Genomic DNA, 55,491 nt, shown 5'->3' with positions numbered 1-55,491 from the left:
CCCGGTCCCGGGGCCCCACGGCTCAGGCCGGAGCGGGGAGCGGCCCTGCGCGGTCCAGGATCCGGGCGGCCACCGCGGGGGAGTCCACCAGCGGATGCAGGGCCAGTGCCCGCAGCGCCGCCCGGCGGGAGCCGGACACCGCCGCCTCGACGGTCGCCCGCTCCGCGGCCTTGAGCTGGAGCACCAGCCCGAGTTCCGCCGTGCCGAGCCCGGTGCCGGTCACCGGTCGCGCTCCGCGGGCCGTCACTTCGCAGACCGTCTCGACCACCGACTCGTCCGGCAGCGCCGGCAGGACGCCGCCGCCCGGCACGTTCAGGATCAGCCGGGTCGGCGCGTCCCGCGCGAGGGCCCGCATCAGGGCCAGCGCCACCGCGTCGTAGCCACCGCCGTCCAGGTCGCACGTGTCCCGCTGCCAGCCGCCACTCGCCGCCCTGCTGTCCGCGAGGTAGGTCTCCTCGCGCTCCCTGCGGGTCCGCCGCCACAGCTCCGCTGCCTCGCCGGGCTCTGCGGCGGCGCGGGCGAAGAACTCCCCCTGCTGGCGGTCGAGGAACTCGCCCCGGGTGTGCGCGGCGGACCGGACGGCTGCCAGGGTCTCCCGCCGGAAGTAGTAGTAGTGCAGGTACTCGTTCGGCAGTGCGCCCAGCGCCCGCAGCCAGGGGCCGCCGAACAGCCTGCCCTCCTCGAAACCGCCCAGCGCCCGGTCGTCGGCCAGCAGCCCGGGGAGCAGGTCCACGCCGTCCGCGGTCAGCGAGCGCAGCCAGCCGAGGTGGTTCAGCCCGGTGTAGTCGTAACCGACGGCGTCCGGATCGGCGCCGGCGGCGCGCGCCGCCCGCCGCACCAGGCCCACCGGGGAGTCGCAGATCCCGATCACCCGGTCACCCAGGACCTCGGACATCGCCTCGGTCACGAGGCCCGCGGGATTGGTGAAGTTGATGACCCAGGCGCCGGGCGCGACCGCCCGCACCCGGTCGGCGATCCGGCGGGCGACCGGTACCGTGCGCAGGGCGTACAGCACCCCGCCGGCGCCCACCGTCTCCTGGCCCAGCACGCCCTCGGCGAGCGGGATTCGCTCGTCTTCCACCCGCCCTGCGGTGCCGCCCACCCGGATCGCGGAGAACACGAAGTCCGCCCCGCGCAGGGCGTCGTCGAGGCCGTCCGCGACCCGTACCGGCGGCCCGCCGGGCTGCTGCCCGAGCACCGTGCGGATCACGTTCAGCCGACCGGGATGCGCGTCGTACAGCGTCAGTTCGGAGACTAGCCCCGGGTCGCGGGCGAGTGCCCGGTGCACCAGCGGGGTGCGGAAACCGCCGCCGCCGAGAATCGTGAGTCGCATGCCACGGACGGTACTGCCCTTCCGGCAGACTTGAGGGCATGCTCGACCCACTCGCCGCGCTGCGCACCCCGCGGGACCCGGCCTGCGACGTCTACCTCACCGGGCCGGTCTTCCTCGACGTCGTCTTCACCGGGCTCGACTCGGCGCCGGTGCGCGGCACCGAGTCCTGGGCGCGCGGCATGGGGTCCAGCCCCGGCGGTGTCGCGAACATGGCCACCGCCCTGGCCCGTCTCGGTCTGCGCACCTCTCTCGCCGCCGCCTTCGGCGACGACATGTACGGGACCTACTGCTGGGAGTCCCTGGAGCAGGGGGAGGGCATCGATCTGGCGCTGTCCAGGACGGTCCCCGGCTGGCACTCGCCGGTCACCGTGTCGATGGCGTACGAGGGCGAGCGGACGATGGTCTCGCACGGGCACGAGGCGCCCCGCCCGGAGGAGCCGGCGGTGGACGGCCCGCCGCCGTGCCGGGCCGCGGTGGCCTCGCTGACACCGGGCGAGCCGCAGCCCTGGATCGCGGAGGCCGCCGCCCGCGGCAGCCGGATCTTCGCCGACGTCGGCTGGGACGACACCGGCCGCTGGGACCTGGCGGCCCTGCCCGACCTGCCGCACTGCGAGGCGTTCCTGCCGAACGCGGAGGAGGCGATGCGCTACACCCGCACCGCCTCCCCGCAGGCGGCGGCCGGCGCGCTCGCCGAGCGGGTGCCGCTGGCCGTGGTGACGATGGGCCCGGACGGGGCTTGTGCGGCCGACCAACGGACGGGGCGCACCGTCGAGGTGCCGGGGGTGGCCGTGGAGGCGCTGGACCCCACCGGCGCCGGCGACGTGTTCACCGCGGGCTTCGTGATGGCCTCGCTGGCCGGGTGGCCGCTGCGGGACCGGCTCGCCTTCGCCGGGCTCGCGGCCGGCCTGTCGGTGCAGGAGTTCGGCGGCTCGCTCTCCGCTCCCGGCTGGTCCGAACTCGCGGCCTGGTGCCACCGGGTGCACGCCTGCCCGCACCGCGACCCGGGCGCGCTCTGCCGGTACGGGTTCCTCCGCGAGCTGCTCACCGACAGTGAGGCCCCCTGGCCGCTGCGCCGGGCGGTGCCGACCATCGGCTTCCGCCGCGAGTGACCGCCGGCGGAGCACGGGTGCCGGCGCTGCCCGCGGGTGGCGGGGCGCGGCGGCGCGAGGGGTCACCGCGCCCGGTCGCACGGGGGGTAAATCGAGCGGCCCCGCCCCCGGTCCGTCGTACTCTTGGTACCCCAAGGCGCACCGCAGTCACAGAGAGGGTTGAGCAGGCCACAGAGCCGGCCCATGACGCATACATCCACGGAACAGGCAAGTGCCCGCTTCACCGTCCCGGCGACGCACCCGATGGTGACGGTGCTCGGTTCGGGTGACTCCCTGCTGCGGGTGATCGAGAAGGCGTTCCCGGCGACGGACATCCACGTCCGCGGGAACGAGATCACGGCCACCGGCAACGCGGCGGACGTCGGCCTCGTCCAGAGGTTGTTCGACGAGATGATGCTGGTGCTGCGCACCGGCCAGCCGATGACGGAGGACGCGGTGGAACGCTCCATCGCGATGCTCCGCGGAGCGGAGCAGGGCAGCGGCGACGGCGTGGAGAACCCCGCCGAGGTCCTCACCCAGAACATCCTCTCCAACCGGGGCCGCACGATCCGCCCCAAGACCCTCAACCAGAAGCGCTACGTCGACGCGATCGACACCCACACCGTGGTGTTCGGCATCGGGCCCGCGGGCACCGGCAAGACCTACCTCGCGATGGCCAAGGCCGTGCAGGCCCTCCAGGCCAAGCAGGTCAAGCGGATCATCCTCACCCGCCCGGCGGTCGAGGCCGGAGAGCGGCTCGGCTTCCTGCCGGGCACCCTCTACGAGAAGATCGACCCGTACCTGCGTCCGCTGTACGACGCCCTGCACGACATGCTCGACCCGGACTCCATCCCCCGGCTGATGGCCGCGGGCACGATCGAGGTCGCGCCGCTCGCCTACATGCGCGGACGGACCCTCAACGACGCCTTCATCATCCTGGACGAGGCGCAGAACACCAGTGCCGAGCAGATGAAGATGTTCCTCACCCGGCTCGGGTTCGAGTCCAAGATCGTGATCACCGGCGACGTCACCCAGGTCGACCTGCCGACCGGCACCAAGAGCGGGCTGCGCCAGGTGCGGGAGATCCTGGAGGACGTCGACGACATCCACTTCTCCCGGCTCAGCAGCACCGACGTCGTCCGGCACAAGCTGGTCGGACGTATCGTCGAGGCCTACGACCGCTACGACGACCGCGACGGAAAGTAGCCCACACGCACCATGGCGATCGACGTCAACAACGAGTCCGGGCGGCAGGTGGACGAGCAGGCGATTCTGGACATCGCCCGCTACGCCCTCGCCCGGATGCGTATCCATCCGCTCTCGGAGCTCTCGGTGATCGTCGTCGACTCCGACGCGATGGAGCAACTGCACCGGCAGTGGATGGACCTCCCCGGCCCGACCGATGTCATGTCCTTCCCGATGGACGAGCTCCGCCCGCCCGCCAAGGAGGGCGAGGAGCCGCCGCAGGGGCTGCTCGGCGACATCGTGCTCTGCCCCGAGGTGGCACAGGCGCAGGGCGAGTCGGCCGAGACCGCACACTCCATGGACGAGGAACTGCAGTTGCTCACCGTCCACGGGGTGCTGCACCTGCTCGGCTACGACCACGAGGACGCGACCGAGAAGGCCGAGATGTTCGGGTTGCAGAAGGCCATCGTCGACGGTTGGCGCGGCGAGCAGGGCCTCACCGGTCCGTCGCCGGCGCCGACGACGTCATGACCGCTCCGCTGATCGGCTCGGCCGTCGGGCTGGTCGTGGTGGCCTGGCTGGCCGCCTGCGCCGAGGCCGGCCTCGCCCGCACCACCAGCTTCCGCGCCGAGGAGGCCGTCCGCGTCGGGCGGCGCGGCAGCGCCAGGCTCGCCGAGGTGGCCGCCGACCCCGTCCGCTACCTCAACCTCGCCCTGCTGCTCCGGGTGGCGAGCGAGATGGCGGCGGGGGTGCTCGTCACCCACGTCGCGCTGCGCAGCTTCGACGCGACCTGGCAGGCGCTGGCCGTCGCGATCGCGGTGATGGTTCTGGTGTCGTACGTCGCGGTGGGGGTCTCCCCGCGGACGATCGGCATCCAGCACCCGCTCAACACCACCACCGCCGCCGCCTACGTCCTGGTACCGCTCGCACGGGTGCTGGGGCCGCTGCCGCAGCTGCTCATCCTGCTGGGCAACGCTCTCACCCCCGGACGCGGCTTCCGCAAAGGGCCGTTCGCCTCCGAGGCGGAGCTGCGGGCGATGGTGGACTTCGCCGAGTCGGAGTCGCTGATCGAGGACGAGGAGCGCCGGATGGTGCACTCCGTCTTCGAACTGGGGGACACGCTCGTGCGCGAGGTGATGGTGCCGCGCACCGACCTGGTGGCCATCGAGCGGTACAAGAGCATCCGGCAGGCCCTCACCCTCGCTCTGCGGTCCGGGTTCTCCCGGATACCGGTCACCGGCGAGAACGAGGACGACGTGGTCGGGATGGTGTATCTCAAGGACCTCTCCCGCAAGGTGCACATCAAACGGGACGCGGAGAGCGAGCCGGTGTCCACCGCGATGAGGCCCGCGGTGTTCGTGCCCGACACCAAGAACGCGGGGGACCTGCTCCGCGAGATGCAGCGCGACCGCAGCCACGTCGCGGTGGTCATCGACGAGTACGGCAGCACGGCGGGCATCGTCACCATCGAGGACATCCTGGAGGAGATCGTCGGGGAGATCGCCGACGAGTACGACCGGGAGCTGCCCGCGATCGAGGAGCTGGGCGACGGCCGGTACCGCGTGACGGCCCGGCTCGACATCGGGGACCTCGGCGAGCTGTACGGCCTGGACGACTTCGACGACGAGGACGTCGAGACGGTCGGCGGGCTGCTGGCGAAGCTGCTCGGTCGGGTGCCGATCGCCGGCGCGGTCGCCGTCGTCGACCTCTCCGAGGAGCGCGTCGACCCGCCGTTGACCGGACTGCGGCTCACCGCCGAGTCGGTCGCCGGCCGTCGCAACCAGATCGACCGGGTGCTCGTCGAGCGGGTCGAGGAGACCGGGCCCGCGCCGGCGGAGGAGTGAGCCGCGACCCGGGAGCCGAACCCTTCCCTGCGGCGCCCGGGCCCGAGGCGGCGATTATGCTCGCTTCATGAGTGAAGGCAGTCAGGAAGCCGCCCTGGACCCCGAGGACCGCAAGATCATCACCCTGGCCCGCAGCGCCCGGGCCCGCAACGCCGTCTCCGAGGGAGCCGCGGTGCGCGACGACACCGGACGCACGTACGTGGCCGGTACGGTCGACCTCCCGTCCCTGCGGCTCAGCGCCCTGCGCACCGCCGTCGCCATGGCGGTCGCCTCCGGCGCGACCTCGCTGGAGGCCGCCGCGGTGGTCTCCGGAGCGGAGACGCTCGCTCCCGACGACCTGGCGGCCGTCCGCGACCTCGGCGGGCCGCAGGCGTCCGTGCTGCTCGCCGCCGCCGACGGGTCGCTGCGCTCCGCGCTGACCGCCGGATGAGCGGGGTGTCCGAGTTCCTCGACGAGCGCCGGCTCGGCTTCGCGCTCACCGCGCTGGGCGCCTTCGCGGTGAGCGGCTCGCTGGCCGAGTGGGCCGTCGGCGACGGGCTCCCGGTGCTGTTCCTGGTGCTGGGTCTCTTCCTGCTGCCCGAGGGTCTCCAGCAACTGGCCCGCTCCTACCGCCGGCCGCGGCTGGTGCGCCGGGCGCGGGCGCTGTCCGGCTACGCGCTCACCCTGGCCGGGATGCTGCTGTGGGCCACCCTGATCGGCGACTGGTCCGCCGGCCGGGGCACCGACTGGCTGCTGCTGGCCGCGGCCGTGCTGCTGCTGGTCGCCGGTGCGCTGGCCGGGGCCGGGCTGATCGCGGGCCGCCGGTCGGCCCGGGCCGGTGGATCAGGGAGAATGGGCGCATGAGCGCTCCTTCCCCCACCTCCCCGCATCGCGCCGGCTTCGCCTGCTTCGTCGGCCGGCCCAACGCGGGCAAGTCGACCCTGACCAACGCGCTGGTGGGGACGAAGGTCGCGATCACCTCCAGCAGGCCGCAGACCACCCGGCACAGCGTGCGCGGCATCGTGCACCGACCGGACGCGCAGTTGGTCCTGGTGGACACCCCCGGGCTGCACAAGCCCAGGACCCTGCTGGGCGAGCGTCTGAACGACGTGGTCCGCACCACCTGGGCCGAGGTGGACGTGATCGGGTTCTGCCTCCCCGCCGATCAGAAGCTCGGACCCGGCGACCGGTTCATCGCCGCCGAGCTGGCCGGGCTGAGGAAGACCCCGAAGGTCGCGATCGTCACCAAGACCGACCTGGTGGACTCCGGGACGCTCGCCGAGCAGTTGCTCGCGGTCGACCGGCTGGGCCGCGAACTGGGCATCGAGTGGGCGGAGATCGTTCCCGTGTCGGCGGTCGGTTCCGAGCAGGTGGGGCTGCTCTCCGACCTGCTGGTGCCGATGCTGCCGGAGAGCCCGCCGCTGTACCCGGACGGCGACCTCACCGACGAACCGGAGCAGGTGATGGTCGCCGAGCTCATCCGGGAGGCCGCGCTGGAGGGCGTCCGCGACGAACTGCCGCACTCGATCGCGGTCGTCGTCGAGGAGATGCTGCCGCGGCCCGACCGGCCGGCGGACCGCCCGTTGCTGGACATCCACGCCTTCGTGTACATCGAGCGCCCCAGCCAGAAGGGCATCATCATCGGCCCGAAGGGGAGCCGGCTCAAGGAGGTCGGCAGCACCTCCCGCAAGCACATCGAGGCGTTGCTGGGGACCCCCGTCTACCTGGACCTGCACGTCAAGGTGGCCAAGGACTGGCAGCGCGACCCCAGGCAGCTGCGCAAGCTCGGTTTCTGACGGCGAGCGGCCCCGCCGCGAGCGCGCCCGGCTCGCGGCGGCCGGGTCGTTCAGTGCCGCTCGGGGGCGGCGGCCAGCAACCGCTCCGTCTCGGCCGACCGGAGCCGCAGCGCGCCGCCCAGGGCGCGCAGCACGGCGTGCTCCGCCTGCTCGTACGGGCCGTCGGCGAGGGCGATCCGGGCGCCGTGCAGCAGCAGCCGCTCCCGCCCGGCGGCCGCGAGGTGCGGCACCAGCGGGTCGAGCACGCGGTGCAGTTCGTCCCGGCGCACGGCGCCGTCCGCGTGCAGCGCGGCGAGCAGTGCCAGGAGCTGCTCCTCGGAGCAGTCCGGGAAGCCGGCCTCCTGCAGGGTGGCCACTGCCGCCTCCACCGCCTCCCTGGAGCCTGTCCCGCCGGCGGCGAGGGTGCTCAGGACGACGATGTGCACGGCGTCCCGCAGCAGGGTGGCCAGCCGGTTCGTGGTCGGCCGCTCCAGTCGTCCGGTGCCGAAGTGGCCCCGGCAGGACGTGCACACCAAGGCCTCGGGGACCTCGCCGCGGGCCAGCACCGGTAGCCCCAGCACGACCAGTCGCCTTCTGCCGGTGCGCCGCTTGTAGTTGCGGTCGCCTCCGCACGCGGGGCAGAAGAACTCGCCGTCACCGACGGTGGTCCACGCCGTCCGCATCCCTGCCATGCGCAGTCCGTCCACGCCGCACCTCCGTTACGCCCCGGCTCCGTTGCCGCAGACGTGATGTTAACCACAGACGTGAGGTGGCGTCAGTACCCCGGACCGGACAAAGCCGGGCCCCGCCCGGAAAACGCCGCTCCGGGCGGGGCCGCCGACGAAGAGCGTGCGGGGTTGGGGTCAGCGTGCCGCGCGGTTGACGGCGGAGACGACCGCCTTGATCGAGGCCCGCGTGGTGTTCGGGTCGATGCCGACACCCCACAGCACGCGGCCGTCGATGGCGCACTCGATGTACGAGGCGGCCTGCGCCGCCGCACCCTCGCTGAGCGTGTGCTCCACGTAGTCCAGCAGGCGCGCGTCGATGCCGTGGGAGGCCAGCGCGTTGAAGAAGGCCGAGATCGGACCGTTGCCGGTGCCGGTCAGGGTGGCCTCGGTACCGTCCACCACGGCCTCCACGGTGAGCGTGTCGTGGCCGTCGCTGGTGGTCTCGCTCTGTGCGCTGCGCAGCAGGATCCGACCCCAGGGGTCGTCCGGGGTCGGCAGGTACTCGCTGCGGAAGACGTCCCAGATCTGCGCCGGGGTCACCTCGCCGCCGCCGGTGTCGGTCATCTCCTGGATGGTGCGGGAGAACTCGATCTGCATCCGGCGCGGCAGGTCCAGGCTGTGGTCGGCCTTCAGCACGTAGGCGATGCCGCCCTTGCCGGACTGCGAGTTGACCCGGATGACGGCCTCGTAGGAGCGGCCGACGTCCTTGGGGTCGATCGGCAGGTACGGCACCTCCCACGGGATGTCGTCCACCGGGCGGCCGCGTTCGGCCGCGGCGGCCTCCATCGCCTCGAAGCCCTTCTTGATGGCGTCCTGGTGGGAGCCGGAGAACGAGGTGTAGACCAGGTCGCCCGCGTACGGGTGCCGCGGATGGATCTCCATCTGGTTGCAGTACTCCGCGGTGCGCCGGATGTCGTCGATCCGGGAGAAGTCCACCTGCGGGTCGACGCCCTGGGAGAAGAGGTTCATGCCCAGGGTCACCAGGTCCACGTTGCCGGTGCGCTCGCCCTGGCCGAACAGGCAGCCCTCGACGCGGTCGGCGCCGGCCATCACCGCCAGTTCGGCGGCGGCGACCGCGGTGCCGCGGTCGTTGTGCGGGTGTGCCGACAGGCAGACGAACTCGCGCCTGGACAGGTTCCGGGACATCCACTCGAACCGGTCCGCGTGGGTGGAGGGCGTCGACCGCTCCACCGTGGCGGGCAGGTTGAGGATGATCTCGCGTCCCTCCTCGGGCTCCCACACGTCCATCACCGCCTCGCAGACCTCCAGGGCGAAATCCGGCTCGGTGTCGGTGAAGATCTCCGGGCTGTACTGGTAGCCGAACGCTGTGCGGTCGTCCAGCAGCTTCTCGGCGTACTCGGTGACCAGCCGGGTGCCGTCCACCGCGATCTGCTTCACCTGGTCCCGGGTGCCGCGGAAGACGACCCGGCGGAAGGTGGGTGCCGTGGCGTTGTAGAGGTGGACGGTGGCCCGGGGGGCGCCGACCAGCGACTCGACCGTGCGGGCGATCAGCTCCTCGCGCGCCTGGGTCAGCACCGAGATGGTGACGTCCTCCGGCACGGCCCCCTCCTCGATGATCGACCGCACGAAGTCGAAGTCGGTCTGGCCGGAGGAGGGGAACCCGACCTCGATCTCCTTGTAGCCCATCTCCACCAGCAGGTCGAACATCTTCCGCTTGCGGGCGGGGGACATCGGATCGATCAGTGCCTGGTTGCCGTCCCGCAGGTCCGTGGACAGCCAGCGCGGTGCGCGGGTGATGCGGTTGCCCGGCCACCTGCGGTCGGGGACGTCCAACGCCTCGTACGGGCCGTACTTGTGGATCGGCATCCCGGAGGGCTGCTGGGTGACGCGGGCGGCGGTGATCGGAGTGTGCCGGCCGACGGGCTTGCGCGGTGCGGAGGTCATGGGAGGGGGCTCCTGGCCAAGTGGGCTTCGAGAGGCCGACGACGGCAGCACCGAACTCCGCGGGGAGGGGGTCGGCCTTACGGTGTGTGCAGGCCCTCGCCGCGGCGGCTAAGGAGAAGCAGCCCGAATCGCATGATGGCGACCACCCTAGTCGAGCGGTGCCGCGGCGACTGGTCCGTATCAGTATGCGAGACCCGGCGGCGCCCGCGGGGGCGCCCCGCCGAGCCGCGGGCGAGCGGCTCACCTGTCATCACTTCGGGGGGTGACAGTCCGCACACGCTGTGCGACATTGGGCCGTATGGGTCAGTCCTCCGCAGCCGGCGCCCCGGCACCTCGCCCTCGTCCCCGAGCCACGACCGCCCTCTCCGCTGCCCCCCGATCCGCTGCCCCCCGATCCGCTGCCCCCCGATCCGCTGCCCCCCGATCCGCGAGCGCCCCGTCCGCGTGCAGGAGGCCCGTGCCGCTCGCGGGCGCGCACTGCACGATCGTGCCGCCGCACCTGCTGGACCGGCTGGCACGCGGGGCGGATCTCGCGTTGCGCGCCCCGGCTCGGCAGACCCTGCAACTCGACGCCGACTGGCGGAATCGGCGCCGGTTCCGCACCCCGCGCGGTCCGGCGCCCGGCGGCCGCGCGCCTCGCGCCCGTACTCCCGGCGAGGTGCTGCGCCCGGACCGCATCGTCCACGACGCCGAGGGCGGGCGGACCCTGCCCGGCACCCGCCTCCGCAGCGAGGGCGAGGAGCCGGTCGGAGACGCCGCGGTCGACCGCGCCTACGACGGCCTCGGTGCCACCTTCGCGCTGTTCGCGGACGTCTGGTCGCGTGACTCGGTGGACGGCGCCGGGCTGCCGCTGTCCGGGACGGTCCACTACGGCCGGCGCTACGCCAACGCCTTCTGGGACGGCGGCCGGATGGTCTTCGGGGACGGCGACGGCGTCGTCTTCAACGACTTCACCCTCGCGGTGGACGTGATCGGCCATGAGCTGAGTCACGGCGTGGTCCAGTACACCGCCGACCTGGCCTACGAGGGCCAGTCCGGGGCACTCAACGAGTCGGTGTCGGACGTGTTCGGTTCACTGGTCAAGCAGCGAGTGCTCGGCCAGAGCGCGGCGGAAGCGGACTGGCTGATCGGGGCGGAGCTCTTCACCGACCGGGTGAACGGCCGGGCGCTGCGCTCGCTGGCGGAGCCCGGCACGGCCTACGACGACGACACCCTCGGCCGGGACCCGCAGCCGGCGCACATGGACGACTATGTGCGCACCAACGCCGACAACGGCGGCGTGCACATCAACTCCGGCATCCCCAACCGCGCCTTCCACCTGACCGCCACGGCGCTGGGCGGCCGGGCCTGGGAACGCGCGGGGCAGGTCTGGTACGACGCGCTCACCGCCGGGGGCCTGCGCCCCGACGCGGGCTTCGGCGACTTCGCCGCCGCCACGACCGAGGCGGCCTCGTCCCGGTACGGTAGAGGGGACGAGTACCGCGCGGTGCGCGAGGCCTGGAGGCGCGTGGGGGTGCCCCGCTGAACGACGGGCGGTCCCCGGCGTCCCCCTGGGGCCGGCGGTCGTCCCCGGTCCGGCCGGGGACGACCGCCGGGCGTACCGGGAGCCGGTGCGCGCACCCGAGACGGAGAGGTGCCCCGATGTCCCCACCCGTGTGCATCACCGTCCTCCGTACCGGCGGTTTCGGCGGTCTCACCCGCCGGGCGAGCCTGGAGACGGACGACGAGCGACTGGTCGAGGCTGCCCGTACGGCACTCGACGAGAGTCGTACAGTGCCGCCGATCGGCGTCCCGGACGGTTTCCAGTACGAGATCATGCTCGGCGAGCGGTCCGGCTACTGCGCGGACCCACGGCTCACCGACACCCAGCGCCATGTCATCAGCCAGGTGCTGAACGAAGGAGCCTGAGCGGCGGCCTGGTGCCGGACCGTGGCGCGCGTGGGCGAGAATGCCGTCATGAGTCTGTTCCGCGACGACGGCATTGTGCTGCGTACCCAGAAGCTGGGCGAGGCGGACCGTGTCATCTCGCTGCTGACCCGCGGACACGGCCGGGTGCGCGCGGTGGCCCGCGGCGTGCGCCGCACCAAGTCGAAGTTCGGAGCCCGGCTGGAGCCGTTCTCCCACGTCGACGTGCAGTACTTCGCCCGCGGCAGCGAGCTGGTCGGCCGAGGGCTGCCGCTGTGCACCCAGACGGAGACCATCGCCCCCTACGGCCGCGGCATCGTCTCGGACTACGCGCGCTACACCGCGGGCACCGCGATGCTGGAGACGGCGGAGCGGTTCACCGACCACGAGGGCGAGCCCAACGTCCAGCAGTACCTGCTGCTGGTGGGCGGGCTGCGGTCGCTCTCCGCAGGGGAGCACCCGCCCTCCCTCATCCTGGACGCCTATCTGCTGCGTTCGCTCGCCGTCGGCGGCTACGCCCCCAGCTTCGGGTCGTGCGCCCGGTGCGGGCTGTCCGGCCCCCACCGGTTCTTCTCCGTGGGGGCCGGGGGCGTCGTGTGCGGCGACTGCCGGGTGCCCGGCAGCGTCGTCCCGTCCCCCGAGGCGGTGCGGCTGCTCGGTGCGCTGCTCACCGGCGACTGGGCTGCCGCGGAGGCGGCCGAGGCCCGGCACGCCAGGGAGGGTAGCGGGCTGGTGTCCGCGTACCTGCACTGGCACCTGGAGCGGGGGCTGCGCTCCCTGAGATACGTCGACAAGGGCTGACCCGTTAGTCTCGGCGGAAGCCCGCCGTCGGCTCGGCGACCCGTGCGGGGCCCGCCCGTGCCGCAGCAACACCTGGAGATGAACATGGCAGGTCGCGGAGCGCTGTCCCGGCAGCGTCGCGAGTCCCCCGGCTACCGAACCCCCGAGCCTCATCCCTCGGGCGAGCGTCCGCCGGCGCTCCCCCCGCGGCTCGTACCCGAGCACGTGGCCATCGTGATGGACGGCAACGGGCGCTGGGCGAAGGAGCGCGGTCTCCCGCGCACCGAGGGCCACCGCAAGGGCGAGTCCGTCGTGCTGGACGTGCTGCGGGGCTGCCTGGAACTCGGCGTCCGGAACCTCTCGCTGTACGCCTTCTCCACAGAGAACTGGAAGCGCTCGCCGGAGGAGGTGCGCTTTCTGATGAACTTCAACCGGGACGTCATCCGCCGTCGGCGGGACGAGATGGACGAGCTGGGCATCCGGATCCGGTGGGTGGGCCGCATGCCCAAGCTGTGGAAGTCGGTGGTCCAGGAGCTCCAGATCGCGCAGGAGCAGACGAAGGACAACGACGCGATGACGCTGTACTTCTGCGTCAACTACGGCGGCCGGGCCGAGATCGCGGACGCGGCCGCCGCCGTGGCCGAGGACGTCCGGGCGGGCAGGCTGGACCCGTCGAAGGTCACCGAGCGGACGTTTGCCAAGTACCTCTACTATCCGGACATGCCGGACGTGGACCTCTTCGTGCGGCCCTCCGGCGAGCAGCGCACCTCCAACTACCTGATCTGGCAGACCGCCTACGCCGAGATGGTCTTCCAGGACGTGCTGTGGCCGGACTTCGACCGCCGCGACCTGTGGCGGGCCTGCCTGGAGTACGCCTCCCGCGACCGGCGGTTCGGCGCCGCCGTCCCCAACGAGGTTGCGGAGCAGGCCGCCCGGGCCCAACAGCGCTGACGCCCCGGGCCGCGGGCCGGAGTCCCCGCCCGGCCGTACACGGCGGTGCCCCCGCCCGGAGGCCGTCCGGGCGGGGGCACGCGAAACCCCGTGGGCTGCCGCCGTCGGCTCAGCAGCCGATCAGTCGACCGCCCAGGTAGGACTCGATCTGGTCGAGCGAGACCCGCTCCTGCTTCATGGTGTCGCGCTCCCGCACGGTCACCGCGTTGTCGTCGAGGGTGTCGAAGTCGACGGTGATGCAGAACGGGGTGCCGATCTCGTCCTGACGGCGGTAGCGGCGGCCGATGGCGCCCGCGTCGTCGAACTCGATGTTCCAGTGCTGGCGCAGCGTCTCCGCGAGGCCGCGGGCCTTGGGGGAGAGCTTCTCGTTCCGGGAGAGCGGCAGCACGGCGACCTTCACCGGGGCCAGTCGCGGGTCCAGCCGCATGACCGTCCGGGTCTCCATCTTGCCCTTGGCGTTGGGCGCCTCGTCCTCGACGTAGGCGTCCATCATGAAGGCGAGCATGGCCCGCCCGACGCCGGCCGCCGGCTCGATGACGTACGGGGTCCAGCGCTCGCCGGCCTCCTGGTCGAAGTAGGACAGGTCGTGGCCGGAGGCCTTGGAGTGCGAGGTGAGGTCGTAGTCGGTGCGGTTCGCCACGCCCTCCAGCTCACCCCACTCGCTGCCGCCGAAGCCGAACCGGTACTCGATGTCCGCGGTCCGCTTGGAGTAGTGGGAGAGCTTCTCCTTGGGGTGGTCGTACCAGCGGATGTTCGTCTCCTGCATACCGAGGTTGCGGTACCAGTTCCAGCGCTGCTCCATCCAGTACTCGTGCCAGGTCTCGTCCTCGCCGGGCTTGACGAAGAACTCCATCTCCATCTGTTCGAACTCGCGTGTGCGGAAGATGAAGTTGCCCGGGGTGATCTCGTTCCGGAACGACTTGCCCGTCTGGGCGATGCCGAACGGGGGCTTCTTGCGCGAGGTCTGCTGGACGGCGCTGAAGTTGGTGAAGATGCCCTGGGCGGTCTCGGGCCTGAGGTACGCCACCGAGCCGGAGTCCTGCGTGGGGCCGAGGTGGGTCGTGAGCAGGCCGGAGAACTGCTTGGGCTCGGTGAAGGAGCCCTTGTTGCCGCAGTGCGGGCAGTTGATGCCGACCATGCCGTTCTCGGGGGGACGGCCGTGCTTGGCCTCGTACGCCTCCTCCAGGTGGTCGGCGCGGAAGCGCTTGTGGCAGGAGGTGCACTCGGTGAGGGGATCGGTGAACGTGGCGACGTGCCCGGATGCCTGCCAGACCTCGGAAGCCAGGATCACCGAGGAGTCGATGCCGACCACGTCCTCACGGGAGGTGACCATCGAGCGCCACCACTGGCGCTTGATGTTCTCCTTCAGCTCCACCCCCAGCGGACCGTAGTCCCAGGCGGCCCGCTGGCCACCGTAGATCTCGCTGCACGGGTAGACGAAGCCACGGCGCTTGGCCAGGCTGACGATGGTGTCGATCTTGTCGGCGGCCACGGTGCTCTCTTCATTACGACGACGGAATACCTCAGATTACCGGCGAGTGAGGGCCCGGGATCAAATCGGTCCGGACGCAGCCCACTTCACCGGGTGAGTTGACAATCGTTTCCATTTGGGTTGAAAATGACTGTCATGAAAGCACGACGTCGCCCCCTCATAGCCGGCCCCGCCCTCGCCGGAGTCACCGCCCTCGGCATGCTTGCCCTGTCCGCCTGCGGCGGTGACGGCGAGAGCGCCGACGCCGACGGGAAGCTCGATGTGGTGGCGTCGTTCTACCCCATGGAATACCTCGCCCAGGAGATCGGCAAGGAGCACGTCTCCGTCCGCACGCTGACCGAGCCGGGGGTGGAGCCGCACGACCTCGAACTCAGCCCGCAGGAGACCGGCCGGCTGGGGCAGGCGGGCCTCGTCGTCTACCTGGAGGGCCTCCAGCCCGCGGTGGACACGGCGGTCGAGCAGTCCGGCGTGGAACACGTCGTGGAGGCCGCCGCGCTGGCCGGGAAGGCCGAGCACGCCGGTGAGGGGACGGAGACCCACGACCACGGTGAGGACGGCCACGCCGAGGACGAGCACGCCGAGGACGAGCACACCGAGGACGAGCACACCGAGGACGAGCACGCCGAGGACGAGCACGCCGAGGACGAGCACGACCACGGCGGCAAGGACCCGCACGTCTGGCTGGACCCGGTGCAGTACGCCGCGATCGCCGAGGGGGTCGGCGACGCGCTGGCGGAGGCCGACCCGGACCACGCCGACGACTACCGCAAGAACGCCGGCGCCCTGGTGGACGAGCTGGGGAAGCTGGACAAGGAGTTCGACGAGGGCCTGCGGAACACCACCACGAAGACCTTCATCACCACCCACGCCGCGTTCGGACACCTCGCGGAGCGCTACGGTGTGAAGCAGGAGGCCATCGCTGGGCTCGACCCGGAGTCCGAGCCCAGCGCGGCCCGGATGAAGGAACTGCACACCGTCGCGGCCGAGGACGACGTGAGCACGATCTTCTTCGAGACGATCGCCAGCGACCGCACCGCCAAGACGCTGGCCGGGGACCTCGACCTGAAGGTCGACGTGCTCGACCCGCTGGAGGGCATCACCGACGAGTCGCGGGGCGAGGACTACCTCCAGGTGATGCGCGCCAACCTGGCGGCGCTGGAGAAGGCGCTCGGCGCCGAGTGACCGCACTGCCCCGGCCCCGTTCCGCAGCGGACCGGGAACCCGACCCGTCAGGAGGCCCGATGAGCCAAGCGGAGCCCGTCATATCCCTGCGCCAGGTCACCGCCTCCCTGGGTGCGCGGCCGGTCCTGCGCGGGATGGACCTCGACATCGGGCCGGGTGAGGTGGTCGCGCTGCTCGGTGCGAACGGCTCGGGCAAGTCCACCGCTGTCCGTACCGCGGTCGGGCAGGTACCGCTCACCGGGGGCGAGCTGGACCTCTTCGGCACCCCGCTGGGCCGCTTCCACGCGTGGCGGCGGGTGGGCTATGTGCCGCAGCGCTCCACCGCGGCGGCAGGGGTGCCTGCCACCGTCCGGGAGGTCGTCTCCGCCGGGCGGCTGGCCCGCTCCCGGTGGCGCCCGCCGAGCCGGGCGGATCGGGACGCGGTACGGCACGCCCTGGAGCTGGTCGGCATGGCCGATCGCGCGCGGGACTCGGTCAACGCGCTCTCCGGCGGCCAGCACCAGCGGGTCCTGATCGCCAGGGCGCTCGCCGGGGAGCCGGAACTCCTGATCATGGACGAGCCGCTGGCCGGAGTGGATCTGGACAGCCAGCGGGTGCTGGCCGAAGCGCTGCGCGAGCAGACCGCCGGCGGCACGGCGGTCCTGCTGGTGCTGCACGAGCTGGGACCGCTGGCCCCGCTCATCGACCGCTCCGTGGTGCTGCGCGAGGGCCGGGTGGAACGCGTCGAGCACCCGGAGCGGCTGCACGACCTGGCCTGCCACCCGCACGACTCCGCTGCCGACGCCGCCGAGGCCCCGAAGATCGAGACCGGACTGCTGTCATGATCCAACTGCTCGAGTTCCCGTTCATGCAGCGCGCGCTGCTCGCCGCGCTGCTGGTCGGTGTCGCCGCCCCGGCCGTGGGCATCTACCTGGTGCAGCGCCGGCAGGCGATCATGGGCGACGGGATCGGGCACGTCGCGCTGACCGGGGTGGCGCTCGGCTTCATGTTGAGCACCAACCCGGTGTGGACTGCCGTCCTGGTCTCCGCGGCGGGCGCCGTGGCGATGGAGCTGGTCCGCTGGTACGGCAAGGCCCGCGGTGACATCGCCCTGGCGCTGCTCTTCTACGGCGGCATGGCCGGCGGCGTCATGATCATCAACCTGGCTCCCGGGGGCTCCACCGCGCAACTGACCTCGTTCCTCTTCGGCTCCATCACCACGGTCGCCTCCGCGGACGTGGTCGCCATCGTGGTGCTCTCGGTCCTCGTGCTGGCGGTCTGCCTCGGCCTCCGTCGGCAGTTGTTCGCGATCTGCCAGGACGAGGAGTTCGCCCGGGTCACCGGACTGCCGGTGCGGGCGCTGAACCTGCTGCTGGCGGTCACCGCCGCCGTCACCGTCACGGTGGCGATGCGGGTGGTGGGCCTGCTGCTGGTCAGCGCGCTGATGGTGATCCCGGTCGCGGCGGCCCAGCAGGTCACCCGCGGTTTCGCGGTCACCCTGGCGGTCTCGGTCACCGGCGGCGTGGCGGTGTCGCTTTCCGGCACCGTGCTCTCGTACTACGCCGACGTACCGCCGGGCGCGAGCATCGTGCTGCTGGCGATCGCCCTCTTCGCGGTGGTCTCCGTCCTGGCGGCGCCGCTGGCCCGGCGCAGGGCCGCCGCCGCGGCCGGGACCGGGGATTCGGAGCTGCCCGCGGGACCGAAGGCCGCAGCGGGCGCCGAACCCGTACGCGGAAGCGGCGGCGCGGCCGCCGCGGACACCGCGTAGCGTGGACCCGGCCCGGACCGGCACGGCTGCCTCGTCCCGATCGGTGCCCCGGCACTGGCACAATGGGCCGACCAAGGTGAGCCGAGCATCTCCGGGTGCTTTCGAAGGAGGCAATGGTGGCGGCGACCGCAGGTCCCCCTGTCCGTGGCCGGTCGACCCGGCAGCGCGCCGCGGTGGCGGCGGCACTCAGCGAGGTCGAGGAGTTCCGCAGTGCGCAGGAACTGCACGACATGCTCAAGCACCGCGGTGACTCGGTCGGCCTGACGACCGTCTACCGCACGCTCCAGTCGCTGGCGGACGCCGGTGAGGTGGACGTGCTCCGCACCGACGAGGGCGAGGCCGTCTACCGGCGGTGCAGCACCGACGACCACCACCACCACCTGGTCTGCCGGCACTGCGGCAAGGCCGTCGAGGTGGAGGGCCCGGCGGTGGAGAAGTGGGCTGACGCCATCGCCGCGGAGCACGGCTTCGTCGAGGTCGCCCACACCATCGAGATCTTCGGCACCTGCGGGCACTGTCGGGCGAAGGGCTGAGCACCGGGCCGCCGCCCGGCCCGCGGATGGGGGACAATGGACGGCGGTCTCCCGTCCGCTCCCGTCCCCGAGGTTGTCTCCGTCATGCCGCAGCAGCTCCGCATCGGCCCGCACTCCGTCCAGCCTCCCGTGGTGCTGGCGCCGATGGCGGGGATCACCAACGCCCCGTTCCGCACGCTCTGCCGGGAGTTCAGCGGCGGCAAGGGCCTGTTCGTCAGCGAGATGATCACCAGCCGGGCCCTGGTGGAGCGCAACGAGAAGACGATGAAGCTGGTGCACTTCGACGCCGGGGAGACCCCGCGTTCGCTCCAGCTCTACGGCGTCGACCCGGCCACCGTCGGCAAGGCGGTCCGGATGATCGCCGAGGAGGACCTGGCCGACCACATCGACCTGAACTTCGGCTGCCCGGTCCCGAAGGTCACCCGCCGGGGCGGCGGCTCCGCACTCCCCTTCAAGCGCCACCTGCTGCGCGGCATCCTGCGCGAGGCCGTCACCGGGGCCGGGGGGCTGCCGGTGACGATGAAGATGCGCAAGGGCATCGACGACGAGCACCTCACCTACCTCGACGCCGGGCGCATCGCCGTGGAGGAGGGCGTCAGCGCCGTCGCCCTGCACGGCAGGACGGCCGCTCAGCACTACGGTGGTGTCGCCGACTGGACGGCCGTGCGCCGGCTGAAGGAGGCGGTGCCGGAGATCCCGGTGCTCGGCAACGGGGACATCTGGTGCGCCGAGGACGCGGTGCGGATGATGCGGGAGACCGGGTGCGACGGCGTGGTGGTCGGTCGCGGCTGCCTGGGGCGGCCCTGGCTGTTCGGGGACCTGGTGCGGGCCTTCGAGGACGACGGGACCGCCGCTGGGGCCCCGGCCCGCCCGACGCTGGGCGAGGTCGCCGAGGTGATGGTGCGGCACGCACGGCTGCTCGGTGAGTGGCTGGACGACGAGGCGCGCGGGGTCGTCGACTTCCGCAAGCACGTGGCCTGGTACACCAAGGGCTTCTCGGTCGGTTCCGAGCTGCGCCGGAGTCTGGCCACCTCCTCCTCCCTCGCCCAGTTGCGCGAACTGCTGGACCGGCTGGACCCGGACCAGTCCTGGCCCGCCGGTGCGGACGGCCCCCGCGGCCGCACGTCCGGGCGAAACAGGGTCGCCCTGCCGGACGGCTGGCTGACGGACCCCTACGAGTGCGCCGCGATCGGCGCGGACGCCGAACTGGACACCTCGGGCGGTTGACCCGCGGGCTCCGCCGACGCCCCGGCCCCGGCCGCCGCGCCCTGCCCGATCGCGTCGCGAGCGCCCGACGCGCCCGCGGCGGTGCCTTGCTCCGGCTCCGGGGCGGCGGCGAGCGCCGTCAGCAGCGCGAGCGGTGCCGCGGCCGCCCAGGACTGCGGCGAGCAGGCGTGCGGATACGGCACCGGCTCCGGGTGCTCGTCCCGGCCGCAGCCGGCCATGACCTCGGGCAGCCGGCCGCCGTCCCGCTCCGACGCGGCGGCAAGTCCGTCGGCGACCCGGCGGGCCTGCGCGTGCATCCCGTAGCGGGCCAGACCCAACGCGGTGAGAGCGTTGTCGTGCGGCCACACACCGCCACGGTGGTAGGAGAGCGCGTGGTAGGCGGGCTGCCCGGCGGCCAGGGTCCGGATGCCCCACCCGGAGAAGAAGTCCGGCTCCAGCAGCCGGCGCCCGACGCGCTCGCCCTGCTCCCGGCTCAGGATGCCGGACCACAGCAGGTGTCCGGCATCCGAGGCCAGCGCGTCCACCCGGCGCCCGGCGCCGTCCAGCGCCAGGGCCGGGAAGTCCTGCTCCGCCATCCAGAAGTCCCGCTGGAAGCGGACGCGCAGCGCGTCCGCCGCCGCGGTCGCCCGCCGTGCGAGGGCCTTGTCGCCCCAGACCGACTCCGCCAGCCCCGCGGTGTGCCGCAGGGCGGCGTAGGCGTATCCCTGGGCCGCTGCGGCGGCGATGACCCCTTCGGCCCGCTCGCCGTCCGCGAAGCAGAGCGCGTCGGGGGAGTCCTTCCAGCTCTGGTGGGTGAGGCCGCCCTCGTGCGGCCGGTACCGGAGGTAGCCCGCCGTCCCCACGTCCGCCGTTCCCTCGCCCGGCGCCCCTGATCCCGGCGCCCCGGCGTCCGCCCCGGAATCGGGGTCGGCCAGGCCGCCGTACGCGAACATCCACCGGACGGCGGCCCTGGCGTGCCGCTCCAGTCTGCGGGCCGGCTCCGGGTCGCCGGTGCGGGCGACCGTCTCGCCGAGCAGCACCAGGAACAGCGGGGTGCTGTCCACCGCGCCGTAGTAGCTTCCGTAGGGCACCTGCCCGAAGTGCGCCAGCTCCCCGTGCCGCACCTCGTGGACGATCTTGCCGGCCTGGGCGTTCCGCTCCGGGTGGGTCGTGGTGGCCTGCGTGGCGGCCAGTGCGGGCAGTGTGGCGAGTGCCAGCTCCGGTCGGTACGGGAGGGCGAACAGCGAGGTGATCAGCGCGTGCCGTCCGAAGAGCGCCAGAAACCACGGCACCCCCGCGGCCGGTACCTGCACCCGCTCGCCGTCCGGGCCCGAGGCGGGCACGAGGAGCCCGGAAAGGTCTGCCAGTCCGCGCCGGGCGGCCCGCGCCAACTGCGGCCAGGAGTCGGCTCCCGGCAGTGCCGGGTCGTCCGCCGCGGCGGTGCCGCTCCCGTGGTCCGGCCGCGCCTCCCCGGCCGCCGTACCGCCCGTGCCGGCGTGCGGACCGGTGACGGCGCCGGTGGGTTCGGTGCCGTGCGGGTGGGCGGCGACCCGCAGGCTCAGCTCCGCCGAGCCGTGCGCGGGCAGCTCCAGGTCCCACACCAGCCGCCGGGCCCCGCTGCCGGTGTCCTCCACTGCATCCGGCGGCGGGTCGGCCGTCACCTCCGTACGGGAGTACCACTCGCCGCGCCGATAGCCGAACTCCACGCCGTCCGGCAGCGCCGTCCGGGTGCGGACGGCGTGTGGCTTGTCGTACCAGCGGTGGTCCGAGCGCAGCTCGAACTGGTCGGCGAAGTCGGCGTCCACGGTCAGCGCCAGACGGGCCGTCTCCGTCCCGGGCCGGTTGCTCGTCAGCCGGATGCGCTCGACGAGCGAGCCCGCCCCTACGGACTGCTCGCGGAAGACGGTGTGCCGGGGCGGCTCGGTGCGGTTGCCCTCCTCGGTCAGCACCGACACGGCCACCGGCCCCTCGGAGGCGGGCACCAGGACGGTGGGGATGCTGCCGTCGACGGTGAGCTGCCAGCGGCTCAGGTGCCGGGCGTCGCGGCGGAACAGGCCGTCCGGGGAGGGCCCGCGCGCGCCGGTGATGTCGCCGGAAGGGCTCACGGCGGCGAAGGTGCCGTGGTGGAACAGCAGCCGGTTCTCCGTGCGTGTCATGGCGTCGGGCCTTCCTCGGGGTCGGCGAGCAGATCCAGGGCGAGCGCGGCCGTCCAGCTGAAGTCGCCGGTGCCGCGGGCCTGTCCGGTGCGGGGATCGACGTACTCGGCGAACCCGGAGGAGTCCGCCGTGCGCACCAGCGCGGCGCGCAGGGACCGCGCCGGTGCGGAGAGGCCGTGCTGCCGCAGCCCCCGTTCGAGCAGCCAGTTGACGTTGAACCAGGCGGGTCCGCGCCAGTAGCGGTACGGGTCGAAGGCAGGGCCGAGCAGGTCGTAGCTCGGGACGAGCCGGCCGGCGGCCAGTCCGTAGTGCGGGCCGTGTGCGGTGCGGACCAGCGCGGCGGCCACCGGGGCGGGCAGTTGCGGCACGATCAGCGGCAGCAGCCCGGCTGCGCTCCGCTCCTGCAGGACGGCCCCGGCGCGCACGTCGCGGCAGTGGAACTGGCCGGTGGCCGGCTCCCACAGGCGGTGTACCAGGGCGCCGGCCAGCCGGGCGGCCCGCGCGAGGTGCGGGGCCGGGTCGGCCCCCAGGGTCCGCGCGATGGCGGCGAGGGCGTTCTCCGAGGCGGCGAGGAGCGCGTTCACCCCCGGGTCCTCGACGCTGAAGGAGTGGGCGACGCCGCGGTCGCGGTAACCGCCGTCGCGGTAGTCGCCGGCCAGCCGCACGTACCGGCCGTAGTCCAGATCGGTCGGCCGGTCGCTGACCGCGCCGTGCGTCAGGTCGGCCCGGCGGTAGCTGCCGGCGGGAGCCGGCCGCACCCGGGAGAGCGGGCGGTCCCAGCACGGGCTGTTGTCCATCCCCGCCTCCCAGGGGTGCAGCACCGAGACGAGTCCGCCGCCGCCGAGGTCGCGCCGGGCGGCGAGGTAGCGGTGCCATCCGGTCAGTCGCGGGTACATCCGGGCCAGGAACGACCGCCGCCGCGAGGCCTCGGGGTCGGCCCGGTGCACCAGGAACACGGCCAGCGCGTGCACCGGCGGCTGGACGATGCCGGAGGTCTCGGTGCCGCCGGGTGCGCCCGCCGCCCGGCCCGCGCTCGCGGAGCGCCAGAAACCGGGGCCCGGGAAGTAGGCGTCCGCGGGGACCGCGGGGTTGAACACGATGTGCGGGACGCGGCCGTCGCCCCACTGGGAGGCGAACAGGGTCTCCAGCTCCTGCTGGGCCCGGACGGGCGAGACGTGCCGCAGTCCGATCGCGACGAAGGCGGAGTCCCAGGACCACTGGTGCGGGTAGAGACCGTGCGAGGGCACGGTCGAGGAGCCCGTCCAGTTGCCGGCCAGTACCCGGCGGGCGCGATGGGCCAGCCGGTGGACGTTCTCGCCGCCGGTCATCTGCCGGGCCGGTGGGGCCGCCGGCCGGTGCGTCCGGGCGGCCGGGTCGGATTCGGCCGGTCTCACCGCGCGTGCCACTGGACCTCCTGGGTGGGTCTCGCTGATCCGACCGGTGGCCGCTCCGGCGCACCGGCCCGCCGAGCCGCGGCGCCGTGAGCGGGGCGTGCGTGATCACGGGCAGGACATCCACCGGTTACGTCGCGTTAACAGGCAAAACTAGCGCGGTACTGTCTTATGGACAAGCGGAAGTGCGGAAGTGTGCGCCCGCCGGAGCCCGGAGTGTCCGGGGCCGTCCGGTGCGGCAGGTTCATGAAAACGTGCAGGGGCGGCGGAGGAGGAAGGCGGCATGGCGCCGAGCAGCGCACCGAACCAGGCCAGCGCGGGCCACCTGCTGGAGCTGATCCGCAGCGGGCGGGCCACGAACCGGGGGGAGCTCCAACGTGCCACCGGCCTGTCCCGGTCCACCGTCGGGCACCGGCTGGAGCAGCTCTTCGGCGCGGGCTGGGTGCGGGAGGGCACCGCCGGCCCGAGCCCCGGTGGGGGCCCGGGCGGACGCCCCGCGGCGCGGCTGGAGTTCGACCCCACGCACGCGGTGGTGCTCGCCGCGGACCTGGAGACCAGGCACGCACGCGCCGCCGTCCTCGACCTCGACGGTCGGCTGCTCGCCGAGCACAGCGGTCCGCTGCTGGTCGACGACGGTCCGGAGGCAGTTCTCGACGGTCTCGCCGCGTGGTTCGCAGCTCTGCTGGACTCGGCCGGCGAACCGGGGCTGCCGGTGTGCGGTGTGGGGCTCTCGATCCCCGGGCCGGTGGAGTTCGGCTCGGGCACGGTGGTGCAGCCCCCGATGATGCCCGGCTGGGACGGCTTCCCGATCCCGGACGGCATGCGCCGGGCCCTCGCCGCCCGGATCCCGGACGACCGGTGCCCCCGGGGAGCGTTCGGTGGCCACTCCGGCGGCGCACCGCTGCCGGTGCTGGTGGACAACGACGCGAACCTGATCGCCTACGCGGAGCAGCGCGCCGGACACCCCGACTGCACGGCGTTCCTCCTGGTCAAGGCGTCGACCGGGATCGGCGCTGGGATGGTGGTGAACGGCGGGATCTATCGCGGCATCGACGGCGGTGCCGGGGACATCGGCCACGTGCGGCTCGACGACCGCCCGGACGCGCTGTGCCGCTGTGGCTCCTACGGATGCCTCGCCGCGGTGGCCAGCGGGTGGGCGCTGGCGGCGGAGCTGACCGCGGCCGGCGTCCCGGCCGCCTCCGGCTCGGACGTGCACCGGCTGCTCGCCGCCGGGCATCCCGCGGCCGTGCGGGCAGCGCAGCAGGCGGGGCGCCGGATGGGGGAGGTGCTGGGCACCGCGGTCACGCTGCTCAATCCGGGAGTCCTGATGTTCGCCGGCGACCTGGCGGGCCCCGCGTTCCTCGCCGGTGTCCGGGAGGAGCTGTACCAGCGGGCGATGCCCAGGACCACCGCCCACCTCCAGGTCGTCACCGCGGAGCCGGGGGACACGGCGGGCCTGGCCGGCGCGGCCGCGCTGGTGGTCGAGGAGCTGTACGCACCGCACCGGGCGGACGCCCGGCTGGCCGAGGCCGGTGCCCCGCCCGGACGTCCTGCCGCCGGCCGCCCGGCCGCCCTGCGCGCCAAATCCGCCGGGTTGCCCGCCGTCGGTGCCGGGCGCCGTCCGGACGGCGGCTGAGCCCGCGTCCGGGCGTGCGGCCTCAGCCGAAGAGGCCGCTGCACGCGTTGAGCGCGGGCTGGCCGCCGAGGTGTGCGTAGAGGGGACGCGGGAGTCCTTCGGGATCTCGCCCCCGCGGGCCAGATCGATGAGCCACGGTCATCGGCTCGCCCTCGTGCACCGGGTCGATGACCACGCCCTCCAGGCTTCCGCTGAGCCGGATCGCGTCCGGGACGGATTCGACCGGGATGCCGTACCGGTCGCCCGCCCAGCCCTCCGGCACGGTGATCTCGTCGTCCCGCAGATCGCGGCCGAGGCCGATCAGTTCCGCGGTCCCGCGGGCGATCCTCGTCACCTGGGCCCGTGTCTCGGCGGGCCGGGCCGAGGCGTCGACGCACAGGGCCTGCCCGGGGCCGGTCCCGGGCAGGCGAACCCGGCGACCATGCCTGTGTGGGGGCTGCCGGTCACGCTGCACCTCACGACCGAGTCGGCGGTCGGGCGGGGCGGGCGAACGGGAGGTGGCGGTGGGATGACGGACCCGTCGGCGCCGTCCGCATGCTGGGACTGCTGCCGCGGGCGTGCGTGATGCTGGACACACGTGATGAGGTGATAGCTCATATGAGCGCTCTCCTGAGTACTGCAAGCCTCCAAGGAGCGCGGTCCGATGCCTTCGATGGAAGGTGCGACAGTTCAACGTCCCGTTCACTCGGAGTCGCGACCGAGGGTTTACGGTCACTCAGGGCGAGGATGGTTTCACTCCTTGAAAACCACCGATGGACGAAAGTGAACCGCTTTTTACTTTCGATTCTCCGGCGGACGGGTGGTCGTGGCCCACTGACGTGCGGTTGCCCGTGCCCCGGCACCTTCGATCCGGCTACGCTCCGGCCGTCAGGGCAGCCGTCCACGAGGAGTGAGCCCCGTGTCGGAAAACAGAGACCCCCACGCGACCGCGAACGCTCCGAAGTTCGTCTACGCCTTCTCCGAGGGCAACCGGGACCTCAAGGACCTCCTCGGCGGGAAGGGCGCGAACCTCGCCGAGATGACCAACCTCGGCCTCCCGGTCCCTCCCGGGTTCACCATCACCACCGAGGCCTGCCGGGTCTACCTCGACTCCGGGGCCGAACCCCCCGAGCTCCGCGAGGAGGTCGGCCGCCACCTCGCCGCGCTGGAGGAGCGGATGGGCAAGCAGCTCGGCCGGCCGGACGACCCGCTGCTGGTGTCCGTGCGGTCCGGAGCCAAGTTCTCGATGCCGGGGATGATGGACACTGTCCTCAACATCGGACTCTCCGACGCCTCGGTCGGCGGACTGGCCGCCCAGTCCGGGGACGAGCGGTTCGCCTGGGACTCCTACCGGCGGCTCATCCAGATGTTCGGACGCACCGTCCTCGGGGTGGACGGCGAGCTGTTCGAGGAGGCGCTGGCGCAGGCGAAGCAGCGCCGCGGCGCCGCCACGGACGTCGACCTGGACGCCGAGGCGCTGCGCGAGCTGGTCACGGACTTCAAGGACATCGTCGCGAAGCAGACCGGCCGGGAGTTCCCGCAGGAGCCGCGCGAGCAGATGGACCTCGCGGTCCGCGCGGTCTTCGCCTCGTGGAACGGCGACCGGGCCAGGCTCTACCGCCGGCAGGAGCGCATCCCCGGCGACCTGGGCACCGCGGTCACCGTCTGCTCCATGGTCTTCGGCAACCTCGGCCCCGACTCGGGCACCGGGGTCGCGTTCACCCGGGACCCGGCGAGCGGCCAGCAGGGGGTGTACGGCGACTACCTCCAGAACGCCCAGGGCGAGGACGTCGTGGCGGGCATCAGGAACACCGTCCCCCTGGCCGCGCTGGAGACGCTGGACAGGGCGTCCTACGAGCGGCTGATGCAGATCATGGAGACGCTGGAGACGCACTACCGGGACCTGTGCGACATCGAGTTCACCATCGAGCGGGGCACGCTCTGGATGCTCCAGACCCGGGTCGGCAAGCGCACCGCCGCCGCCGCCTTCCGGATCGCCACCCAACTCGTCGACCAGGGGCTGATCGACGAGGCGGAGGCCCTGCAACGGGTGAACGGCGCCCAGCTCGCCCAGCTCATGTTCCCGCGCTTCGACGCGGCCGGCGGCGAGCGGCCCGAGCAGCTCGGCCGGGGCATCGCGGCCTCGCCCGGCGCGGCCGTCGGCAAGGCGGTCTTCGACTCGTACACGGCGATCAAGTGGTCCCGCTCCGGGGAGAAGGTCATCCTGATCCGCCGGGAGACCAACCCGGACGACCTGGACGGCATGATCGCCGCCGAGGGCATCCTCACCTCGCGGGGAGGCAAGACCTCGCACGCCGCCGTGGTGGCCCGCGGGATGGGCAAGACCTGCGTCTGCGGCGCCGAGGACCTGGAGGTGGACACCAAGCGCCGCCGGCTCACGGCCCCGCACCCGGACGGCAGGGGCACGGTGGTCGTCGACGAGGGGGACGTGGTCTCCATCGACGGCTCCACCGGCAAGGTCTACCGTGGCGAGGTCCCGGTCGTCCCCTCACCCGTGGTCGAGTACTTCGAGGGCCGGATGCACGCCGGGGCCGACGACGCCGGCGAACTCGTGCAGTCGGTGCACCGGATGATGGCCTACGCCGACCGGATGCGCCGGCTGCGGGTGCGGGCGAACGCCGACAACGCGGAGGACGCGGCCAGGGCCCGGCGCTTCGGCGCCCAGGGCATCGGGCTGTGCCGGACCGAGCACATGTTCCTCGGCGAGCGCCGGGAACTGGTGGAGCACCTCATCCTCGCGGACACCGACGCCGAGCGGGAGTCCGCCCTCGGTGCGCTGTTGCCCCTCCAGAAGGGCGACTTCAAGGAGCTCTTCGAGTCCATGGACGGGCTGCCGGTGACGGTGCGGCTGCTCGACCCGCCGCTGCACGAGTTCCTGCCGGACATCACCGAGCTGTCGGTACGGGTCGCGCTGGCCGAGTCCCGACGGGACGCCAACGAGAACGACCTCCGGCTCCTCCAGGCCGTCCACCGGCTGCACGAGCAGAACCCGATGCTCGGGCTGCGCGGGGTACGCCTCGGGCTGGTCGTGCCCGGGCTGTTCAGCATGCAGGTGCGGGCGATCGCCGAGGCCGCCGCCGAACGCAAGGGTGCCAAGGCCGACCCGCGGGCGGAGATCATGATCCCGCTGGTCGGCACCGTCCAGGAGCTGGAGATCGTCCGGGACGACGCGGAGCGGGTGATCGCCGAGGTGGAGGCGGCCTACGGGGTGGAGCTGGGTCTCACCCTCGGCACCATGATCGAGCTGCCCCGGGCGGCGCTCACCGCGGGCCAGATCGCCGAGTCCGCCGACTTCTTCTCCTTCGGCACCAACGACCTGACCCAGACGGTGTGGGGGTTCAGTCGGGACGACGTCGAGGCCAGCTTCTTCACCGCCTACCTGGAGAAGGGCATCTTCGGCGTCTCCCCCTTCGAGACGATCGACCTGGACGGGGTGGGCAAGCTGGTCCGGGACGCGGCGGAGGCGGGGCGGGCCACTCGGCCGGAGCTGAAGCTCGGGGTCTGCGGGGAGCACGGCGGCGACCCCGAGTCGGTGCACTTCTTCCACGAGGTCGGCCTGGACTACGTCTCCTGTTCTCCCTTCCGGATCCCGGTCGCCCGGCTGGAAGCCGGCCGGGCCGCGGCACGGAGCACCGGGAGCGACAGCCGCTGACACGACCGCGACCTCCGGGGTCGCCGCCGCGCCCTGACCCTCACTGCGGCGGTGGCCCCGGTCCCCGGGAGGGGGACGGTGGGAGACCTTGTGCGGAGGCCCCGCCGCCCCTCCCGACTCCGCCGGGCGGAGGCGCACCGGCGGACGGAAGAACCGGCCGTGCCCCTCGTGAGGGGCACGGCCGGTCTCTCGTCCCCTTGGGGGAGCGTCGCTCAGAGGGAGACGCCGTTGTCGCGCAGGTAGGCCAGCGGGTCGATGTCCGAGCCGTACGACGGGCCCGTGCGGACCTCGAAGTGCAGGTGCGGGCCGGTGCTGTTGCCGGTCGAGCCCGACAGGCCGAGCTGGTCGCCGGCGCCGACGCTCTGGCCGGCGGAGACGGAGAGCGAGGAGAGGTGGGCGTACTGGCTGTAGCGCCCGTCCGCGTGCTTGACGACGACCTCGTTGCCGTAGGCGCCGCCCCAGCCCGCGGAGACCACAGTGCCGGTGCCGACCGAACGGACCGAGGTGCCGGTGCCGACGGAGAAGTCCACTCCGGTGTGGTAACCGCTCGACCAGCTTCCGCCCGATGCGCGGTAGGCGGTGCTGGGCGCACCGTCCACCGGCGCGGTGAACCCGCCGGTGGTGGCGGCCTCGGCCGGAGCAGCGGGCTCCTGGCTCTGCTCCTCCACGGGTTCCGGCTTCGGCTCGGGCTTCTCCTGCTTCGGCTCCTGCTTCTCGGCCGACTGCTGCTTCGGCTGCTCGGCGGGAGCACTCGACTTCTCGGCGGGGGCGTCCGACGTACCGCCGCTGCCGTCCAGGCTGAGCCGCTGGCCGGGGAAGATCAGGTCCGGGTCGCTGCCGACTGTCTCGCGGTTCTGCTCGTAGACGGTCTGCCAGCCGCCCCGCACGTGCTCCGCGACCGCGATGTTGTGGAGGGTGTCGCCGCTGGCGACGGTGTAGTCGTGCGAGCCCTCCGACTTCGCGGCCGCGGCCTTCTTCTGCTCGGCGGCCTGCGGCTCGGACTTCTTCGGCTGCGCGGCCTGCTCCGACTGCTGCTCGGTCTTCGCGCCGGACTCGGAGGCGTTGTTCTGCGCGCCGTCCGGGGCGATGTCCGGCGTGCCGCTGTCCTGGCTCAGGCCGGCACGCGGGCCGCAGACCGGCCAGGCGCCCGGGCCCTGCATCTCCAGGAGCTTCTCGGCGGCGGCTATCTGCTGGTCCTTCGTGGCGAGGTCGGCGCGCGGTGCGTACTGCGTGCCGCCGGCAGCCGCCCAGCTCGACTGCTGGAACTGGAGACCGCCGTAGAAGCCGTTTCCGGTGTTGATCGACCAGTTGCCGGTGCTCTCGCACTCGGCGACCTTGTCCCACACGGAGACCGGGGCCGCGTTCGCGGAACCCGCGGTGATCAGCGGAGCAGCGATACCGGCACCGCCCGCGGTGAGGGCGAGCGAGACCTTGGAGACCTGACGGGACATCAGGGGTTTGCGCGGACGACGGTGGCGACCACGAGACATGGGTTGAGTCCTCTCCTGCGCCTGCGAGGTGAGCTGTCGGATTCGGGCTGGAGCTGCCCGGCCATCCCCCACCGTGATCCGGTGGCGCATGGCTTCACCCCTAGCCGACCCGCGTGCTCCGCGGTCCGGCACTTACCTTGGTTCCCCCGCTCCTGCCGGCCTGATGCAGTCGTTTCCCTCTACCGGCGGCAGGATTCGGCGTGACCGGCGTGGGACCTCCGCACGGGATGCGGTGGCGGGATGAACGGTAATCACAACGATTTGGCCGGGACAAGCGAAACCAGGTTTTGCTCAGCCGCTCCGGGGGTCGCATGGGAGCATTTTCGGCGCGCTGTGAGATCGATCATTTCCGACGTCACGGACGTGCGGGCTTGCATGTGCACATAAAAACCGCACTGAGCAGGGGAATTGACGCTGAGGCGAGAAGTGGCCGACGAGGTGCAATTGTACGGGGGCGCGGTCCTGTGAGTCCGGTCACCCGAACCGTCTCGTGCTTCCTTATATCGGTGCATTCCCGACCCGTGGAAGCTGAGAGGGTGTCAGGTTCCGAAATCACCCACCTCTTGACTGCCACACCGCTTGTCCGTTTTGGGTGCGAGGTGACTTTGAGGGGCTTTTGTGACGCGACGTTGCTGGATGAATCGGTCGCGTCCCGCCATCCCGACGGGCGGCGGGACGCGATTCGCCGGTGCTCAGGGCGGCGGCTCGCCGGTGCCGGTCAGGCGGGCCGGATGGGTGCGGACGATGACCGAGTCGTCGTCCAGGCAGCGGCCCGTCGCCAGGTCGAAGCGCTGCTTGAGCAGCGGGGAGGCCACGAACGGCCGGCCCGCCGCGGACCCGAGTAGTCCGCGCGAGAGCACGTACGCACCGGTGAACGGATCCCGGTTGTCCACCGCGTGGACGCCGCCGCTGCGGTCGGTGAAGACGGCGATCTGCCGCCCGTCCGGGAGCAGTGCCGCGACTCCGCGGCCCGGCACCAGGTCGCCGGGAGCGCAGACCGGATGCCAGGAGTCCCCGGCCCGCACCTCGATCCGGGCGGCCGTCCCGCCGTCGGCCGGGTGCGCCCCGGCGTCGGTGGACGCCCCGGTGTTCGGGTGCGGTCCGCCGCTCGGGAGCGGGCACGGGGGAGAGTCGGCGGGTTCGGCGGCCGTGACGGGGGAAGGGCGGGTCGGGCTCATCGGGTGGCGCTCCCTTCGAGGCGGCGGACGGGGATCTCCGGCCCCGCCAGCAGGGTCAGATCGGGTTTGACCTGCTCGCGCTCGCCGACGAACCGCACCGAGGGGTCGGGTGTGCCGGGAGCGTTGACGAAGGAGACGAAGCGGCGGAGCTTCTCCGGGTCGGCGAGGGTTTCAGCCCATTCGTCCCGGTAGTCTGAGACGTGCGAGGCCATCAGCGCCTCCAGCTCGGCGCAGATGCCCAAGGCGTCGTCCACCACCACCTCCCGGACGTGGCCGAGGCCGCCCTCGATGCGCTCCAGCCACACCGAGGTGCGTTCCAGCCGTTCCGCGGTGCGGATGTAGAACATCAGGAAGCGGTCTATCAGCCGGACCAGCCCGGCGTCCGAGAGGTCCTGGGCGAGCAGGTCGGCGTGCCGCGGAGTGGCGCCCCCGTTGCCGCCGACGTAGAGGTTCCAGCCGTTGGCGGTGGCAATGACTCCGAAGTCCTTGCTCTGCGCCTCCGCGCACTCCCGCTGGCAGCCGGAGACCGCCGACTTCAGCTTGTGCGGCGCCCGCAGGCCCCGGTAGCGCAGCTCCAGACCGATCGCCATCCGCACCGAGTCCTGCACCCCGTACCGGCACCAGGTCTGCCCCACGCAGGACTTCACCGTCCGCAGCGCCTTGCCGTAGGCGTGCCCGGACTCGAAGCCCGCGTCCACCAGCCTTCCCCAGATCGCAGGCAACTGGTCCACCCGGGCCCCGAACAGGTCGATGCGCTGACCACCGGTGATCTTCGTGTAGAGCCCGAACTCACGGGCGACCTCGCCGATCACGATCAGTCCCTCCGGTGTGATCTCACCGCCCGGGACCCGGGGCACGACCGAGTACGAGCCGTTGCGCTGGAGATTCGCCAGGAAGTGGTCGTTGGTGTCCTGGAGCGCCGCCTGCTCCCCGGCGAGCACGTACCCCTCCGCGCCGATCGCGGGGGCCAGGGAGGCGAGCACCGAGGCCACCGTCGGCTTGCACACCTCGCAGCCCTCGCCCCCGGCCGCCTCCGGCCTGCCGTGCCGGTCCAGCAGCTCCCGGAAGGAGGTGATCCGCAGTGACAGCACCACCTCGTAGAGCTCCTGGCGGGTCAGCGGGAAGCAGCCGCACAGCCCCTTGTCCACGACGACCCCGCGGGCCTCCAGCGACTCGTCCACCAGCTTGCCCAGCACCTTGACGCAGCTGCCGCAGCCGGTGCCCGCCCCCGTGCACTTCCTCACCTCGGCCACCGAGGCGCAGCCCCGCCCGTCCACCGCCTCCCTGATCGCGCCCTTGGTGACGTGGTGGCAGGTGCAGATCACCGCCTCGTCCGGCAGCGCCGACGGGCCCAGCGCCGCGGGCGCCCCGGCCCCGGCCGGCAGCACCAGGGACTCCGCCGGCACCGGGGGGACGCTTCCGGTCAGCGGCCGCAGCACCCCGTACGTCTCGGCGTCCCCGACCAGTACGCCGCCCAGCAGCCGCCCGTCGCGCGCCATCACCAGCTTCTTGTAGATCCCCGCGCGGGAGTCGGCGTACACCACGTCCAACGAGTCGGCCGCGGTGCCGTGGGCGTCACCGAAGGACGCCACGTCCACCCCGAGCAGCTTGAGCTTCGTCGAGGTGTCGGCCCCGGTGAACCCGCCCGCACCGGCCGGAACCGGGCGGTCGACCGCGGGCAGCAGCGCCTCGGCCAGGTCCGCCGCCACCACCTCGGCCATCTCGTACCCGGGCGCGACCAGGCCGTAGACGGTGCCGTCCGCAGCGCGCGCGCACTCGCCGATCGCGTACACCGCCGGGTCCTCCGTCCGGCACCGCTTGTCGACGACGACGCCGCCGCGTTCGCCCACCGGCAGCCCGCACTCCCGGGCGAGGGCGTCCCGCGGTCGGACACCGGCGGAGAACACCACCAGGTCGGTGTCCAGGACCGCGTCGTCGGAGAGGGTCATCGAGACGACGCGGCCGTCCTCGCCGGCGGTGATCTCGCGGCCGCCCACCCCGGTGCGGACCCGGAGGCCGAGGTCCTCGATGGTGCGCCGCAGCGCGGCCCCGCCGCCCCGGTCCACCTGGAGGGCCATCAGCCGCTCGTTGAACTCGACGATGTGCGTCTCCACACCGAGACCCTGGAGCGCGCCGGCCGCCTCCAGGCCCAGCAGCCCGCCCCCGACGACGATGCCGCGGCGTGCCCGCCGCGCATAGCGCTCGATGGCGAGCAGGTCGTCCACCGTGCGGTAGACGAAGCAGCCGGTACTGTCCGCGCCCGGCATCGGCGGCACGAACGGTGCCGAACCGGTCGCCAGCACCAGGGCGTCGTAGCGCACCTCGTGTCCCGACCGGGTGGTGGCGGTCCGCGCGGCGCGGTCGACGCGCTCGACCGGGTCGTCCAGCCGCAGCTCGATGCCGTTCCCTGCCAGGAAGCCCTCGGCGACCAGGGACAGCTCGTCCACCGAGGTGCCGGAGAAGTACGAGGTCAGCCGCACCCGGTCGTAGGCGGGACGCGATTCCTCGGCGAGCACCACCACCTCGGCGTGCCGGGGCACCCCGTGGGCGGCGAGAGACTCCAGGAAGCGCTGGCCGACCATGCCGTGACCGACGACTGCGATCACCGGAGTACCGGTGGGTTTCGTGGACATTGTCAGAAGCCTCCGTTGTCGGTGAGCAGGTGGAGCAGCGGAGCGGCGGGAAGTGCCTCGTCGCCCTCCCAGGCGCGGGCGAGCGCGCCGACGGCGCCGAGATCGCCGAGGAGGATGCCGCCGACCAGCCGGTCGTCGCGCACCACGACCTTGCGGTAGGCGCCCCGGGTGGCGTCGGTGAGGTGCACGACCTCGTCCTGCGGCTGTGGCGCGGTGCGCCCGAAAGCCGCCAGGTCGAAGGGACCCGGACCGGCCAGGGTGAGCCGGGTCAGGGCACGGGTGCCGCGGTAGCGGTGGCCCGCGGCCGGTTCGGCGAGCACCCCGGCCAGGACCTCCGCCTGCTCCCGGGCCGCGCCCGCGAGCCCGTGCACGACGCCGGCGTGCTCCGCGCAGTCGCCGACGGCGTGGATACGGGGGTCGCTGGTGCGCAGGGCGTCGTCGACCACGATGCCGCCCGCGCACTCCAGCCCGGCGGCCCGCGCCAGCCCGGCCCGGGGGCGCACCCCGCAGGCGGCGACGACCAGGTCGGTGCCGAGCGCGTATCCGTCGGCGAGCTGCACCGCTCGCACGCTGCGGCGGCCGGCCCGGGCCCCGGGGCCGGTGGTGACGCCCTTCACGCGGCAGTCGGCGTGCACCTCGACACCGAGGTCCTCCAGGTGCGCGCGCAGCAGCTCCGCCGCCGCCCGGTCGAGTTGGCGTTCCATCAGGTGCTCGCCCTGGTGGGCCAGGACCGTGCGGACGCCGCGGGCCGCCAGCGCGCGGGCGGCGGACACGCCGAGCAGCCCGCCGCCGATCACGACCGCCCGGCCGCCCCGGCGGGCGGGCCCCTCCAGGGCCCGGCAGTCGTCCAGAGTGCGGAAGGGGTGGAAGCCGTCCGGCAGTTCCCGGCCGGCACCGGCCGGACCGCGCGGCCCGTCGTCGAACAGCCCGCGCAGCGGCGGCAGCACCGGGTTGGACCCGGTGGCCAGCACCAGCGTGTCGTACGCCACCGCGCTGCCGTCGTCGCACAGCACCCGGCGCTCCGCGCGGTCCACCCGGACCACCCGGACGCCGCGCCGGTGCCGGACGCCCGGCCCGGCGGCCGGCAGCGCGATCACCTCCGGCGGGTACCGGCCCGCCAGCACCTCCGCGAGCAGCACCCGGTTGTACGGGGCGTGCGGCTCCTCACCGAGGACGGTGATCCGGGCCGGGGCGTCCGGGTGGTCACCGAGTTGCTGGGCGAGCCGGGCGGCGGCGATACCGGCGCCGACCACCACCACGTGTGCGTCGGGGGTCATGCCGCTCAGCGTGCGACGCGGCTGTTACCCGGCGGCATCGCCGTTGTTTCCCCGCCGGAACGCTCGGCTCAGTGCGCGCCGTCGCCCGCTGTGAGTCGCACCGGAAGCCGGTGCACGCTGTTGCCCACGAAGCTCGCGTGCCGGACCAGCTCGGCCTCGGGCACCGCGAGGTCCAGCTTCGGGTACCGGGTGAACAGCCGCTCCAGTGCGATGCCGGCCTCCATCCGGGCCAGTTGGGAGCCCAGGCAGAAGTGTGGGCCGTGGCCGAGGGACAGGTGCCGGGCGGCGTCCCGGGTGACGTCGAACCGGCCGGCGTCCGGGCCGTGCGCGTCCGGGTCCCGGCCGGCTGCCGAGTAGCCCGCCAGCACCGGGGTGCCGCGGGGGATCACGGTGCCGTCCAGCGTGAGGTCGCGGGTCGGGTACCGGAACGGGAAGAAGCTCACCGGGCTGTCCCAGCGCAACGTCTCCTCGACGACGTCCTCCCAGCTCGCGCCGCCCTCCAGGACCAGCGCGAGCTGCTCCCGGTGCCCGCACAGCGCCCGGACGGCGTTGGTGATCAGGTTCAGGGTCGTCTCGTGACCGGCCACGATCATCAGCAGCAGGGTGCCGATCAGCTCCTGCTGGCTGAGCCGGTCGCCGTCCTCCTCGCGGGCGGCGATGAGCGCGCTGGTCAGGTCCTCGCCCGGGTCCTGCGCCCGCGAACCGGCCACCGCGGTCAGCAGCGCCACCAGCTCCCGGTTGGCGGCCACCGCCTCCTCGGGGCCGATGTCGGTGCTGACCACCTGGTTGGACAGGTGGTGCAGCCGGCCCTGGTGCTCCTCGTCCACGCCGAGCAGCTCGCAGATGACCCCCATCGGCAGCGGCAGGGCGAAGTGCCGCCGCAGGTCGAGGACGCCGTCCGCGTCCGGTGCGGCGGCCGCGGTGTCCAGCCCGGCCACCAGCTCGGCCGTCACCTCCTCGACGCGGGGGCGCAGCGCCTCCACCCGCCGGGTGGTGAACGCCTTGCTGACGAGCGACCGCAGCCTGCGGTGGTCCGCGCCGTCCGCGGTGGTCATGCCCTGCACGGTGGCGAAGGTGCGCAGCGGCCAGCCCTCCGGGATGTGCCCCTCGCGCAGTGCGGTGAAGTGCTCCGCGTTCTTCGCCACGTCCGGGTGGGCGAGGAACTCCCTGAGCGCCTCGTGCCCCAGCACGGCCATGCCGGGGACGTCGCCGGGCAGCGTCACCGGGGCGACCGCCCCCTCCGCGAGGAGGCGCGCGTTGGCTGCGTGCGGGCAACCGCCGGAGGAGTCCATCCGGTGCCGTGCCCCGGGGGCGGGTGAGGTGTTCAAGGGTTCTCTCCTGAGTGCGGTGGGGAGGGGGTCCGGGGGTCCGTGAAGCGGACCGGGAGCGCGGCGAGCCCCTTGCTCCAGGGGGACTTGATCCACGCCAGCTGCTCCTCCGGCACGGTCAGTTCCATGTCGGGCAGCCGGTGCCGGATGGTGTCCACCGCGGTCCGGGTGATCAGCCTGGCCGGGTCCTGGGCGGGGCAGGTGTGCGGGCCGGCCCCGAACGCCAGGTGGGAGCGGTTGCCGACGACCGGCGCACCGTCGTCGGGCAGGATGCTCGGGTCCGCGTTGGCACCCGCGAGCCCCAGGACGAGCATGTCCCCGGCGCGGATCTCCTGGCCGCCGAAGCGGAGGTCGCGGGTGGCGTAGCGGGCCGGGAAGTTCTGGGTCGGAGGGAAGCGCCACAGCACCAGGTCCAGCGCGTCGTCCACGCTGAGGTGGCCGCCGGTCAGCGAGGAGCGGAAGGCGGGGTCGCAGAGCAGGATGCGCAGCGTGGTGGCGATCCAGTTCATGGTCGTCTGGTTCCCGGCGACGAACATCACCACCAGGTTGTGCAGCACCTCCTCGTCGGTGAGGGCCGCCTCGTGGTGGAGCAGGGCCGAGGTGACGTCGTTCCCCGGCCGGCTGCGCTTCTCCGCGATGAGCGAGGTCAGGATGGCGCCCATCCGCCTGCTGGCGTTCGCCGAGTCCGCGTTGGCGACGACGGTGCCCGAGATGGCCTGCACCAGTTGCTGTCCCGTGCGCTCGTCCAGCCCGAGCAGGCCGGTGATCACCTGCATCGGCAGTTTGCGGGCGTAGTGCGGCACCAGGTCCGCCTCCTGCCGTTCGGCGAAGGAGGTGATGAGCTGCTCCGCCTGCCCCCGCACGCTGCGGCGCAGCTCGTGGCCGTTGATCCGGCCCAGCGCGTCCGCCACGGCGGCACGCATCCGGCGGTGCTGCTGGCCGTCCGCGAACAGCAGGGCCGGCCGCCAGCCCACCATCGGCATGATCGGCGAGTCGGCGGGGACCCTCCCCTCGCGCAGCAGGCTCCAGCGCCGCGGGTCGTGTGAGAAGTCCTGTTCCTCCCGGGTCAGCCGCAGCAGTTCGCGGTGGCCCAGCACCAGCCAGGCGTCCACCCCCGGTGCGAGGGTGATCGGTGCGACCGGCCCGTGTTCGGCCCGCAGCCGCTCGTACAGCCGCGGGAGGCCGTCACCGTCCAGCTGCGGCCCGTACAGCGGGGTCGCGGCAGGGCCGCGTCCGCCGAACCCGGCGGCCCGGTGCGGGGGAGTGGCGGGCGGGGTGGTCATGACGGCTCCGAGGCGAGGTGGATGAGGTGGTGGACGAGGGCGATCAGCGCCCTGACCGAGGAGCCGTGGTCCCGGGCGTCGCAGACCACAAGCGGCGTCTCGGGCAGCAGGTCCAGGGCCGCCCGCAGCTCGTCCTCGGAGTGCTGGGGGCTGCCGGGGAAGACGTTCACCGCGACGGCGAACGGCAGCTCCAGGTCCTCCAGATGGCCCAGGGAGTCGAAGGACGCGGTCAGGTCGCGGGTGTCCACCAGGGCGAGGGCGCCCAGCGCGCCGCGTGCCAACTCCTTCCAGGCGGGCAGGAACCGCTGCTGGCCGGGGGTGCCGAAGAGGTAGAGCACCAGTTCGCCGTCGAGCGTCATCCGACCGAAGTCGAGCGCCACCGTGGTCGTCGTCTTGGCCCGCTCCACCGCGGTGTCCACCCGCGCGCCCGCCCGGGTCATCACCGCCTCGGTGGACAGCGGCTCGATCTCCGAGACGGTGCCGATCAGGGTCGTCTTCCCGACCCCCAGGGGGCCGACGACCAGAATCTTTGCGGCTCCCGCGACCTCGGAAGCGACGTACTTGCCGGACGCGGACGCGGACGTGGACGTGGACGCCGACACGGCGCCCGAGGCGTCACAGGCGGCTTTCGAGGCCATGGAGGACCTTTCTGAGCATCGTCACATCGGCGCGTTCAGCCGTGGGAACAGGCGGTCTGGAGATCAGCAGGCCCCAGGCCACGAGGTCGGACAGCAGCACCTGGACGACGTTGGGCGGTTGGCCGAGGTGCGCGGCCACCTCGGCGACGGACAGCAGCCCCTGGCAGTGCGTCAGGATCATCCGGTGCTCCGGCTGCAGCGCCGCCGGTACCGGGACCTCCGCGGCCCGCACCAGCGTCTCCCAGGGCAGTGCTTCACCGTGGGTATCCGCCCGTCCGCCGGTGATCACGTACGGGCGTACCGCGGAGGTCGTGCGTTCCTCCCAGCGGTCCGTCATGGCGTGGGACTCACCGAGTCCCTCGGCTCGCTGGTCAGGTGCGCGCCGATCTTCGCCACCAGCAGCTGCATCTGCTGCGCGACCAGGCCCACGTCGGCGTCCAGGTCGGTGGCGACGCCCAGGTGGGCGCCGACCCCGGCCGCGGTGAACAGCACGAAACCGTGGTCGGACTCCAGCATCAGCTGCCGCACCCCGGCGCCGTCCCCGAACAGCAGGGAGGCGGTGGAGCGGCTGGTCATGGTCATCGCCGCGCAGGCGGCGGAGAGCGACTCAGCCTTTGCGACGGAAAGTTCGGCCACCGCCCCGCCGAGGTTCTCGGCGGACGCGTGGCCGAGCCGCAGCCCGTCCTCGGAGACGACCACCGCATGCCGGACGCCCGGTATCTCGGTGAGCGGCCGCAGCATCCAGCCGAGGTCGGGAAGTCTGGCTATGGTCCCGGTCACTGCCGGCCTCCATCGTGTTCGTCGGGCACTTCGTTCTCCTGGAGTGCCGCCCGGCCGCGGCGCGACCCGGAGACCACGCTGGCGATCGAGGCCCGTGCGGCCTCCGGCGTCCAGGACGGAGCGGGCGGCGGCGTCGACGCCCGCGGGTTCGGGGAGGGGTCGGGTGCGGCGGCCGTCCCCGGGGGCCGGCGTCGGGAGCGCCGGCGCGGCAGTCCGCCGGGGCCGTCGGCCGGGGCCGGGGGCTCGGCGCCGGGCCGGGCCGGGTCCGGCCGGGCAGCGGCGTCCGCGACCGGGGCGTCCGCGACCGGGCGGGTGTGCGGCCACCCCCCGGAGAGCTCGGGGCCGCTGTGCCGGGCCCCGGTGTGCTCGGCCGGCTGCTCCACGCGCGGAGGCGGCGGCGTGGGGACGAACGGCGGCGCGGGCGCGGCCTCGGCGCGGCGCTGCCGCACGGCGGGTTCGGCACGGTGGGCCTGCGGGGCCGGGAGGTGCGACAGCGGCTCCGTCAGCAGCCGGTGCGGGACGAAGGCCACCGCCCGGGTGCCGCCGTACGCGGAGGCCCCGGTCAGCTCGACGTTGAAGCCCAGCTCCCGGGTCCAGCGGCCGACGCAGGCGAGGCCCAGTCGCGGCACCGCGCCGAGATTCGCCAGGTCCAGGTCGTCGCGGAGCTGGGCGGTCGCCTGGCGGAGCACGTCCGGCGGCATCCCCAGCCCGGCGTCGTCGATCTCCACCACCGCGCCGGCGCCCACCTCGCGCACGGTGACTACCACATTGGTCCGGGACGGCGAGAACACCGTCGCGTTCTCCAGCAGTTCGGCGATCGCGTGCATCAGGCCCTCGACGGCCGGCGGCACCACGTAGAGCGTCTGCCCACCGTGCACCTCGACGCGGCCGAACTCGACGATCCGGGACTGCGCCCCGCGCACGCAGTCGTAGAGCGAGACCGGCTGCGACTCGCGCCGCGCCGGCCAGATGCCGCACATCACCAGCAGCGTCTGCGCTTTGCGGGTCATCTGCGCGGCCGCGTGGTCCGCCCGCATCACCTCGGACATCAGGCGGGGGTCCTCCAGGGAGCGCTCCACCTGGTCCAGCACCTGCTGCTGCACCGTCGCCATGGCGTGCATGGTGCGTGCGACCGATTCGAACGCGGCCTGTACCGAGTCGCGCAGCGCACGCTCCCGGCGCACCGCCTCGTCCGAGCCGAGCGCCTGCACCACCGCAGCGAGAGCCCGGTGGAACTCGGCGCCGGTGTCCGCCTCTGCGCCGAGCGGTCCCGGCACCCCGTCCATCCGGCGCCCGGACTCCACCCGCTCGGCGATCGCCGGCAGCCGGACCGCGGCCAGGTGAGCCAGTTCGGCGCCCCGCGCGTCGGCCACCCGGCTCTGCCGGGCCCGTTCGCGGCGTTCGGCCGCCAACTGCCTGCGCAGCAGAACGGCCCAGGTGCCCAGCAGCACCGCGACGGTGGCGCACCCGCCCGCCAGAGCCCGCCGCCATTCGGCGCCGGCCGTCCAGCCCACCAGGGCCGCGCCCAGCCCCGCGAGCAGCGCGGCGACGACCCACCAGGTCCACGCCGCGCGCCCCGGCCGGGTCAGCACGGGGACCCCGGCACGACGCGTGGCACACTCACCAGACCCACCAACAGCACTGAGGACACGTCCCCTTTCGTGACTCGCCCGGACCAGGCCGCGCTCCCTCGGGTTGGTCGGGAGCACACAGATCCTACGATCAACCGACCGGATACGAGCACGGGTTGTGCAACTGCTGTCACGCATCGCCCGCATTCCCGGAGGAGTCGGACGATACCCCGCCCTGTGCGTGCGGGGGAGAGCGCCCACCGCGGACCCGCGCCCCGCCCGCCCCGGAGCAGCGCGCCCCGCCACCGCGGCGGGGTCGACACCGGAGTCCGGGTGCCGGACCCCGGGGCCCCGCCACCGGGCCCCGCCACCGGGCCGCTGCGGCGTGGGGCTGCGGGGCGCCCGGGGGTGCGGCACGCCGGGGCCATGTACGAGGAGTGGGCCTCCCGGCTCGGCGCCGGCACCGTGGCGTGGTCCAGGGTGGCGCCGCCCATGGCTCCGTCCGCCCCGCCCTCCCCGGTACGGGTCCTGCCGGACGGCTGCATGGACCTCATCTGGCACGACGGCCTCCTGGTGGCCGGTCCCGACACGGTGGCCCAGCTCGGCGCCGCGGACGCGTCCGGCGGCCGGTGGACGGGCCTCCGGTTCGCCCCCGGTGTCGGCCCGGCGGTGTTCGGGGTCCCCGCAAACGAGCTGCGCGACCGGCCCCTGCCGCTGGACGCGCTCTGGCCGGGGACCGGGTGCGGCGGCTCACCGAACGGGTCGCCGAGGCGGACGGCCGGGCCGCCCCTCGCCCGCGGGTGGTTGCCAGCGCCGCGGTGAGGTCCGCCGTGCTACCCCCGACCGGGTGACGAGGGAGTCCCGCAGCGAGACCGGCTCCCCGGAACCGGCGGCGTCCCCGCCACCGGCTCCCGCCGCTGCCCGCACTCTCCCCGCCGCCGTGCTCCCGGGCCGCCCGCGCTCTCCCTGCCGCTGTGTGCTCTCCGCGCCGCCTGCGCGGACGGAGCGTCAGTCCTGCCGGACCAGCTCCACCAGCGGGATTCGCCGCTCGGTCTTCGCCTGGTGGTCGTCCAGGAACGGCCACTGCCCCGCCGCCTCCTCGAACAGCCGGTGGTACTCCTCGCCCTCGACCACCACGGCGTTCGCGGCGAAGGAGTCGTCACCGAGCTCCACCGCCACCTCGGGATGCGCCCGCACGTTGTGGTACCAGTCGGGGTTGCGGGCCGCGCCGAGGAACGACGCCACCACGAACAGCCGCCCGTCGTCGAGCACCAGGAAACCCAGCGGGTTCGTCCGCCGGGTCCCCGTTCGAGCGCCCACATGGGTGAGCAGCAGCAGCCCGTCCGCGTTGAACGGCAGCTCCTCGCCCAGCGGCCCGGAGCCCTTCTGAGCACGGAACCGGATGGTCACTTCGCGGTTGAACGCGTTGGCTTTTTCCGGGTTCATGAGCCGAGCCTATGTCGAGCGGCCCGGAGCGGAGGGCAACTTCGCGCAGCAGCCCCGCAGTAGTCCCCCCCACGGTGTGCCGGGATCGATCCCCGGCGGCCGGGCGCACTCCCGCGGCGCGGGGGCACGCTCAGAGGCCGGGCAGCGGCTCCTGGTCCACCTCGGCGGCCGGCGGCCGAGGGGCGGCGCGGAGCAGGAGCTTGCGGCGGCAACCGGCGCCCAGACCCCAGCGCTTCGCGGCCCGCCCGCGCAGCGGTCGGCCGCACAGCCGGCAGTGCACCAGTGACCGGGCGGGCTTCTCCGGCCCGGCCTCCGGCAGGGGCTCGGGAGGATGCGCGGACTCCGGTGGCTGCATGCTCCCAGCCTGCCACCGACCGGCGACAACCGTCCGCGGCGCGGCCCGCGACGCGGCGCGGCGGCCGATCCCGGCAGCGTGGCTTCCGTGCCGGGGTCCGGGCTGCCACCGTGGTGCGATGACCGACATCCCGAAGACCTCCGGAGCCGCGTCCGCCGCGGACGTTTCCGCGCCGCCCGCCGTGCTGACGGTCCTGACCACCACCGACAGCGCCGCCAAGGCCGAATCCCTCGCCCGGGGTGCCGTCGCGGCGCGAGTGGCGGCGTGCGCGCAGATCAACGGCCCCGTGACCTCCGTCTACCGCTGGGAGGACGAGGTGCACGCCGATCCGGAGTGGCAGGTGCTGTTCAAGACGGCCACCGCGCGCTTTTCGGCGCTGGAGGAGTACATCGGCCGGGAGCACGACTACGACGTACCCGAGATCATCGCGGTCCCCGTCACCGCGGGCGGCGCGGCCTACCTGCGCTGGGTGGCCGAGGAGACGGCGGTCGCGGGCGGCGCCCGCTGACGCGTACGGCCTTCCCCCGCGGCGGCCGACCGCGCGGGAAGGCCCCTTCGGACAGGCGGCGGGCCACAATGGAGACAGGCGGGCCCCGGCACCACGGCCCCGCCCCACCCGCGATCCGCTCGCGTCCCCGAGGAGTCAGCCATGCCGCCCGCTCACCCCGGCCACCGGGTCCACGTCGAGTCGACCACCCGGCACGCCCGCGTGGAGATCGAAGGACGCACCGTCGCCGAGTCGCACCGTCCGGTACTGCTCACCGAGACGGGTTACCCGGACCGCTACTACATCCCCGCTTCCGACGTCGACTTCACCCTCTTCCGTGCCTCCGGCACCACGACGCACTGCCCCTTCAAGGGGGACGCCACGTACTGGTCCTACGTCGGTGACGGCGAGGAGGTACTCCGGCCGGACGTCTTCTGGGCCTACCCCCGTCCGCTGGTGGACGTCGACCTGATCAAGGACTGCGTCTGCTTCGACGACTCGGCCGCCCGGGTGCTCGTCCCGGACGCCTGACCGGCCTGCCCTCGCCCCCGGGCCCGCCTCGCCCGGTCCTCCTCCCCGGCCCGGCCGGGGAGGAGGACCGGGGGCGCCTGACCGTCAGGCCCCGGGTGCGGGGGCCGTGCCGGGCTCCGGGACCTCGTCGGCGGGCTCCAGCCGGACGGCGCACGCCTTGAACTCCGGCATTCGGGAGACCGGGTCCAGCGCCGGGTTGGTGAGGGTGTTTGCCCGGCCCTCGCCCGCCCAGTGGAAGGGCATGAACAGGGTGTCGGGGCGGATCGCCCGGCTCAGCCGGGCGGGTGCCAGCGCCCGCCCCCGCCGGGACACCACCGCGACCCGGTCGCCCTCCGCGATGCCGTGCCGCGCGGCCAACTGCGGGTGCAGCTCGACGAACGGGCCCGGGGCGGCGCGGTTCAGCTCCGGGACCCGCCGGGTCTGGGCGCCGGACTGGTACTGCGCGAGTACCCGCCCGGTGGTGAGCACCAGCGGGTACGCGGCGTCCGGCTCCTCCGCCGCCGGCCGGTGGCTCACCGGAACGAAGCGGGCCCGGCCGTCCGGGGTGGCGAAACGGTCGAGGAACAGCCGGGGCGTGCCCGGATGGGGCAGCGGTGCGTAGTCGCCCGCCGGGTCGTCCGGCAGCGACGGGTCGCCGGGCTCGGCGGGGCAGGGCCAGAACACCCCGTCCTCCTCGGTGATCCGCCGGTAGCTGATCCCGGAGTAGTCGGCCGGGCCCCCGGCGGACGCCCGGCGCAGCTCCTCGAAGACCTCCTCGGGGTCGGACGGGAAGCCCTTCTCCCAGCCCAGCCGCCCGGCCAGCGCGTGCAGCACCTCCAGGTCGGTGCGCACCCCCGGAGGCGGCTCGACCGCCTTGCGGCGCAGCAGCACCCGCCCCTCCAGGTTCGTCATCGTCCCGGTCTCCTCGGCCCACTGGGTCACCGGCAGCACCACGTCGGCCAGCAGGGCGGTCTCGGACAGCACCACGTCGCAGACGGCAAGGAACTCCAGGGCGCGGACGCGCTCCTCCACCCGGGCGGCCCCGGGTGCGGAGACCACCGGGTTGGAGCCGAGCAGCAGCAGCGCGTGCACGTCCCGGCCGAGGGCGTCAAGGAGCTCGTAGGCGCTGCGGCCGGGGCCCGGCAGCACGTCGGGGTCGACGCCCCACACCCCGGCGACGTGCGCCCGGGCCGCCGGGTCGGTGAGCATCCGGTAGCCGGGGAGCTGGTCCGCCTTCTGGCCGTGCTCGCGACCGCCCTGCCCGTTGCCCTGCCCGGTCAGGCAGCCGTAGCCGGACAGCGGCCGACCGGCCCGGCCGGTGGCCAGCGCCAGGTTGATCCAGGCGCTGACCGTGTCGGTGCCCTTGGCCTGCTGCTCCGGACCGCGGGCGGTGAGCACCATGGCGGTGTCGGCCTCGCAGAAGTACCGCACGGCCTCGCGCAGTTGCGGGACCGGTACGCCGGTGACCCGTTCGACCAGCTCCGGCCAGTGTGCCATGGCCGCGGCCCTCGCGGCGGGCCAGCCCGTGGTGCGTGCCGCGATGTAGGCCTCGTCGGTCCGCCCCTCGGCGACCATCAGGTGCAGCATCCCCAGTGCGAGGGCCAGGTCCGTTCCGGGACGCGGCGCGAGGTGCAGATCGGCCTGCTCGGCCGTCCGGGTGCGGCGCGGGTCGACGACGACGAGCCTGCCGCCGCGTTCCCGCACCCCGGTGAAGTACCGCAGTGCGGGCGGCATCGTGTCCGCCGGGTTCGCGCCGACCAGGACCACGCAGTCGGTGCGGGCGATGTCGACGAGCGGGAACGGCAGGCCCCGGTCCAGGCCGAAGGCCCGGTTCCCGGCCGCCGCGGCGGAGGACATGCAGAACCGGCCGTTGTAGTCGATCTGCGAGGTGCCCAGGACGAGCCGGGCGAACTTGCCGAGCAGGTAGGCCTTCTCGTTGGTGAGACCGCCGCCGCCGAACACCCCGGCTGCGTCGGCACCGTACCGCGTCCGGACCCGGGCCAGTTGGGCGGCGACCCGGCCCAGCGCCTCGTCCCAGCCCGCCGGTTCCAGTGGTCCGCCGGGATGCCGGCGGACCAGCGGCCCGGTCAGCCGGCTCCCGGTGGCGAGGACGGAGGGCGCGGTGCGCCCCTTGCCGCACAGCGCCCCCCGGTTGACGTCGAAGCCGGGGCGTTCGACGAGTTCCACCGGCACCCGGTCCGCGTCCGCCGCCGCGCCCACGGCGGTGGCCGCTTCCGCCGCTTCTGCCGGTCCCGCCGCTTCCGTCTCGGCGGACCCCGCGTTCCCGCCGGGGGCCTGTGCGGGGAGCGGACGGAGCCCCATCCCGCACTGGAGCGAGCAGTACGGGCAGTGGGTGGCCACGGTTCCGGAGGCCCCCGTCGGGTCGGTCGTCCGTCCGGGCTGCGGCCCGCCCGCGGCTGCTGCTGTCACGTCCATGGGCCCAGCGTGCGGCGCCGGTGTTTCCGGCCGGACGCCGCCGCGTTACACGGTCGGCACGCCGACCTCCCCGCGCCGCCCGGGCGGACGTGAGGAGCACGGCAACCGCCCGTGACGCCCGGGCAACCGGCCGGCAACCGCGAAGCCGCAGCATCGCCGCATGACGGTGTCGCTCTCCTCGGCCCCCGCCCCCGCAGCAGGCCCCCTCGCCGTGCTGCTCGGGTCGGCCGCCGCTCCTCCCGCCACCGGCCCGGCCCCGGCGGGCCCCGGTAACGCGGTGCGGCTCCCGCCCCGCGCCACTGCCCGGCCCGGGGGCCCTCCGGCCCCTGCCCGGCCCCCGCTCGGTCCCGGCGCGACCCTCCTGGCGGTCGCACACGGCTCCCGGGATCCGCGGGCGGGCCGCGCCGTCCGGGCACTGCTCGATCGGGTTCGTGGGCTGCGGCCCGGCCTCCGGGTGGAGCTCGGCAACCTGGAGATCGAGGCGCCGCTGCTCGCCGACAGGCTCGCCGCGCGACTCGTCGGCCGGGTCGTGCTGGTCCCGCTGCTGTACGGCCGCGGCTATCACGTGTGCCACGACCTCCCGCGGGCGGTCGCCGCGGCCGCCCACCTCGACGCCGTCCGCGCCGAGCCGCTGGCCGGTGCCCCGCTGCTGGCCGAGGCGCTGCACGAGCGGCTGGTGCGGGCGCCGGGCATGTATCCGGCCGGACCCGACGGGGTGGTGCTGGCCGCCGCCGGATCGCGCGACCCCCGTACCGCCGCCGACACGGCGACCACCGCCGCGCTGCTCTCCCGGTGCCTCGGCGGGGTGCCGGTCCGCCCCGCCTTCGGCGGCGGAACCGGCCCCACCGTGCCGGACATGGTGCGGGCGCTGCGGGCGGACGGATGTCGGCGGGTGGCGCTCTCCCGCTGCTTCACCGCGCCGGGGTACTTCGCCTCCCGCTGCGCGGCCGACGCCCCCGGACTGCCGGTCGCCGCACCGCTCGGCGCCCACCCTGCGCTAGCCCGCCTGGTGCTCCGCCGCTTCGACGAGGCCCTCACCGGGACCTGAGCCCCGCCGGGCGCGCTCCGACGCGGCGTCGTCCCCCGCAGTCCGTGCGCCCGCAGGCCGTGCCGCCGGTGCTCGGCGCCGTGCCGGGGCGGCTACCGTCGGAGGTATGCACGCCACAGGAACAACGCAGGACGCGAGGGGATCATACGACCACAGGGACAACGAGCGCTGGGAGCAGGAGCCGGACAAGCGGCCCGGCCGGACGGCCTTCCAGCGCGATCGCGCGCGGGTGCTGCACTCCGCGGCGCTGCGCCGACTCGCGGGGAAGACCCAGGTGGTCACGCCCGGTTCCAGCGCGCAGGGCTGGGACGCCACCCCCCGCACCCGGCTGACCCACTCGCTGGAGTGCGCGCAGGTCGGACGGGAACTGGGCGCCGCCCTCGGCTGCGACCCGGACCTGGTCGAAGTCGCCTGCCTCGCCCACGACCTCGGGCATCCGCCGTTCGGTCACAACGGGGAACAGGCGCTCGCCGGGATCGCCGAGCCCTGCGGAGGGTTCGAGGGAAACGCCCAGTCGCTGCGCCTGCTGGCCCGCCTGGAACCCAAGCGGTTCACCTCCGACGGCCGCCCGGTCGGGCTCAACCTCACCCGGGCGGCGCTGGACGCGGCCACCAAGTACCCGTGGTCGCAGGGGGAGCACCCCGACGGTCCCGGTTCACCGAAGTTCGGCGTCTACCGCGATGACCTGCCGGTCTTCGACTGGTACCGCCGGGGCGCCCCCGCACACCGGCCGTGCTTCGAGGCGCAGGTGATGGACTGGTCCGACGACGTCGCCTACTCCGTGCACGACGTGGAGGACGGACTGCACGCCTGCCACCTGGACCCGCGCATGCTGCTCGCCGACGCCGAGCGGGCGGACATCTTCGCCGTCGCCGCGGGCCGCTACGCTCCCGCGGACACCGAACCGGCCGAACTGGCCGAGGCCCTGGACCGGTTGCTGGACCAGCCGTGGTGGCCGCACTCCTACGACGGCAGCGCCGGTGAGCAGGCCCGGCTGAAGGACGCGGCCAGCCAGCTCATCGGCCGCTTCTGCCTGGCCGCCGAGACCGCCACCCGGGCCGCCCACGGGCCGGGGCGGCTCACCCGCCATGCGGCCGACCTGGTGGTGCCGCGGGCCGCGAAGCTGGAGTGCGCGGTGCTCAAGGCCGTGGCGGACCGCTACGTGATGCAGCGCGACGACCAGGAGCGTGTCCGGGCGGAGCAGCGCGTCGTGCTCGCCGAACTGGCCGGGGCCCTGCTCCTGCGGGCACCGGAGGGGCTGGACCCGCAGTTCCGCGCCCTGTACGCGGAGGCCGCGGACGACGCGGAGCGGGTGCGCGTCGTCGTCGATCAGATCGCGGGACTCACCGATGCCTCGGCCCGCAACCTGCACGCCCGGCTCACCCGCGCCACGGCGACCGTGCCGCGCTGACCCGGTGCCGCCCGCAAACCGCCGACCGGCCGGTCCGAGCCCTTCCGGTGATCCCGCGCATACGGCAGGCTCCCTGGGAAACCTTGTCGGGGACGACCGGGGGCAGCAGCGAGGAGGCACCACGTGGTCGACGCACACCGCACGTTCGTCATCATCGGCGGCGGACTGGCCGGAGCGAAAGCGGCCGAGACCCTCAGAGCGGAGGGGTTCTCCGGGCGGGTGATCCTCGTCGGCGACGAGCGCGACCACCCGTACGAGCGTCCGCCGCTGTCCAAGGGGTACCTCACCGGCTCCGACCTGCGGGAGAGCGTCTTCGTCCACGACCCCGCCTGGTACGCGGCCGAGCGGATCGAGCTGCACCTCGGGCAGCCCGCGGTGCACGTCGACCGGTCGGCGCGGTCGGTGCGGCTCGGTGACGGCACCGTGCTGCCCTACGACGCACTGCTGCTGGCGACCGGTTCCGAACCCCGCCGCCTCGACATCCCCGGTACCGACCTGCCCGGAGTCCACCACCTGCGGCGCCTGGCGCACGCCGACCAGCTGCGCGGCATGCTCGCCCGGCTCGGCCGCGAGCTGGGCCGCCTGGTGATCGCGGGGGCCGGTTGGATCGGCTTGGAGGTCGCCGCCGCGGCGCGCCACTACGGGGTGGAGGTCACCGTCGTGGAGCAGCGCCCCACGCCGCTGCACGGCGTCCTCGGCCCCGAACTCGGGGCGCTCTTCGCCGATCTGCACGGGGAGCAGGGAGTGCGGTTCCACTTCGGCGGCCGGCTGACCGAGATCGTGGGCGAAGACGGCCAGGTGCTGGCGGTCCGTACCGACGACGGCGAGGAGTATCCCGCGCACGGAGTGCTCGCCGCCATCGGTGCCGCACCCCGCACCGCGCTGGCGGAGGCCGCGGGGCTGGAGATCGACGAACGGACGGGCGGCGTGTCCGTGGACACTGCGCTGCGCACCAGCGACCCGTCGGTCTTCGCCGCCGGGGACGCCGCGGCCGTCCTGCTGCCCGCCGCGGACGGCCGGCTCCGGGTGGACCACTGGGCGAACGCGCTGCACAGCGGCCCGGCGGCGGCCCGCGCCATGCTCGGCCGGACGGTGGACTACGACCGGGTGCCGTACTTCTTCTCCGACCAGTACGACGTCGCCATGGAGTACAGCGGCTGGGCGCCGCCGGGGAGTTACGACCAGGTGGTCTGCCGCGGCGACGTCGGCAGGCGGCGGTTCACCGCCTTCTGGCTCCGCGACAACCGGGTGCTGGCGGGGCTCAACGTGAACGTCCCCGGGGTCGCCGAGGAGATCCAGGCGCTGGTCAGGACGGGCCACGCGCTCGATCCGCACCTGCTGGCCGACCCGGGCACGCCCCTGGCCCGCCTCGCCCGCGGGTAGCCGCCCGGCCCGGATCCGGGCACCGGCCGCCCTCGGGCCGTGCCGGGAGCCGGGCCGCACCCGGCGTGCGGTGCCCCGTCCGCGCCGAACGGGCCGAGGTCTCCCGAACTTCCTCGCAAAAGGGATATTTTATGTCTGCCTTCCCGGTGGGAAGTCGGATCCGAAGCAGAGGTGCGGGAGCGATGGCGAAGCAGACGGTGGCCGAGCAGTTCGTCGACATCCTGGTCCGATCGGGGGTCAGGCGCCTCTACGGAGTGGTGGGCGACAGCCTGAACCCGGTGGTCGACGCGGTGCGCCGGCACGCGGGGATCGACTGGGTCCAGGTGCGGCACGAGGAGACGGCCGCGTTCGCCGCCGGTGCCGAGGCGCAGGTCACCGGCAGCCTCGCCGCCTGCGCCGGTTCGTGCGGGCCGGGGAACCTGCACCTGATCAACGGGCTGTACGACGCGCACCGCTCGATGGCACCGGTCCTGGCGCTCGCCTCGCACATCCCCAGCAGCGAGATCGGCTCGGGGTTCTTCCAGGAGACCCACCCCGACCGCCTGTTCACCGAGTGCAGCCACTACAGCGAACTGGTCTCCAGTCGGCGTCAGATGCCCCGGGTCCTCCAGACCGCCATCCAGCACGCCGTCGGCCGCGGCGGGGTGGGCGTCGTCTCGCTGCCGGGGGACATCGCCGCCGAGCAGGCTCCGGAGCGCGCCGAGGAGCACGCACTCGTCACCTCCCGGCCCACCGTCCGGCCCGGGGACACCGAGTTGGACGCCCTCGCCCGTATGGTGGACGACGCCGAGCGGGTGACGCTGTTCTGCGGCAGCGGCACCGCGGGCGCCCACCGGGAGGTGATGGAGTTCGCCGCCAAGGTGAAGGCGCCCATCGGGCACGCCCTGCGGGGCAAGGAGTGGATCCAGTACGACAACCCGTTCGACGTGGGGATGAGCGGGCTGCTCGGCTACGGAGCGGCCTACGAGGCCACCCACGAGTGCGACCTGCTCATCCTGCTGGGCACCGACTTCCCCTACAACGCCTTCCTGCCGGACGACGTGAGGATCGTGCAGGTCGACGTCCGCCCGGAGCACCTCGGGCGGCGCTCCAAACTCGACCTGGGGGTGTGGGGCGACGTCCGCGAGACACTGCGCTGCCTGGTGCCCCGGGTGGAGGAGAAGAAGGACCGCCGGTTCCTCGACCGGATGCTGAAGAAGCACGCGGCCGCCCTGGAGGGGGTGGTGAAGGCGTACACCCGGAAGGTGGAGAAGCAGCGGCCCATCCACCCCGAGTACGTCGCCTCCGTGCTCGACGAGGAAGCGGCGGACGACGCCGTCTTCACGGTGGACACCGGGATGTGCAACGTCTGGGCTGCGCGGTACCTGACCCCCAACGGCCGCCGCCGGGTCATCGGCTCCTTCACCCACGGCTCGATGGCGAACGCGCTGCCGCAGGCCATCGGCGCGCAGTTCACCGATCCCCGGCGCCAGGTGGTCGCGATGTCCGGAGACGGCGGCTTCACCATGCTGATGGGCGACTTCCTCACCCTGGTCCAGTACGGGCTGCCGGTGAAGGTGGTGCTCTTCAACAACTCCTCGCTGGGCATGGTGGAGCTGGAGATGCTGGTGGCCGGTCTGCCGTCGCACGGGACCTCCCACCGCAACCCGGACTTCGCCGCGGTCGCCCGGGCGGCCGGCGCGTACGGCGTGCGGGTGGAGAAGCCCAGGGAGGTGCGCCGCGCCCTGCGCGATGCCTTCTCCCACAAGGGCCCGGCCCTGGTCGACGTGGTGACCGACCCGAACGCGCTCTCCATCCCGCCGAAGATCAGCGCCGAGATGGTCACCGGATTCGCCCTCTCCGCGAGCCGGATCGTGCTGGACGGCGGCGTCGGCCGGATGGTGCAGATGGCTCGCTCGAACCTCCGCAACGTCCCGCGCCTGTGACCGATCCCTCGGGGCCGGGAGGGCGCACCGGTCGGGGGCGCGCTCCCGGGGGGCGTCTCGGGGGCCGGACACAGGAGACCCGTCCGGTCCACTGGGCCGGACGGGTGATCTCTCCGAACCGGGGAGCTCAGGGGCCGGTGGTGCCCCAGTCGCCCTCCCGCACGCCCGTGCCGCGCCCGTTCAGCGAGCGGACGCGCTCGGTGACCGACTCCGGAAGCCGGTCACCCACCCGGTCGGCGACCCGGTGCGCGGCCTTGGACGCGGCCTGGCGGCCGGTGTGCGTCGCCGTTTCCACGGTGTTGCGGACGGCGGGCTTGCTCGCGAGCCGCTCGGCGCTGCGCCGGATCTGCTCGTAGCGCTCCCGCCCCGCTCGTGCGCCGATCACATACCCGGCGGCGAGGCCTGTGATGAACATCAGTCGGTACCGCATGGGGCACCCCTTCCCTGGATCAGGCTTCAGCATGCGCCGGGGGCGGCCCTGAGGGCGCTGCCGATACCGATTTCGGGGCAGCCCCCGGCATGCGCTAATGTATTGCTCGCAGCGAGGGAGTGCCCCCGAGAAACGGGAGCAATCCTCCGCGGAGCAGTCCCCTGTAGCTCAATTGGCAGAGCAGCCGGCTGTTAACCGGCAGGTTACTGGTTCGAGTCCAGTCGGGGGAGCGCGTACAAAGGGCCCCTCCGGGGCCCTTTTTGATGGGCCCCGGAGCGCCGTCCCGGGCCGCGGACGCACCCAGGCCGCAGCTCGTGGAACCGGGGCGGACCCGGGTGGCGTCCTTCTCGGGGCATGGCTCGGCCCGCCCGGGCGGGAGATCGTATGAGCGGCTATGCTGCGGCAGACGACGCGCACATGTGTGCGCGACGCGCCGACAAGGGGCGGTAGCTCAGCCGGTTAGAGCAGCGGACTCATAATCCGTCGGCCGTGGGTTCGAGTCCCACCCGCCCCACCGAGCTCCCCAGGCAGAATCGTTCTGACCTGGGTAAACGCGTTTTTCACGGTCATATTGCGTTAGGTGTTCGCCTCACGGTGGTGTGGCGGACGAGGGTCTTCATGTGTCGAGAGGGCTTCCTGCGTGGCTGTGACCTCGACCTTTCCGGTCTCGGCGTCGCGGGATGGTTAACAGCGGTCCCACGGCCCTCCCGTGAGGGGTTCACCTGCACCTAGCATCCGTACCCGTGGTTCCCCGGAGAAGTGGTCCCGCTTTCGGGTTGCGGCCAGGCCAGGGGTGTGGTCCCCGTGACTGTGTCTTGCGGGTGTCTGTCGGCGATCGGGTCGCGTCTTCCTCGTGCGTGATGGCCCGCGCAAGGCAATGTTGGTGATGTATCGTGCTTATGTACATCACGGACTCTCGGTGAAAGGTGGCTGGCATGTCTGTTACCCAAGTCGATCTCGATGACGAGGCGCTGGCCGAGGCGATGCGGCTCATGGGTGTCTCGACGAAGAAAGAGACGGTCAACGGGGCTCTGCGGGACTACGTGGCGCGCATCAAGCGGTTGGAGGCTGCCGAAAAGCTGGTCGCGCGGGGTGAGCGGGGCGAGTTCGAGGCCGCGGCTGCGGCGCATGCGGCTTCCAAGCGCGCCCGGCGGGCAGCCTTCGAGTGATCACGTACCTCCTCGACACCTCCGCGTTCTGGCACCTCTTTCGCACGCCGGGGGCGTTGCTGCCCTGGGAAGGGCACATCGCCGCGGGCGTGTTCCACATCTGCGAGCCCACGAGAGCGGAGTTCCTCTACTCGGCCACCAGTCCGGCCCACCGCGACGAGTTGGCCGAAGAGGTGGATGCTCTCTGCCAGTCCTCGCCAGTTCCCAAGAACGCGTGGCGCTGGGTCGATACCGCGCAGTACAAGCTCACCCAGCAGGGACAGCACCGGGCCGCCGGGCCCATCGATCTTCTGGTGTGTGCGACCGCGGTTCATCACGGCCACACCGTGCTCCACGTCGACAACGACTTCGCCACGGTGGCGGCGGTCCTCAAGGAAGTGCAGCAGCGGGACGTGCGCGCCTGACGATGTCCAAGTGGGTCGCCGTGAAAGGCTGGCTCATTGCCCTCAGCCTGTTGCCCGCGTGAGACGAAAGTACCTGCGCCCCAGAGCGCGGCCCTGTAAGACTTTCCCCGCGCACCCAGCCGGGGATGCTGGTACGCATCGCGATTCCAGGGGGCGTTTCATGGCGGCACCGCACGCCACATCCGACCAGCCGCAGGATCGGGGCATTTTTGACTGCGACGAGGCCCACCGGAGCCCACTTCGCTCTGACTATGAGCGGATCTTCGATTCCGGTCTGGTGGTGCTCGACACCAATGTGCTGCTCAATCTCTACCGCTCGAACGAGAGTACCCGCCGGGACATGCTTGCCGCCCTCGCCAGGCTCCGCGAGCGACTGTGGATCCCACACCAGGTGCTCACGGAGTTCTGGCGCAACCGCGAGTCGGCGACCGTACGCCATCACCACGCGACCAAGGCCAATGAGGCGGGCACCGCACTCGACAAGGCGGTCAAGGCGGCCCGGACAGCAGTGACCACCTGGCTGACCGCCGTTCAGCTCAAGGACGACGAAGAGGCTGCGCAGCGGACTGACCAAGACCTGACCGAACTCACCAAAGCGGCCGACAGCCTCAAAATGTTCATCCGGGCACAGGCGGAGTGCGACGCGCTCAAGGAAACTGCCACCACGCACACCGACCCGGTGCTCAACGTCCTTGAACCGCTTTTGCACGGGCGGATCGGCGAGCCGCTGCCGCCAGACGAGTACGACAAGGCCGTGAAAGAGGCACAGGAGCGCGCCGATGAGGGGATACCGCCGGGACACGAGGACTTCCGCACCAAGGAACCTGAGCTGGCTGCCGGTGATTACCTTCTGTGGGTCCAGCTCATGGCGGAGGCCCGGCACCGTGGGCGCGACGTTCTGCTGGTCACCGGGGACGTGAAGAAGGACTGGTGGACCAGCCGCGGATACGACATCCCGCCACGCCCCCGTGCCGAACTCCTCCTGGAACTGCGGGAGCACGCCCGGGTAGACCTCTACATGCTCACTCCAAGCGAACTGCTCCGCTGGGCCGAGGAACTCCTCGAACTGAACGTGGACGAAGGCTCGGTCCGCGACCTGGAGCAACTGGGTGAGGCATCGGCCGCCGAAGACTTCGAAGAGGGGGCCTGGACGGCGGAGTCGCTAGCGGTGTTCATGGACGAGTTGATTAGGCGCTACCCATCCCGAGTCAAAGCGATCGTTGCAGCTGCGGCGAACGGCGGGTTTGTGGACAGGGAGGCGGTGTACGAGCTTGCCGGCTATGACGAGACACGCAGACTCCGCGGCTTCACCCAACCGATCGGCACCCTGTCGAGGGATTTGCAGGCGGTAGGAGTGCTGACGGGTGGAGAGCCCTTCCTGCTGACCACCGTCTACGGTCACGCCGTCGACCCTTCCTGGGCGAAGGGATTCCGCATTCCCAGCGCTGTGATTCCCCTGCTCCGGAGCAAGTACGAAGGGGGCAGCCTGTGGCAGACCAGAGACAGCGGAGAGGCTGGGAGGGAACCTTCCGACAGGGACTAGTGCCCTGAGTCGTTAATTCGTGTGCAGTATGCGGCGTGGGTGTCGAGGATGTCGTCCGCGGTCTTCGTCCAGATGAACGGCTTGGGGTTCTTGTTCCACTCGTTGATCCAGCCGCGGATGTCGCGTTCGAGTTCGACGACGCTGCGGTGGGTCGAGCGGCGGAGTTTGCGGGAGGTCAGCTCGGCGAACCAGCGCTCGACGAGGTTGAGCCAGGATGCCGAGGTGGGGGTGAAGTGCAGGTGGAACCGGGGATGACGCAGCAGCCACTTCTTGACCGGCTCGGTCTTGTGGGTGGCGT

General features: G+C 73.1%; 50 protein-coding genes, 2 tRNA genes and 1 riboswitch. Of the genes, 30 read left to right on the top strand and 22 right to left on the bottom strand.

The features are described from left to right. Positions 1–22 precede the first annotated feature (22 nt). Positions 23–1,333: a family 4 glycosyl hydrolase gene (locus H300_RS0104195; protein WP_028426436.1), complete on the bottom strand. Its 1,311-nt coding sequence runs from the start codon at positions 1,331–1,333 to the stop codon at positions 23–25. A 38-nt stretch (positions 1,334–1,371) separates the two neighbouring features. Here H300_RS0104195 and H300_RS0104190 point away from each other — a divergent pair, with 38 nt between their 5' ends. From H300_RS0104190 to era, 7 genes are all read left to right on the top strand, one after another. Continuing rightward, complete coding sequence (locus H300_RS0104190) at positions 1,372–2,442, top strand: PfkB family carbohydrate kinase (RefSeq protein ID WP_028426435.1); 1,071 nt, start codon at positions 1,372–1,374, stop codon at positions 2,440–2,442. Between the two features lie 183 nt (positions 2,443–2,625). Beyond that, on the top strand, positions 2,626–3,627 hold the full coding sequence (locus H300_RS0104185; RefSeq protein WP_028426434.1) for a PhoH family protein: 1,002 nt from the start codon (positions 2,626–2,628) through the stop codon (positions 3,625–3,627). A gap of 12 nt (positions 3,628–3,639) precedes the next feature. Next, positions 3,640–4,137 carry an rRNA maturation RNase YbeY gene (gene ybeY, locus H300_RS0104180; protein ID WP_028426433.1) on the top strand — a complete coding sequence of 166 codons (498 nt, stop codon included), beginning with the start codon at positions 3,640–3,642 and terminating at the stop codon, positions 4,135–4,137. Continuing rightward, on the top strand, positions 4,134–5,450 hold the full coding sequence (locus tag H300_RS0104175) for a hemolysin family protein (RefSeq protein ID WP_028426432.1): 1,317 nt from the start codon (positions 4,134–4,136) through the stop codon (positions 5,448–5,450). Before ybeY ends, H300_RS0104175 begins: the two co-directional genes overlap by 4 nt. 67 nt (positions 5,451–5,517) lie before the next feature. Next, positions 5,518–5,880, top strand: coding sequence for a cytidine deaminase (locus H300_RS0104170; RefSeq protein WP_028426431.1), 363 nt, complete (start codon positions 5,518–5,520; stop codon positions 5,878–5,880). Then, positions 5,877–6,293, top strand: coding sequence for a hypothetical protein (locus H300_RS0104165; RefSeq protein ID WP_158678314.1), 417 nt, complete (start codon positions 5,877–5,879; stop codon positions 6,291–6,293). The genes H300_RS0104170 and H300_RS0104165 overlap by 4 nt, the downstream gene beginning before the upstream one ends. Beyond that, positions 6,290–7,225: a GTPase Era gene (gene era / locus H300_RS0104160; RefSeq protein ID WP_028426429.1), complete on the top strand. Its 936-nt coding sequence runs from the start codon at positions 6,290–6,292 to the stop codon at positions 7,223–7,225. The genes H300_RS0104165 and era overlap by 4 nt, the downstream gene beginning before the upstream one ends. A 50-nt stretch (positions 7,226–7,275) precedes the next feature. On the opposite strand, the gene H300_RS0104155 is transcribed toward era, so the two are convergent. Then, positions 7,276–7,896, bottom strand: coding sequence for a tellurite resistance TerB family protein (locus H300_RS0104155; RefSeq protein WP_051269515.1), 621 nt, complete (start codon positions 7,894–7,896; stop codon positions 7,276–7,278). Between the two features lie 171 nt (positions 7,897–8,067). Beyond that, the gene (gene leuA, locus H300_RS0104150; RefSeq protein WP_028426427.1) at positions 8,068–9,837 is read right to left on the bottom strand and encodes a 2-isopropylmalate synthase; all 1,770 of its coding nucleotides are present in this window, start codon (positions 9,835–9,837) and stop codon (positions 8,068–8,070) included. Positions 9,838–10,294: 457 nt separating this feature from the next. Between leuA and H300_RS0104140 the strand changes: the two genes are divergently transcribed. The 4 genes from H300_RS0104140 to H300_RS0104125 all read left to right on the top strand — a co-directional run bounded on the left by H300_RS0104140 (position 10,295) and on the right by H300_RS0104125 (position 13,473). After that, a complete protein-coding gene (locus H300_RS0104140; protein ID WP_028426426.1) occupies positions 10,295–11,362 on the top strand; it encodes a M4 family metallopeptidase in 1,068 nt (355 codons plus the stop codon). 116 nt (positions 11,363–11,478) lie between these two features. Continuing rightward, on the top strand, positions 11,479–11,745 hold the full coding sequence (locus tag H300_RS0104135) for a protealysin inhibitor emfourin (protein ID WP_486583546.1): 267 nt from the start codon (positions 11,479–11,481) through the stop codon (positions 11,743–11,745). 48 nt (positions 11,746–11,793) lie between these two features. Further along, positions 11,794–12,543, top strand: coding sequence for a DNA repair protein RecO (recO, locus tag H300_RS0104130; protein WP_028426424.1), 750 nt, complete (start codon positions 11,794–11,796; stop codon positions 12,541–12,543). A gap of 84 nt (positions 12,544–12,627) precedes the next feature. Continuing rightward, positions 12,628–13,473, top strand: a complete 846-nt coding sequence (locus H300_RS0104125; RefSeq protein ID WP_028426423.1) for an isoprenyl transferase — start codon at positions 12,628–12,630, stop codon at positions 13,471–13,473. A gap of 109 nt (positions 13,474–13,582) precedes the next feature. Here the strand turns inward: H300_RS0104125 and H300_RS0104120 are convergent, their stop codons facing one another. Next, the gene (locus tag H300_RS0104120; RefSeq protein WP_028426422.1) at positions 13,583–14,965 is read right to left on the bottom strand and encodes a glycine--tRNA ligase; all 1,383 of its coding nucleotides are present in this window, start codon (positions 14,963–14,965) and stop codon (positions 13,583–13,585) included. A 126-nt stretch (positions 14,966–15,091) separates the two neighbouring features. Between H300_RS0104120 and H300_RS0104115 the strand changes: the two genes are divergently transcribed. The 5 genes from H300_RS0104115 (at position 15,092) to dusB (ending at position 19,654) form a co-directional block, all read left to right on the top strand. Beyond that, positions 15,092–16,147, top strand: coding sequence for a metal ABC transporter substrate-binding protein (locus H300_RS0104115; RefSeq protein WP_028426421.1), 1,056 nt, complete (start codon positions 15,092–15,094; stop codon positions 16,145–16,147). Positions 16,148–16,206: 59 nt separating this feature from the next. Next, the gene (locus tag H300_RS0104110) at positions 16,207–16,971 is read left to right on the top strand and encodes an ATP-binding cassette domain-containing protein (RefSeq protein ID WP_028426420.1); all 765 of its coding nucleotides are present in this window, start codon (positions 16,207–16,209) and stop codon (positions 16,969–16,971) included. Beyond that, positions 16,968–17,894 (top strand): metal ABC transporter permease, encoded by a 927-nt coding sequence (locus H300_RS0104105; protein ID WP_028426419.1) that lies wholly within the window; start codon positions 16,968–16,970, stop codon positions 17,892–17,894. The genes H300_RS0104110 and H300_RS0104105 overlap by 4 nt, the downstream gene beginning before the upstream one ends. Positions 17,895–18,007: 113 nt before the next feature. Beyond that, positions 18,008–18,427, top strand: a complete 420-nt coding sequence (locus H300_RS0104100; protein WP_037979081.1) for a Fur family transcriptional regulator — start codon at positions 18,008–18,010, stop codon at positions 18,425–18,427. A gap of 84 nt (positions 18,428–18,511) precedes the next feature. Then, entirely contained in the window at positions 18,512–19,654 is a 1,143-nt protein-coding gene (gene dusB, locus H300_RS0104095; RefSeq protein WP_028426417.1) for a tRNA dihydrouridine synthase DusB, read from the top strand. Here dusB and H300_RS24860 read toward each other — a convergent pair. Further along, positions 19,600–21,789, bottom strand: a complete 2,190-nt coding sequence (locus H300_RS24860) for a glycogen debranching N-terminal domain-containing protein (RefSeq protein WP_078515707.1) — start codon at positions 21,787–21,789, stop codon at positions 19,600–19,602. The genes dusB and H300_RS24860 overlap by 55 nt on opposite strands. Next, complete coding sequence (locus tag H300_RS0104085; protein WP_037979159.1) at positions 21,786–23,117, bottom strand: MGH1-like glycoside hydrolase domain-containing protein; 1,332 nt, start codon at positions 23,115–23,117, stop codon at positions 21,786–21,788. The genes H300_RS24860 and H300_RS0104085 overlap by 4 nt, the downstream gene beginning before the upstream one ends. A gap of 346 nt (positions 23,118–23,463) precedes the next feature. Between H300_RS0104085 and H300_RS24855 the strand changes: the two genes are divergently transcribed. Then, the gene (locus H300_RS24855; RefSeq protein WP_078515706.1) at positions 23,464–24,816 is read left to right on the top strand and encodes an ROK family transcriptional regulator; all 1,353 of its coding nucleotides are present in this window, start codon (positions 23,464–23,466) and stop codon (positions 24,814–24,816) included. Between the two features lie 22 nt (positions 24,817–24,838). On the opposite strand, the gene H300_RS24850 is transcribed toward H300_RS24855, so the two are convergent. Further along, a complete protein-coding gene (locus tag H300_RS24850) occupies positions 24,839–25,150 on the bottom strand; it encodes a hypothetical protein (protein WP_028426415.1) in 312 nt (103 codons plus the stop codon). A 564-nt stretch (positions 25,151–25,714) separates the two neighbouring features. Here H300_RS24850 and ppdK point away from each other — a divergent pair. Then, the gene (gene ppdK / locus H300_RS0104070; RefSeq protein ID WP_028426414.1) at positions 25,715–28,468 is read left to right on the top strand and encodes a pyruvate, phosphate dikinase; all 2,754 of its coding nucleotides are present in this window, start codon (positions 25,715–25,717) and stop codon (positions 28,466–28,468) included. Between the two features lie 212 nt (positions 28,469–28,680). Here the strand turns inward: ppdK and H300_RS0104065 are convergent, their stop codons facing one another. The 10 genes from H300_RS0104065 to H300_RS24840 form a co-directional block, all read right to left on the bottom strand. Beyond that, positions 28,681–29,958, bottom strand: coding sequence for a transglycosylase family protein (locus H300_RS0104065; protein WP_028426413.1), 1,278 nt, complete (start codon positions 29,956–29,958; stop codon positions 28,681–28,683). A gap of 3 nt (positions 29,959–29,961) precedes the next feature. Continuing rightward, positions 29,962–30,140, bottom strand: a riboswitch (cyclic di-AMP (ydaO/yuaA leader). A 510-nt stretch (positions 30,141–30,650) separates the two neighbouring features. Next, positions 30,651–30,989, bottom strand: a complete 339-nt coding sequence (nirD, locus tag H300_RS0104060) for a nitrite reductase small subunit NirD (RefSeq protein ID WP_028426412.1) — start codon at positions 30,987–30,989, stop codon at positions 30,651–30,653. 143 nt (positions 30,990–31,132) lie between these two features. Then, entirely contained in the window at positions 31,133–33,769 is a 2,637-nt protein-coding gene (gene nirB, locus H300_RS0104055; protein ID WP_028426411.1) for a nitrite reductase large subunit NirB, read from the bottom strand. 2 nt (positions 33,770–33,771) lie between these two features. Continuing rightward, positions 33,772–35,046 (bottom strand): FAD-dependent oxidoreductase, encoded by a 1,275-nt coding sequence (locus tag H300_RS0104050; RefSeq protein WP_028426410.1) that lies wholly within the window; start codon positions 35,044–35,046, stop codon positions 33,772–33,774. 68 nt (positions 35,047–35,114) lie between these two features. Next, a complete protein-coding gene (locus H300_RS0104045) occupies positions 35,115–36,338 on the bottom strand; it encodes a cytochrome P450 (RefSeq protein WP_199779131.1) in 1,224 nt (407 codons plus the stop codon). A 32-nt stretch (positions 36,339–36,370) separates the two neighbouring features. Then, a complete protein-coding gene (locus H300_RS24845; RefSeq protein WP_051269445.1) occupies positions 36,371–37,657 on the bottom strand; it encodes a cytochrome P450 in 1,287 nt (428 codons plus the stop codon). Next, entirely contained in the window at positions 37,654–38,295 is a 642-nt protein-coding gene (locus H300_RS0104035) for an ATP/GTP-binding protein (protein ID WP_078515704.1), read from the bottom strand. Before H300_RS0104035 ends, H300_RS24845 begins: the two co-directional genes overlap by 4 nt. Beyond that, the gene (locus H300_RS0104030; protein WP_028426407.1) at positions 38,273–38,632 is read right to left on the bottom strand and encodes a DUF742 domain-containing protein; all 360 of its coding nucleotides are present in this window, start codon (positions 38,630–38,632) and stop codon (positions 38,273–38,275) included. Before H300_RS0104030 ends, H300_RS0104035 begins: the two co-directional genes overlap by 23 nt. Further along, entirely contained in the window at positions 38,629–39,075 is a 447-nt protein-coding gene (locus tag H300_RS0104025) for a roadblock/LC7 domain-containing protein (protein WP_028426406.1), read from the bottom strand. Before H300_RS0104025 ends, H300_RS0104030 begins: the two co-directional genes overlap by 4 nt. Continuing rightward, a complete protein-coding gene (locus H300_RS24840) occupies positions 39,072–40,667 on the bottom strand; it encodes an ATP-binding protein (protein WP_486583545.1) in 1,596 nt (531 codons plus the stop codon). The genes H300_RS0104025 and H300_RS24840 overlap by 4 nt, the downstream gene beginning before the upstream one ends. A gap of 405 nt (positions 40,668–41,072) precedes the next feature. Here H300_RS24840 and H300_RS31745 point away from each other — a divergent pair, with 405 nt between their 5' ends. After that, a complete protein-coding gene (locus H300_RS31745) occupies positions 41,073–41,468 on the top strand; it encodes a DUF6597 domain-containing transcriptional factor (protein WP_051269443.1) in 396 nt (131 codons plus the stop codon). A gap of 186 nt (positions 41,469–41,654) precedes the next feature. On the opposite strand, the gene H300_RS0104010 is transcribed toward H300_RS31745, so the two are convergent. Both H300_RS0104010 and H300_RS0104005 read right to left on the bottom strand, forming a co-directional pair. Continuing rightward, complete coding sequence (locus H300_RS0104010; RefSeq protein ID WP_028426405.1) at positions 41,655–42,092, bottom strand: nitroreductase/quinone reductase family protein; 438 nt, start codon at positions 42,090–42,092, stop codon at positions 41,655–41,657. 130 nt (positions 42,093–42,222) lie between these two features. Further along, positions 42,223–42,447 (bottom strand): DUF6011 domain-containing protein, encoded by a 225-nt coding sequence (locus H300_RS0104005; RefSeq protein ID WP_051269441.1) that lies wholly within the window; start codon positions 42,445–42,447, stop codon positions 42,223–42,225. A gap of 118 nt (positions 42,448–42,565) precedes the next feature. On the opposite strand from H300_RS0104005, the gene cutA reads away from it, so the two are divergent. Together cutA and H300_RS0103995 are read left to right on the top strand one after the other, a co-directional pair. Then, the gene (gene cutA, locus H300_RS0104000) at positions 42,566–42,955 is read left to right on the top strand and encodes a divalent-cation tolerance protein CutA (protein WP_051269439.1); all 390 of its coding nucleotides are present in this window, start codon (positions 42,566–42,568) and stop codon (positions 42,953–42,955) included. 141 nt (positions 42,956–43,096) lie between these two features. Next, entirely contained in the window at positions 43,097–43,465 is a 369-nt protein-coding gene (locus tag H300_RS0103995; RefSeq protein ID WP_028426402.1) for a DUF427 domain-containing protein, read from the top strand. Positions 43,466–43,549: 84 nt separating this feature from the next. Here the strand turns inward: H300_RS0103995 and H300_RS24830 are convergent, their stop codons facing one another. Next, on the bottom strand, positions 43,550–45,766 hold the full coding sequence (locus tag H300_RS24830) for a molybdopterin oxidoreductase family protein (protein WP_486583566.1): 2,217 nt from the start codon (positions 45,764–45,766) through the stop codon (positions 43,550–43,552). 274 nt (positions 45,767–46,040) lie between these two features. Between H300_RS24830 and H300_RS24825 the strand changes: the two genes are divergently transcribed. From H300_RS24825 to H300_RS0103970, 4 genes are all read left to right on the top strand, one after another. Next, positions 46,041–46,928, top strand: a complete 888-nt coding sequence (locus H300_RS24825) for a sirohydrochlorin chelatase (protein WP_051269437.1) — start codon at positions 46,041–46,043, stop codon at positions 46,926–46,928. Between the two features lie 106 nt (positions 46,929–47,034). Next, positions 47,035–48,339, top strand: a complete 1,305-nt coding sequence (locus H300_RS0103980; RefSeq protein WP_028426401.1) for a deoxyguanosinetriphosphate triphosphohydrolase — start codon at positions 47,035–47,037, stop codon at positions 48,337–48,339. Positions 48,340–48,462: 123 nt separating this feature from the next. Then, positions 48,463–49,722 carry an FAD-dependent oxidoreductase gene (locus H300_RS0103975; RefSeq protein WP_028426400.1) on the top strand — a complete coding sequence of 420 codons (1,260 nt, stop codon included), beginning with the start codon at positions 48,463–48,465 and terminating at the stop codon, positions 49,720–49,722. A gap of 182 nt (positions 49,723–49,904) precedes the next feature. Next, a complete protein-coding gene (locus tag H300_RS0103970) occupies positions 49,905–51,647 on the top strand; it encodes a pyruvate dehydrogenase (protein WP_028426399.1) in 1,743 nt (580 codons plus the stop codon). A gap of 127 nt (positions 51,648–51,774) precedes the next feature. Here the strand turns inward: H300_RS0103970 and H300_RS0103965 are convergent, their stop codons facing one another. Continuing rightward, positions 51,775–52,077 carry a hypothetical protein gene (locus H300_RS0103965; RefSeq protein WP_028426398.1) on the bottom strand — a complete coding sequence of 101 codons (303 nt, stop codon included), beginning with the start codon at positions 52,075–52,077 and terminating at the stop codon, positions 51,775–51,777. A 157-nt stretch (positions 52,078–52,234) separates the two neighbouring features. On the opposite strand from H300_RS0103965, the gene H300_RS0103960 reads away from it, so the two are divergent. The 5 genes from H300_RS0103960 (at position 52,235) to H300_RS0103940 (ending at position 55,193) form a co-directional block, all read left to right on the top strand. Beyond that, a tRNA-Asn gene (locus H300_RS0103960) sits at positions 52,235–52,307 on the top strand. A 210-nt stretch (positions 52,308–52,517) separates the two neighbouring features. Next, positions 52,518–52,591: transfer RNA gene (locus H300_RS0103955), tRNA-Ile, on the top strand. Positions 52,592–53,012: 421 nt separating this feature from the next. Further along, positions 53,013–53,246: a type II toxin-antitoxin system VapB family antitoxin gene (locus H300_RS0103950; protein WP_028426397.1), complete on the top strand. Its 234-nt coding sequence runs from the start codon at positions 53,013–53,015 to the stop codon at positions 53,244–53,246. Then, positions 53,243–53,650, top strand: coding sequence for a PIN domain nuclease (locus tag H300_RS0103945; protein WP_028426396.1), 408 nt, complete (start codon positions 53,243–53,245; stop codon positions 53,648–53,650). Before H300_RS0103950 ends, H300_RS0103945 begins: the two co-directional genes overlap by 4 nt. 160 nt (positions 53,651–53,810) lie before the next feature. Further along, positions 53,811–55,193 carry a PIN-like domain-containing protein gene (locus tag H300_RS0103940; protein WP_028426395.1) on the top strand — a complete coding sequence of 461 codons (1,383 nt, stop codon included), beginning with the start codon at positions 53,811–53,813 and terminating at the stop codon, positions 55,191–55,193. Here the strand turns inward: H300_RS0103940 and H300_RS24820 are convergent. Then, positions 55,190–55,491, bottom strand: a 302-nt coding sequence (locus H300_RS24820) for a transposase (RefSeq protein ID WP_037979079.1), incomplete at its 5' end; no start/stop codon positions are given. The genes H300_RS0103940 and H300_RS24820 overlap by 4 nt on opposite strands.

The sequence above is a fragment of the Streptomyces sp. TAA040 genome (genome assembly GCF_000424845.1).
Note: the sequence above shows the minus strand (reverse complement) of the source record. Positions and strands in the feature narration are given on the sequence as shown.

What these genes read in the sequence shown, in the direction of transcription:
- H300_RS31745 (WP_051269443.1), top strand. Translation starts at nt 41,073, where the DNA reads ATGTACGAGGAGTGGGCCTCCCGGCTCGGCGCCGGCACCGTGGCGTGG.
- H300_RS0104135 (WP_486583546.1), top strand. Translation starts at nt 11,479, where the DNA reads ATGTCCCCACCCGTGTGCATCACCGTCCTCCGTACCGGCGGTTTCGGC.
- H300_RS0104010 (WP_028426405.1), bottom strand. Translation starts at nt 42,092, where the DNA reads ATGAACCCGGAAAAAGCCAACGCGTTCAACCGCGAAGTGACCATCCGG.
- H300_RS24845 (WP_051269445.1), bottom strand. Translation starts at nt 37,657, where the DNA reads ATGACCACCCCGCCCGCCACTCCCCCGCACCGGGCCGCCGGGTTCGGC.
- H300_RS0104155 (WP_051269515.1), bottom strand. Translation starts at nt 7,896, where the DNA reads ATGGCAGGGATGCGGACGGCGTGGACCACCGTCGGTGACGGCGAGTTC.
- H300_RS0103970 (WP_028426399.1), top strand. Translation starts at nt 49,905, where the DNA reads ATGGCGAAGCAGACGGTGGCCGAGCAGTTCGTCGACATCCTGGTCCGA.
- H300_RS0103965 (WP_028426398.1), bottom strand. Translation starts at nt 52,077, where the DNA reads ATGCGGTACCGACTGATGTTCATCACAGGCCTCGCCGCCGGGTATGTG.
- H300_RS0104190 (WP_028426435.1), top strand. Translation starts at nt 1,372, where the DNA reads ATGCTCGACCCACTCGCCGCGCTGCGCACCCCGCGGGACCCGGCCTGC.
- H300_RS0104045 (WP_199779131.1), bottom strand. Translation starts at nt 36,338, where the DNA reads ATGGACTCCTCCGGCGGTTGCCCGCACGCAGCCAACGCGCGCCTCCTC.
- H300_RS0104110 (WP_028426420.1), top strand. Translation starts at nt 16,207, where the DNA reads ATGAGCCAAGCGGAGCCCGTCATATCCCTGCGCCAGGTCACCGCCTCC.
- H300_RS0104030 (WP_028426407.1), bottom strand. Translation starts at nt 38,632, where the DNA reads ATGACGGACCGCTGGGAGGAACGCACGACCTCCGCGGTACGCCCGTAC.
- H300_RS0103995 (WP_028426402.1), top strand. Translation starts at nt 43,097, where the DNA reads ATGCCGCCCGCTCACCCCGGCCACCGGGTCCACGTCGAGTCGACCACC.
- H300_RS24830 (WP_486583566.1), bottom strand. Translation starts at nt 45,766, where the DNA reads ATGGGGCTCCGTCCGCTCCCCGCACAGGCCCCCGGCGGGAACGCGGGG.
- recO (WP_028426424.1), top strand. Translation starts at nt 11,794, where the DNA reads ATGAGTCTGTTCCGCGACGACGGCATTGTGCTGCGTACCCAGAAGCTG.
- H300_RS0104175 (WP_028426432.1), top strand. Translation starts at nt 4,134, where the DNA reads ATGACCGCTCCGCTGATCGGCTCGGCCGTCGGGCTGGTCGTGGTGGCC.
- cutA (WP_051269439.1), top strand. Translation starts at nt 42,566, where the DNA reads ATGACCGACATCCCGAAGACCTCCGGAGCCGCGTCCGCCGCGGACGTT.
- H300_RS0103950 (WP_028426397.1), top strand. Translation starts at nt 53,013, where the DNA reads ATGTCTGTTACCCAAGTCGATCTCGATGACGAGGCGCTGGCCGAGGCG.
- H300_RS0104105 (WP_028426419.1), top strand. Translation starts at nt 16,968, where the DNA reads ATGATCCAACTGCTCGAGTTCCCGTTCATGCAGCGCGCGCTGCTCGCC.
- H300_RS0104195 (WP_028426436.1), bottom strand. Translation starts at nt 1,333, where the DNA reads ATGCGACTCACGATTCTCGGCGGCGGCGGTTTCCGCACCCCGCTGGTG.
- era (WP_028426429.1), top strand. Translation starts at nt 6,290, where the DNA reads ATGAGCGCTCCTTCCCCCACCTCCCCGCATCGCGCCGGCTTCGCCTGC.
- H300_RS0104065 (WP_028426413.1), bottom strand. Translation starts at nt 29,958, where the DNA reads ATGTCTCGTGGTCGCCACCGTCGTCCGCGCAAACCCCTGATGTCCCGT.
- H300_RS0103980 (WP_028426401.1), top strand. Translation starts at nt 47,035, where the DNA reads ATGCACGCCACAGGAACAACGCAGGACGCGAGGGGATCATACGACCAC.
- H300_RS0104100 (WP_037979081.1), top strand. Translation starts at nt 18,008, where the DNA reads ATGGTGGCGGCGACCGCAGGTCCCCCTGTCCGTGGCCGGTCGACCCGG.
- H300_RS0104170 (WP_028426431.1), top strand. Translation starts at nt 5,518, where the DNA reads ATGAGTGAAGGCAGTCAGGAAGCCGCCCTGGACCCCGAGGACCGCAAG.
- H300_RS0104005 (WP_051269441.1), bottom strand. Translation starts at nt 42,447, where the DNA reads ATGCAGCCACCGGAGTCCGCGCATCCTCCCGAGCCCCTGCCGGAGGCC.
- H300_RS0104035 (WP_078515704.1), bottom strand. Translation starts at nt 38,295, where the DNA reads ATGGCCTCGAAAGCCGCCTGTGACGCCTCGGGCGCCGTGTCGGCGTCC.
- H300_RS24860 (WP_078515707.1), bottom strand. Translation starts at nt 21,789, where the DNA reads ATGACACGCACGGAGAACCGGCTGCTGTTCCACCACGGCACCTTCGCC.
- H300_RS0104115 (WP_028426421.1), top strand. Translation starts at nt 15,092, where the DNA reads ATGACTGTCATGAAAGCACGACGTCGCCCCCTCATAGCCGGCCCCGCC.
- dusB (WP_028426417.1), top strand. Translation starts at nt 18,512, where the DNA reads ATGCCGCAGCAGCTCCGCATCGGCCCGCACTCCGTCCAGCCTCCCGTG.
- H300_RS0104185 (WP_028426434.1), top strand. Translation starts at nt 2,626, where the DNA reads ATGACGCATACATCCACGGAACAGGCAAGTGCCCGCTTCACCGTCCCG.
- H300_RS0104085 (WP_037979159.1), bottom strand. Translation starts at nt 23,117, where the DNA reads ATGACCGGCGGCGAGAACGTCCACCGGCTGGCCCATCGCGCCCGCCGG.
- ybeY (WP_028426433.1), top strand. Translation starts at nt 3,640, where the DNA reads ATGGCGATCGACGTCAACAACGAGTCCGGGCGGCAGGTGGACGAGCAG.
- nirB (WP_028426411.1), bottom strand. Translation starts at nt 33,769, where the DNA reads ATGTCCACGAAACCCACCGGTACTCCGGTGATCGCAGTCGTCGGTCAC.
- H300_RS0104050 (WP_028426410.1), bottom strand. Translation starts at nt 35,046, where the DNA reads ATGACCCCCGACGCACACGTGGTGGTGGTCGGCGCCGGTATCGCCGCC.
- H300_RS0104125 (WP_028426423.1), top strand. Translation starts at nt 12,628, where the DNA reads ATGGCAGGTCGCGGAGCGCTGTCCCGGCAGCGTCGCGAGTCCCCCGGC.
- leuA (WP_028426427.1), bottom strand. Translation starts at nt 9,837, where the DNA reads ATGACCTCCGCACCGCGCAAGCCCGTCGGCCGGCACACTCCGATCACC.
- H300_RS24825 (WP_051269437.1), top strand. Translation starts at nt 46,041, where the DNA reads ATGACGGTGTCGCTCTCCTCGGCCCCCGCCCCCGCAGCAGGCCCCCTC.
- H300_RS0103940 (WP_028426395.1), top strand. Translation starts at nt 53,811, where the DNA reads ATGGCGGCACCGCACGCCACATCCGACCAGCCGCAGGATCGGGGCATT.
- H300_RS0104165 (WP_158678314.1), top strand. Translation starts at nt 5,877, where the DNA reads ATGAGCGGGGTGTCCGAGTTCCTCGACGAGCGCCGGCTCGGCTTCGCG.
- H300_RS24855 (WP_078515706.1), top strand. Translation starts at nt 23,464, where the DNA reads ATGGCGCCGAGCAGCGCACCGAACCAGGCCAGCGCGGGCCACCTGCTG.